This window comes from Undibacterium sp. TC4M20W (genome assembly GCF_049340245.1).
Lineage (GTDB): Bacteria > Pseudomonadota > Gammaproteobacteria > Burkholderiales > Burkholderiaceae_D > Undibacterium.
The window spans coordinates 1-51,571 of the sequence record NZ_JBMPPI010000005.1 but is presented as its reverse complement, the minus strand read 5'-3'; the positions used below and the strand labels follow the sequence as shown (position 1 = coordinate 51,571).

At 49.7% G+C, this 51,571-nt stretch carries 49 protein-coding genes and 2 tRNA genes; 45 read left to right on the top strand and 6 right to left on the bottom strand.

Annotated elements, in window-relative coordinates; translation table 11 throughout:
* Positions 1-188 precede the first annotated feature (188 nt).
* The 25 genes from ACO0LL_RS08295 to ACO0LL_RS08175 all read left to right on the top strand — a co-directional run bounded on the left by ACO0LL_RS08295 (position 189) and on the right by ACO0LL_RS08175 (position 26,093).
* Positions 189-1,748, top strand: a complete 1,560-nt coding sequence (locus tag ACO0LL_RS08295) for a PQQ-binding-like beta-propeller repeat protein (protein ID WP_422950395.1) — start codon at positions 189-191, stop codon at positions 1,746-1,748.
* Between the two features lie 250 nt (positions 1,749-1,998).
* Complete coding sequence (gene pssA, locus ACO0LL_RS08290) at positions 1,999-2,868, top strand: CDP-diacylglycerol--serine O-phosphatidyltransferase (protein WP_422950394.1); 870 nt, start codon at positions 1,999-2,001, stop codon at positions 2,866-2,868.
* A gap of 410 nt (positions 2,869-3,278) precedes the next feature.
* Positions 3,279-4,817, top strand: a complete 1,539-nt coding sequence (locus ACO0LL_RS08285; RefSeq protein WP_422950393.1) for a 2-isopropylmalate synthase — start codon at positions 3,279-3,281, stop codon at positions 4,815-4,817.
* A 130-nt stretch (positions 4,818-4,947) separates the two neighbouring features.
* Positions 4,948-5,217, top strand: a complete 270-nt coding sequence (gene rpsO / locus ACO0LL_RS08280) for a 30S ribosomal protein S15 (RefSeq protein WP_110253976.1) — start codon at positions 4,948-4,950, stop codon at positions 5,215-5,217.
* A 225-nt stretch (positions 5,218-5,442) separates the two neighbouring features.
* Positions 5,443-7,599: a polyribonucleotide nucleotidyltransferase gene (gene pnp, locus ACO0LL_RS08275; protein WP_422950392.1), complete on the top strand. Its 2,157-nt coding sequence runs from the start codon at positions 5,443-5,445 to the stop codon at positions 7,597-7,599.
* 125 nt (positions 7,600-7,724) lie between these two features.
* The gene (locus tag ACO0LL_RS08270) at positions 7,725-8,705 is read left to right on the top strand and encodes an NAD(P)H-quinone oxidoreductase (RefSeq protein WP_422950391.1); all 981 of its coding nucleotides are present in this window, start codon (positions 7,725-7,727) and stop codon (positions 8,703-8,705) included.
* A gap of 189 nt (positions 8,706-8,894) precedes the next feature.
* Positions 8,895-9,638 carry a triose-phosphate isomerase gene (gene tpiA / locus ACO0LL_RS08265; protein ID WP_422950390.1) on the top strand — a complete coding sequence of 248 codons (744 nt, stop codon included), beginning with the start codon at positions 8,895-8,897 and terminating at the stop codon, positions 9,636-9,638.
* A 41-nt stretch (positions 9,639-9,679) separates the two neighbouring features.
* Complete coding sequence (secG, locus tag ACO0LL_RS08260; RefSeq protein WP_422950389.1) at positions 9,680-10,072, top strand: preprotein translocase subunit SecG; 393 nt, start codon at positions 9,680-9,682, stop codon at positions 10,070-10,072.
* Positions 10,073-10,157: 85 nt separating this feature from the next.
* Positions 10,158-10,242, top strand: a tRNA-Leu gene (locus tag ACO0LL_RS08255).
* Positions 10,243-10,354: 112 nt separating this feature from the next.
* A complete protein-coding gene (locus tag ACO0LL_RS08250; protein ID WP_110253971.1) occupies positions 10,355-10,714 on the top strand; it encodes an NADH-quinone oxidoreductase subunit A in 360 nt (119 codons plus the stop codon).
* A 6-nt stretch (positions 10,715-10,720) separates the two neighbouring features.
* Complete coding sequence (locus tag ACO0LL_RS08245) at positions 10,721-11,197, top strand: NuoB/complex I 20 kDa subunit family protein (protein ID WP_422950388.1); 477 nt, start codon at positions 10,721-10,723, stop codon at positions 11,195-11,197.
* A gap of 29 nt (positions 11,198-11,226) precedes the next feature.
* The gene (locus tag ACO0LL_RS08240; RefSeq protein WP_422950387.1) at positions 11,227-11,823 is read left to right on the top strand and encodes an NADH-quinone oxidoreductase subunit C; all 597 of its coding nucleotides are present in this window, start codon (positions 11,227-11,229) and stop codon (positions 11,821-11,823) included.
* Complete coding sequence (locus ACO0LL_RS08235; protein ID WP_162059349.1) at positions 11,823-13,076, top strand: NADH-quinone oxidoreductase subunit D; 1,254 nt, start codon at positions 11,823-11,825, stop codon at positions 13,074-13,076. Before ACO0LL_RS08240 ends, ACO0LL_RS08235 begins: the two co-directional genes overlap by 1 nt.
* Positions 13,077-13,113: 37 nt before the next feature.
* Entirely contained in the window at positions 13,114-13,599 is a 486-nt protein-coding gene (nuoE, locus tag ACO0LL_RS08230; protein WP_422950386.1) for an NADH-quinone oxidoreductase subunit NuoE, read from the top strand.
* The gene (nuoF, locus tag ACO0LL_RS08225) at positions 13,599-14,894 is read left to right on the top strand and encodes an NADH-quinone oxidoreductase subunit NuoF (protein WP_422950385.1); all 1,296 of its coding nucleotides are present in this window, start codon (positions 13,599-13,601) and stop codon (positions 14,892-14,894) included. The genes nuoE and nuoF overlap by 1 nt, the downstream gene beginning before the upstream one ends.
* Before the next feature lie 32 nt (positions 14,895-14,926).
* Positions 14,927-17,233 (top strand): NADH-quinone oxidoreductase subunit NuoG, encoded by a 2,307-nt coding sequence (gene nuoG, locus ACO0LL_RS08220; protein WP_422950384.1) that lies wholly within the window; start codon positions 14,927-14,929, stop codon positions 17,231-17,233.
* Entirely contained in the window at positions 17,233-18,297 is a 1,065-nt protein-coding gene (nuoH, locus tag ACO0LL_RS08215) for an NADH-quinone oxidoreductase subunit NuoH (protein ID WP_422950383.1), read from the top strand. Before nuoG ends, nuoH begins: the two co-directional genes overlap by 1 nt.
* A gap of 12 nt (positions 18,298-18,309) precedes the next feature.
* The gene (gene nuoI / locus ACO0LL_RS08210) at positions 18,310-18,798 is read left to right on the top strand and encodes an NADH-quinone oxidoreductase subunit NuoI (protein WP_422950382.1); all 489 of its coding nucleotides are present in this window, start codon (positions 18,310-18,312) and stop codon (positions 18,796-18,798) included.
* A 16-nt stretch (positions 18,799-18,814) separates the two neighbouring features.
* A complete protein-coding gene (locus ACO0LL_RS08205; RefSeq protein WP_422950644.1) occupies positions 18,815-19,462 on the top strand; it encodes an NADH-quinone oxidoreductase subunit J in 648 nt (215 codons plus the stop codon).
* Complete coding sequence (nuoK, locus tag ACO0LL_RS08200; RefSeq protein WP_162041807.1) at positions 19,463-19,777, top strand: NADH-quinone oxidoreductase subunit NuoK; 315 nt, start codon at positions 19,463-19,465, stop codon at positions 19,775-19,777.
* A gap of 97 nt (positions 19,778-19,874) precedes the next feature.
* On the top strand, positions 19,875-21,962 hold the full coding sequence (nuoL, locus tag ACO0LL_RS08195; RefSeq protein ID WP_422950381.1) for an NADH-quinone oxidoreductase subunit L: 2,088 nt from the start codon (positions 19,875-19,877) through the stop codon (positions 21,960-21,962).
* Between the two features lie 26 nt (positions 21,963-21,988).
* Entirely contained in the window at positions 21,989-23,482 is a 1,494-nt protein-coding gene (locus ACO0LL_RS08190; protein WP_422950643.1) for an NADH-quinone oxidoreductase subunit M, read from the top strand.
* 82 nt (positions 23,483-23,564) lie between these two features.
* Positions 23,565-25,040 (top strand): NADH-quinone oxidoreductase subunit NuoN, encoded by a 1,476-nt coding sequence (gene nuoN / locus ACO0LL_RS08185; protein WP_232062983.1) that lies wholly within the window; start codon positions 23,565-23,567, stop codon positions 25,038-25,040.
* An 11-nt stretch (positions 25,041-25,051) separates the two neighbouring features.
* On the top strand, positions 25,052-25,534 hold the full coding sequence (locus tag ACO0LL_RS08180; RefSeq protein ID WP_422950380.1) for a DUF2818 family protein: 483 nt from the start codon (positions 25,052-25,054) through the stop codon (positions 25,532-25,534).
* On the top strand, positions 25,527-26,093 hold the full coding sequence (locus ACO0LL_RS08175) for an NUDIX domain-containing protein (RefSeq protein ID WP_422950379.1): 567 nt from the start codon (positions 25,527-25,529) through the stop codon (positions 26,091-26,093). The genes ACO0LL_RS08180 and ACO0LL_RS08175 overlap by 8 nt, the downstream gene beginning before the upstream one ends.
* A 213-nt stretch (positions 26,094-26,306) precedes the next feature.
* Here the strand turns inward: ACO0LL_RS08175 and ACO0LL_RS08170 are convergent, their stop codons facing one another.
* Complete coding sequence (locus ACO0LL_RS08170) at positions 26,307-27,929, bottom strand: electron transfer flavoprotein-ubiquinone oxidoreductase (RefSeq protein ID WP_422950642.1); 1,623 nt, start codon at positions 27,927-27,929, stop codon at positions 26,307-26,309.
* A 631-nt stretch (positions 27,930-28,560) separates the two neighbouring features.
* Here ACO0LL_RS08170 and ACO0LL_RS08165 point away from each other — a divergent pair.
* Both ACO0LL_RS08165 and ACO0LL_RS08160 read left to right on the top strand, forming a co-directional pair.
* Positions 28,561-29,337, top strand: a complete 777-nt coding sequence (locus ACO0LL_RS08165) for an SDR family oxidoreductase (RefSeq protein WP_422950641.1) — start codon at positions 28,561-28,563, stop codon at positions 29,335-29,337.
* On the top strand, positions 29,334-29,795 hold the full coding sequence (locus tag ACO0LL_RS08160) for an acyl-CoA thioesterase (RefSeq protein WP_422950378.1): 462 nt from the start codon (positions 29,334-29,336) through the stop codon (positions 29,793-29,795). Before ACO0LL_RS08165 ends, ACO0LL_RS08160 begins: the two co-directional genes overlap by 4 nt.
* An 80-nt stretch (positions 29,796-29,875) precedes the next feature.
* On the opposite strand, the gene ACO0LL_RS08155 is transcribed toward ACO0LL_RS08160, so the two are convergent.
* Positions 29,876-30,436 carry a LuxR C-terminal-related transcriptional regulator gene (locus tag ACO0LL_RS08155; RefSeq protein WP_422950640.1) on the bottom strand — a complete coding sequence of 187 codons (561 nt, stop codon included), beginning with the start codon at positions 30,434-30,436 and terminating at the stop codon, positions 29,876-29,878.
* A gap of 181 nt (positions 30,437-30,617) precedes the next feature.
* Here ACO0LL_RS08155 and ACO0LL_RS08150 point away from each other — a divergent pair, with 181 nt between their 5' ends.
* The gene (locus ACO0LL_RS08150; RefSeq protein WP_422950377.1) at positions 30,618-31,319 is read left to right on the top strand and encodes a CoA transferase subunit A; all 702 of its coding nucleotides are present in this window, start codon (positions 30,618-30,620) and stop codon (positions 31,317-31,319) included.
* A gap of 18 nt (positions 31,320-31,337) precedes the next feature.
* A complete protein-coding gene (locus ACO0LL_RS08145; protein ID WP_422950376.1) occupies positions 31,338-31,979 on the top strand; it encodes a CoA transferase subunit B in 642 nt (213 codons plus the stop codon).
* 89 nt (positions 31,980-32,068) lie between these two features.
* Here ACO0LL_RS08145 and ACO0LL_RS08140 read toward each other — a convergent pair whose 3' ends face one another.
* Positions 32,069-32,593, bottom strand: a complete 525-nt coding sequence (locus ACO0LL_RS08140) for a DUF3617 domain-containing protein (protein ID WP_422950375.1) — start codon at positions 32,591-32,593, stop codon at positions 32,069-32,071.
* A gap of 357 nt (positions 32,594-32,950) precedes the next feature.
* Here ACO0LL_RS08140 and ACO0LL_RS08135 point away from each other — a divergent pair, with 357 nt between their 5' ends.
* Genes ACO0LL_RS08135 through ACO0LL_RS08125 form a run of 3 tightly spaced genes read left to right on the top strand, consistent with a single transcriptional unit; the run spans position 32,951 to position 36,435 of the window.
* Positions 32,951-33,820 (top strand): alpha/beta fold hydrolase, encoded by an 870-nt coding sequence (locus tag ACO0LL_RS08135; protein ID WP_422950374.1) that lies wholly within the window; start codon positions 32,951-32,953, stop codon positions 33,818-33,820.
* 21 nt (positions 33,821-33,841) lie between these two features.
* Positions 33,842-34,192, top strand: a complete 351-nt coding sequence (locus ACO0LL_RS08130) for a RidA family protein (protein WP_162041795.1) — start codon at positions 33,842-33,844, stop codon at positions 34,190-34,192.
* 5 nt (positions 34,193-34,197) lie between these two features.
* Positions 34,198-36,435, top strand: coding sequence for a RelA/SpoT family protein (locus tag ACO0LL_RS08125; protein WP_422950373.1), 2,238 nt, complete (start codon positions 34,198-34,200; stop codon positions 36,433-36,435).
* 99 nt (positions 36,436-36,534) lie between these two features.
* Here the strand turns inward: ACO0LL_RS08125 and ACO0LL_RS08120 are convergent, their stop codons facing one another.
* Both ACO0LL_RS08120 and ACO0LL_RS08115 read right to left on the bottom strand, forming a co-directional pair.
* On the bottom strand, positions 36,535-38,343 hold the full coding sequence (locus tag ACO0LL_RS08120; RefSeq protein ID WP_422950372.1) for a hybrid sensor histidine kinase/response regulator: 1,809 nt from the start codon (positions 38,341-38,343) through the stop codon (positions 36,535-36,537).
* An 11-nt stretch (positions 38,344-38,354) separates the two neighbouring features.
* Positions 38,355-38,978 carry a response regulator gene (locus ACO0LL_RS08115; protein WP_422950371.1) on the bottom strand — a complete coding sequence of 208 codons (624 nt, stop codon included), beginning with the start codon at positions 38,976-38,978 and terminating at the stop codon, positions 38,355-38,357.
* A gap of 331 nt (positions 38,979-39,309) precedes the next feature.
* Between ACO0LL_RS08115 and ACO0LL_RS08110 the strand changes: the two genes are divergently transcribed.
* From ACO0LL_RS08110 to ACO0LL_RS08100, 3 genes are all read left to right on the top strand, one after another.
* A complete protein-coding gene (locus tag ACO0LL_RS08110; protein ID WP_422950370.1) occupies positions 39,310-40,779 on the top strand; it encodes an aminotransferase class V-fold PLP-dependent enzyme in 1,470 nt (489 codons plus the stop codon).
* Positions 40,780-41,017: 238 nt separating this feature from the next.
* Entirely contained in the window at positions 41,018-41,452 is a 435-nt protein-coding gene (locus ACO0LL_RS08105) for an ADP-ribosylglycohydrolase family protein (protein WP_422950369.1), read from the top strand.
* Positions 41,433-41,867 carry an ADP-ribosylglycohydrolase family protein gene (locus ACO0LL_RS08100; protein ID WP_422950368.1) on the top strand — a complete coding sequence of 145 codons (435 nt, stop codon included), beginning with the start codon at positions 41,433-41,435 and terminating at the stop codon, positions 41,865-41,867. Before ACO0LL_RS08105 ends, ACO0LL_RS08100 begins: the two co-directional genes overlap by 20 nt.
* Positions 41,868-41,887: 20 nt before the next feature.
* On the opposite strand, the gene ACO0LL_RS08095 is transcribed toward ACO0LL_RS08100, so the two are convergent.
* Positions 41,888-42,814 (bottom strand): cation diffusion facilitator family transporter, encoded by a 927-nt coding sequence (locus tag ACO0LL_RS08095; RefSeq protein WP_422950367.1) that lies wholly within the window; start codon positions 42,812-42,814, stop codon positions 41,888-41,890.
* Positions 42,815-43,019: 205 nt separating this feature from the next.
* Between ACO0LL_RS08095 and ACO0LL_RS08090 the strand changes: the two genes are divergently transcribed.
* The 10 genes from ACO0LL_RS08090 to ACO0LL_RS08045 all read left to right on the top strand — a co-directional run.
* Positions 43,020-43,096: transfer RNA gene (locus ACO0LL_RS08090), tRNA-Val, on the top strand.
* 237 nt (positions 43,097-43,333) lie between these two features.
* The gene (gene thrS, locus ACO0LL_RS08085) at positions 43,334-45,241 is read left to right on the top strand and encodes a threonine--tRNA ligase (RefSeq protein WP_186951802.1); all 1,908 of its coding nucleotides are present in this window, start codon (positions 43,334-43,336) and stop codon (positions 45,239-45,241) included.
* 70 nt (positions 45,242-45,311) lie between these two features.
* The gene (infC, locus tag ACO0LL_RS08080) at positions 45,312-45,833 is read left to right on the top strand and encodes a translation initiation factor IF-3 (protein WP_110253943.1); all 522 of its coding nucleotides are present in this window, start codon (positions 45,312-45,314) and stop codon (positions 45,831-45,833) included.
* Between the two features lie 201 nt (positions 45,834-46,034).
* Positions 46,035-46,232: a 50S ribosomal protein L35 gene (gene rpmI / locus ACO0LL_RS08075; protein ID WP_110253942.1), complete on the top strand. Its 198-nt coding sequence runs from the start codon at positions 46,035-46,037 to the stop codon at positions 46,230-46,232.
* A 28-nt stretch (positions 46,233-46,260) separates the two neighbouring features.
* The gene (gene rplT / locus ACO0LL_RS08070; protein WP_110253941.1) at positions 46,261-46,620 is read left to right on the top strand and encodes a 50S ribosomal protein L20; all 360 of its coding nucleotides are present in this window, start codon (positions 46,261-46,263) and stop codon (positions 46,618-46,620) included.
* A gap of 140 nt (positions 46,621-46,760) precedes the next feature.
* A complete protein-coding gene (gene pheS / locus ACO0LL_RS08065; RefSeq protein ID WP_110253940.1) occupies positions 46,761-47,777 on the top strand; it encodes a phenylalanine--tRNA ligase subunit alpha in 1,017 nt (338 codons plus the stop codon).
* 74 nt (positions 47,778-47,851) lie between these two features.
* Positions 47,852-50,278: a phenylalanine--tRNA ligase subunit beta gene (gene pheT / locus ACO0LL_RS08060; RefSeq protein WP_422950366.1), complete on the top strand. Its 2,427-nt coding sequence runs from the start codon at positions 47,852-47,854 to the stop codon at positions 50,276-50,278.
* A 42-nt stretch (positions 50,279-50,320) separates the two neighbouring features.
* Entirely contained in the window at positions 50,321-50,734 is a 414-nt protein-coding gene (locus ACO0LL_RS08055; RefSeq protein WP_110253938.1) for an integration host factor subunit alpha, read from the top strand.
* 8 nt (positions 50,735-50,742) lie between these two features.
* Positions 50,743-51,117 (top strand): MerR family transcriptional regulator, encoded by a 375-nt coding sequence (locus tag ACO0LL_RS08050; RefSeq protein WP_162041789.1) that lies wholly within the window; start codon positions 50,743-50,745, stop codon positions 51,115-51,117.
* A 111-nt stretch (positions 51,118-51,228) separates the two neighbouring features.
* The coding region (locus ACO0LL_RS08045; protein ID WP_422950365.1) for a transposase at positions 51,229-51,571 on the top strand (343 nt) is incomplete at its 3' end.

Here is a 51,571-nt window from a genome sequence, read left to right as displayed (position 1 = left end):
CTACAACAGGTACGACTACCGGAACTACAACAGGTACGACTACCGGAACTACAACAGGTACGACTACCGGAACTACAACAGGTACGACTACCGGAACTACAACAGGTACGACTACCGGAACTACAACAGGTGGCGGAGTTGCAGTAGCTGTTTCCAATGATCCCGGACTCGCACTGGCTCCCAATGCATTGAACGCGGTTATATGGCCAAATGAAAAGCGTCAAATCGTTGTTCAAGCCCGTGCGACCCGGAATTTCCCTGACATCATCAACATAGGCATTATTGACATCAACGGCGGAATTAAGCCTGATGTGAAAGTTAATGCTATTGATACTTATACCTATCAAGCCACGCTGGAAGTCGCGTCTAATCTATCACCTGGTGTTTATTCCGGTGTCATCGAAATACGCCTGTGTAAAGATAATCCGCTTATATGCAAGCAAGCGCATCAGGGCTCGCCATGGAAATTGCCGTATCGTTTTGAAGTCAAGGCCGCTGTTTTGTCGCAGTTGTCACCACTCCCCGGTGCGTATGACTGGTCGGCCTTTCAGGGTAATTCCAGCCATAGTGGAAATGTGCCTGTCAGCCTTGATCCGAATAAATTCTCATATCGTTTCGAGAAAAAAATTCAGGCAAGTGATAGTTTTGGTAATGCATTGTCAAGACTTGTTACGCAGAATAGTGGTTTTTATTTTGTGCAGTTGGACGATACTAAAAACCAGATTCTTTACGCTTTAAATGAAAATGATGGAAGCGAAAAATGGCGGGTTAATCTTAGCAATGGCCCTGTTTATAAACCAAGCTATATTCCGCCTGTATCACCGACACCAGCAATCTACCAAAACAAGATTTATGCGCAAACCTCGGCCCAGCCTGAAGTAAAAGTATTTGATCTGGGCAGTGGTCAGTTTTTGGGGCAGACCAATATTGGACAAGTATATTCCGTCAATGGCATTGGTGAGCTGGTTGCTGATGTCAGCGGCGTTTATGGACAGGCATCCTATAGTTCGGGTAATTTAAGCTTTGAAGATTTTGGCGTCAGTTTATTCAGATCGGCGTTTGTTATTGACCCGGATACGTACAAAGTCAAATCTGTGGCCAAGTTCCGGTTTGATTCCAGCATGCTGACATTTAATGATCAATCCGTAATGGCGTATCGTTCAACCACGGTGCAGAAAGAAAAGAATAGTCAAGCAGCAGAACGTGTTGGCTTAAGCATTTTCAATAAATTTGGTAGTGGCACACCCGTGACACTTTTTTCTGATTATCAATTCATCAATATGAATGCGATTTCTGTATATTGCCCTGACAGGAATGCGTTTTTGAGTTTTCAAAAGCCAGAAGGCTTCAATTCATCAATTGTTATTTTTGATCTTGCCGCAGGTAAGTTTGCTGGTAGTTCATCAACCAGTTATACAAATAGTTCACTTGTTTGCTCAAAAAACACAGTATTTGCCATTACCTGGCCCGGGACTTTAAGCGCATTGGATATCAATACAGGGCAAGTGCTATGGCAGTGGAAGCCAGCTTTGGATGATACGTTGCAGGTGTACAGTACTCCACAGGCTATGTTGGTGACGAACAATCTTCTTTTTGTTTCAGGCGATAAAAATACCTATGCAGTTGATTTGAACACACATCAAACTGTATGGACTTATTCTCATGCGGGCGAACTATCGCTATCCAGGAATGGTATTCTTTATATTAAGAGTCGGGATAACACTATCGTTGCATTCAATTTGAAGTAAGTTGTGAATGTCTTCAGAGACCGATCAAAGTAAAAATCGCCCATCAGGGCGATTTTTACTTTGATCTTCCATGATCGCCTCACCAAACTGTAGGTCTATTTTTTAATTGAATGTGAATGAAGATGTATATTGGAGCTTGCAACGTGAAAGATGCATTTGTTTTCATTGCTAATAATCGGGGTTATACTTCGCACACTTTTTCATCCCTTGCCCAGGTAAGAGATATATTTTACAGATTACGATAGCAAGAATGGCACCAATACTAAAGCGAAAGCCAAAAGGTAGTTTTAAGCTCTTTCCCAAGGGTGCGCGCAAGAATGCACCTGTGAGCGCTCATGTGGGTGAAGATGTGCGTGTGCCAGTCAAACCCAGGCGCGGCATCTATCTTTTGCCGAATGCATTTACAACTGCAGCCTTGTTTTGCGGTTTTTATGCGATTGTCATGGCAATGGATCAACGTTTTGACCAGTCTGCACTGGCAATTTTCGTGGCTATGGTACTGGATAGTCTGGATGGGCGCGTCGCCCGCATGACCAATACTCAGAGTGAGTTTGGGGCGCAATACGATAGTTTGTCAGACATGATTTCCTTTGGTGCTGCACCGGCACTGGTGGCTTATGAATGGTCGTTGAAGGGAATGGGCAAGCTTGGCTGGCTGGCGGCTTTTGTCTATTGCGCCGGTGCAGCTTTGCGTCTGGCACGTTTCAATACCAATATTGGTGTCGTCGATAAGCGGTATTTCCAGGGCTTGCCCAGTCCTGCTGCTGCGGCGCTGGTTGCCGGCTTTGTCTTGCTGATGGAGGACTTGCATTTTCTTCGGCACGACTTGAGCTGGAGTACCTGGAGTATCACCTTGTTCGCTGGGTTGACGATGGTGACCAATGTGCCTTTTTATAGTTTCAAGGACGTGAACCTGCGTAAGTCAGTGCCATTCATTGCGCCTTTCCTCATCGTGCTTGCCTATGTTGCGGTAGTCAGTGATCCGCCCAAGGTTTTGTTTGGTTTGTTTGTCCTGTATGGTTTGTCTGGTTATGTCGTCTTGCTGTGGCGCTGGCGCAAGGGCAGGCCAGTCAGCATCGTGCAGACTACTGTGGATGATCATCACCATGATGATAAATAAGTCTTCATCAAAAAAGTCGATATCAAAACGCGCAATGCCAGATTAAATTCGGCGTTTTTCAAGAAAAGCCGCAATACGGAAAATGTATCGCGGCTTTTTTGCTTTTTTGCCTCATAAAAACAGGATTTTCCTGCTATAAATTCTTGCACTTTTCTGCCTTTGCGCTTATAGTCTTTGGCATGAACTTCGCATCTACATCAATAGCAAAAAACACTATGGCAGGCCTGTCTGGTCTGCTATCGCTATTGCTGGCATCTCTACTAGCGTTCACGCGCTAAATCCCCCTATACCCACAATTCGAGTAGTCTCACCACCCATGTGCGTCTTGCAAGGGTAGGTCAAAGAATATTCACAGTTTGCAGTTTTACATCTACGACATTTCAGACTTAAATCATATCAGGAGCAATAACATGGCCGACAAACTCATCATATTCGACACAACTTTGCGCGATGGAGAGCAATCCCCTGGTGCATCCATGACCAAGGATGAAAAAATCCGTATTGCCAAGCAGCTGGAAAGAATGAAAGTCGATGTGATTGAAGCTGGTTTTGCGGCGGCGTCTCCTGGCGATTTTGAATCTATCAAGGCGATTGCTTCCATCATCAAGGACTCAACGATCTGCTCTTTGTCGCGCGCCAATGACCGCGACATCGCCCGCGCAGCAGAAGCCTTGCAGGCGGCGCAACGCAAGCGTATTCATACCTTCATCGCGACGTCTCCTCTGCACATGGAAAAGAAATTGCGCATGACGCCGGACCAGGTGCTGGAGCAGGCCATACAGGCTGTGCGCTATGCCCGCAACTTTACAGATGATGTCGAATTCAGCCCTGAAGATGGTAGCCGCTCAGATATGGATTTCCTGTGTCGTGTGCTGGAAGCGGTTATTAAAGAAGGTGCAACGACGATCAATTTTGCTGACACAGTCGGCTATGCCGTTCCTGAACTCTACGGCAATATGTTGAAGTCTTTGCGTGAGCGTATTCCCAATTCCGACAAGGCAGTCTGGTCTGTGCACTGTCACAATGACCTGGGTATGGCGGTGGCCAACTCCCTGGCCGGCGTCATGATAGGTGGTGCCCGCCAGATTGAATGCACCATCAATGGTCTGGGCGAGCGTGCTGGTAATACGGCTCTGGAAGAAATCGTCATGGCCGTACGCACCCGCAAGGACTATTTTGATTTGCAGCTGGGCATAGATATCAGCCAGATCGTGCCAGCATCCAAGCTGGTATCGCAAATCACCGGTTTTGCCGTTCAGCCTAACAAGGCTGTGGTTGGTGCGAATGCCTTCGCCCATGCATCTGGCATCCATCAGGATGGCATCTTGAAAGCGCGTGATACTTACGAGATCATGCGTGCTGAAGATGTGGGCTGGAGCGCGAACAAACTGGTCCTGGGCAAATTATCTGGCCGTAACGCCTTCAAGCAGCGCCTGGAAGAGTTGGGCATCGCGCTGGAATCAGAAACTGAAGTTAATGCCGCCTTTGCCCGCTTCAAAGAGCTCGCCGACCGCAAGTCGGAAATATTCGACGAAGATATTCTTGCCCTGGTGTCTGATGAGGAGCATGCACAAAATAACGATGCCTTCCATTATGTGTCTCTTTCGCAGCGCTCTGAAACTGGCGAGTTGCCTTATGCCAAAGTCGTATTTACTTCAGACGGCAAGGAAGTGACTTGTGAGGGCAATGGTAATGGTCCGGTTGATGCCATTGTGAATGCCATCGATTCCAAGGTGCAGAGTGGCGCAGAACTGTTGTTGTTCTCGGTGAATGCAATCACTACTGGCACTCAGTCGCAGGGTGAAGTCACCATGCGTTTGTCCAAGGCTGGCCGCATCGTCAATGGGGTGGGTGCTGATCCTGATATCGTCGTTGCTTCAGTGAAAGCTTATTTGTCGGCATTGAATAAATTGCAATCGAAGACAGAGAAGCTGAACCCACAGATTTAAAGCAGATTTGATTCTGGCTAAAAACGGTGTTATAGTCACGCGTTCCGTCATTCCGGCGGAATTGTTGTGTCACGATAATGATGGTTTGTATGGTTAATATGACTATTGTTATCGCATGTTAAGGAAAATCATGTCTATCGAAAAAAATGCAAAAGCCGCTATCGTAGCGGACAATGCCCGTGGTCAAAACGACACAGGCTCTCCTGAAGTGCAAGTTGCTCTGTTGACTGCACGTATCAATGACCTGAATGGTCACTTCAAAGCACACTCTAAAGATCACCACTCACGTCGTGGTTTGATCATGATGGTTAACCGTCGTAAGAGTCTGTTGTCCTACCTGAAAGGTAAAGACTTGAATCGCTATCGCTCACTGATCGAAAAACTCGGCTTGCGTAAGTAATTCTTGCTGAATTTAGCAAAAGATTTGTAGCAAAAAGCCTGCGTCATTTAACTGTCGCAGGCTTTTTGTCCATCTAGAGTTTTGGTTTCACTTAGTTTTATCCAGTTTTAGCCCGGTTTTTGATGTAAATATTAAAAAACAGGCAAAAAGCAGTCCAGGCGGATTGCTCGTGGTGAGGTGAACGACAGCGCCTGAAAATCTGTCGGCAAATAGAAAGGACACATTGTGTTTAATAAAATTACTAAAACCTTCCAATATGGTCAGCACCAGGTAACACTGGAAACCGGCGAAATCGCTCGCCAGGCATCGGGTGCAGTCCTGGTATCCATAGAAGATACCGTTGTATTGGCGACTGTCGTTGCCAAGAAAGATGCAAAACCAGGTCAGGATTTCTTTCCTCTGACCGTGGATTACATGGAAAAAACTTACGCTGCTGGCCGTATTCCTGGCGGTTTCTTCAAGCGTGAAGGTCGTCCATCAGAAAAAGAAACACTGACTTCCCGTTTGATCGATCGCCCGATCCGCCCTCTGTTCCCAGAAGGCTATCTGAACGAAGTTCAGGTCATCATTCATGTATTGTCCGTCAATCCAGAAATCGACCCTGATATCGCTGCGATGATCGGTGCTTCTGCAGCGATTTCCGTTGCTGGCATCCCATTCAGTGGCCCGGTAGGTGCGGCACGTGTTGGCTATATTGATGGCCAATATGTATTGAACCCAACCGCAACTCAGCTGAAACAATCCAAGCTTGATCTGGTTGTTGCCGGTACTGAGCAAGCCGTGTTGATGGTTGAGTCTGAAGCGCAGCAATTGTCTGAAGAAATCATGCTGGGCGCAGTTGTTTACGGCCACACGCAAATGAAAGCTGTAATCGATGCGATCCATGAATTGGTACGCGACGGTGGCAAGCCTGAAGTGCAATGGGCACCTGCTGCAAAAAATGAGCCGCTGATCGCTGCTGTTACAGCAGTGGCAGAGCCTCTGTTGCGCACTGCGTATCAAACCAAAGAAAAACAAGCACGTACTGAACAATTGAAGGCGGCAACGTCTACAGTTGCTGCAGCACTGGCTGAGCAAGCTGCTGCCAAAGGCGAAGCTGCTCCTGATTCATCTGAAGTTGGCAATATCCTGTTTGATCTGGAAGCGAAAATCGTTCGTTCCCAAATCCTGGAAGGCGAGCCACGTATCGATGGCCGTGATACACGTACTGTACGTCCTATCACTATCCGCACTGGCGTTCTGCCACGTACGCATGGTACAGCCCTGTTCACACGTGGTGAAACTCAGGCTCTGGTGATTGCGACTCTGGGCACTGCCCGTGACGAGCAAAAAATTGATGCGCTGATGGGTGAATACTCTGACCGCTTCATGCTGCATTACAACATGCCCCCGTTCGCTACTGGCGAAACAGGCCGTGTTGGCACACCTAAGCGTCGTGAAATCGGTCATGGTCGTCTGGCTAAACGTGCATTGCAAGCTGCTTTGCCTGATCCGGAAGATTTCAGCTACTCAGTCCGTCTGGTATCTGAAATTACAGAATCCAATGGTTCTTCTTCCATGGCTTCCGTCTGCGGCGGCTGCCTGGCGTTGATGGATGCTGGTGTACCAATGAAAGCACACGTTGCTGGTATCGCCATGGGCCTGATCAAGGACGGCAACAAGTTTGCCGTTCTGACAGACATCCTCGGTGATGAAGATCACCTCGGCGACATGGACTTCAAAGTAGCCGGTACTGCAGAAGGCATCACTGCCCTGCAAATGGATATCAAAATCCAGGGTATCACTAAAGAAATTATGCAAGTCGCTCTGGCGCAAGCTAAAGAAGGCCGTATTCATATTCTTGGCAAAATGCAAGAAGCTGTGCCAGTCGGTAATACAGAATTGTCTGACTTTGCGCCACGCCTGATCACCGTCAAGATCAATCCGGAAAAAATCCGTGACGTGATCGGTAAAGGTGGTGCGGTAATCCGTGCCTTGACAGAAGAAACTGGCACGCAAATTGATATCAGCGATGAAGGTATCGTGACGATCGCTTCTGTTGATGCAGCAGCTGGACAGGAAGCCAAGCGCCGTATCGAAGAGCTTACTGCAGAAGTTGAAGTTGGCAAAATCTATGAAGGTACAGTCTTGAAATTGCTGGACTTCGGCGCGATCGTACAAATCATGCCAGGTAAAGATGGTTTGCTGCACATCAGTCAGATCGCCAATGAGCGCGTGAATGCAGTTGCTGACTACCTCAAAGAAGGTCAGCAAGTACGTGTAAAAGTACTGGAAACTGATGACCGTGGTCGCTTCAAGTTGTCGATGAAGGCAGCAGCTTCTGAATCTGAAGCACCAGCTCAGCCGCAACAGCAGCAACAGCAGCAACAACAGCAGCAGTAATAAATTCTAAGGTCTTCTGACCTTTCAGAGTTAAAAACGCCCGTCTCGCACGGGCGTTTTTTTATTGGCTTACAATTGCGTACTGTATTGCTGGACCCCTACAAAGGCTGAAGATGAAAACTGAAATGCGCGCAATTGAAATTACCCAATATGGCAAGCCTGAAGTCTTGCAGATTTGCAGCAGGCCTGTGCCAGTGCCGGGTAAGGGCGAGCTATTAATCAAGGTTGCCGCGGCTGGTGTGAATCGCCCTGATGTCTTGCAGCGCCTTGGTTTTTATCCTGTGCCGCCAGGTGCTTCAGATTTGCCGGGCCTGGAAGTGGCTGGCGAAATAGTCGGTGGTGATGTGCAGGGTAGTGGTTTTGAGTTGGGTGACCAGGTTTGCGCATTGGTGCAGGGCGGTGGTTATGCGGAATATTGCGTGGCGCCAGCGGGTCAGTGCTTGAAGGTGCCTGCTGGTCTTTCCATGGTGGAAGCGGCTTCTTTGCCAGAAACTTATTTTACAGTCTGGAGTAATGTATTTCAGCGCGCGCATCTGGTGCCGGGCGAAAGTTTTCTGGTGCAGGGCGGTACTTCGGGTATAGGTGTGGCAGCCATCCAGATTGCCAAGGCGCTGGGACATAGGGTGTTTGCCGCGGCGGGCTCGGATGAAAAATGCAGAGCGACAGAAAAACTGGGTGCTGAGCGCGGCATCAATTACAAGACTGAAAATTTCGTCGAGCTCATCAAGGAATTGACGGCAGGTAAGGGTGTCGATGTCATTCTGGATATGGTCGCGGGCTCCTATGTGCCAAAAGAAATCAATTGCCTGGCAGATGATGGCCGGTTGGCGATTATTGCCCTGCTAGGTGGTAATTCGGCGGAGCTTGATCTGGCGCAGGTCTTGCGCAGGCGTTTGACGGTGACGGGTTCGACATTGCGCCCACGCTCCGTTGCATTCAAGGCAAAAATCGCGACACAACTGCAAGAGCAAGTCTGGCCGCTGTTGGCATCGAAAGAAATAGTCCCCGTCATACATCAGGTTTTCCCTCTGGAGCAAGCTGCTCAGGCGCATGCGATGATGGAAGAGGGTTTGCATATAGGTAAAATCATGCTGGCTCTGGATTAGTTGTTGCTTGTTATTTTTTTATTAAACCTGTGTCTGGATGTGTCGAAGTTTACAAAATTGCCATATTGCTCATAAATTTGATGTAATTATGTCTTTATAGTAACTTCGGAATGTAAAAACTGGTCTTGCTGGTTTGACCCTGTCTGCAGCGAAGGCTACAATAGACGGTTATTTATATTTTGGCTCACTATGCGACGCACCTTAATAGCCGGTAACTGGAAAATGAATGGTAGTTTTGCTGCCAACCGTTCATTGTTGTCTGAAGTCAAGGCGGGTTTGCCTGCCAGTTTGCAGTGTGACGTGCTGGTCTGTGCTCCTGCGCCCTATTTTGCGCAGTGTGCAGAATTGTTGAGTGGTACTGCTGTGAGCTGGGGTGCGCAAGATGTATCTGTGCATGCGCATGGTGCTTATACGGGTGAGATTTCTGCTTCCATGTTGCAGGATTGCGCTTGTAAATATGCGATTGTCGGACACTCTGAGCGCCGTGCTTATCATGCTGAAACAAACGAGCTGGTAGCGCACAAGGCGCAGCAATTGTTGAAGCATGGTGTCTTGCCTATCGTCTGCGTCGGTGAAACCCTGGAGCAGCGAGAAAGTGGTCAGACGAATGCGGTTGTAGCGGCGCAGTTGAATGCTGTGCTGGATGTGCTGGATAGCCTTAATGGCCTGGTGATTGCCTATGAACCCGTCTGGGCGATAGGTACGGGTAAAACCGCAACGCCTGAAATGGCGCAAGAAGTGCATCATTTCCTGCGTCAGCAAGTGGCTGTCCGTGATGCGGGTGCGGCAGAAAAAGTACAGATTTTGTATGGTGGTAGCATGAAGCCGGAAAATGCCAAAGAGTTATTGGCAATGCCCGATATTGATGGTGGTTTGATTGGCGGGGCTGCACTGAAGTCACAAGACTTTCTTGCAATTATCGCTGCCAGTTAATTGGTTTATTGTAGTACTTAATTTTTACTTGGATGTTTTGAATGCAAACTTTACACACGTTGGTCATCGTTATTCAGATTCTGTCTGCATTGACAATTATTGGTCTGGTTTTATTGCAGCACGGTAAAGGTGCTGATATGGGTGCCTCTTTTGGCTCTGGCGCTTCTGGTAGTTTGTTTGGTGCAACTGGTTCTTCCAATTTCTTGTCCAAGGCGACGGGTATAGCTGCTGCGATATTTTTTGCGGCAACCCTGGGTCTGGCGGTATTCAGTACTGGCGCCCGCAAGCCTTCTGGTGGTGTCATGGAAGGTGTGACTGTAGTTCAGCCTGCGACAAATGCTGCACCTGCGAGTGCGCCGGCCGCAGCTTCTGCTGCAGCTGCAACATCCGCACCGGCTTCTTCTGCTGGTCAATCGGGTCAGATTCCAAAATAATTTGATTTTGCCCAGCAAAAAACATTGAATTGCTGCAATTGCGCGTTGAACAATGAGGCTATACATAGTAGAATGCTGGGCTTAAGCCGACGTGGTGAAATTGGTAGACACGCTATCTTGAGGGGGTAGTGGCGAAAGCTGTACGAGTTCGAGTCTCGTCGTCGGCACCAAAAAAATAGGGTCAGTTTTCTTTGCTGATCCGGTCGAGGAAGCTTTATTTCTTGTGGTTTGATCTTAAGAAATAAATGCTTCAATCTGGCATTCAATTACAGGTAGCCTAACGTGAACCTCGAAAATTATTTCCCAGTTCTTCTCTTTATTCTGGTTGGTATCGCCGTAGGTGTGGTGCCGCAAATCCTGGGGCGTGTTCTTGCTCCATACAAACCAGACTCACAAAAAAATTCTGCTTACGAATGCGGTTTTGAGGCATTCGAAGATGCGCGCATGAAGTTTGACGTGCGCTACTACCTGGTGGCGATTTTGTTTATTTTGTTTGACCTGGAAACGGCATTCTTCTTCCCTTGGGGTGTGGCAATGCGTGACTTGGGCTGGACAGGTTTTCTGATTATGCTCGGCTTTGTGCTCGAGTTCGGCGTTGGATTTTGGTACATCTGGAAAAAAGGCGCTCTGGATTGGGAGTGATGGATTATGTCAATTGAAGGTGTATTCAACGAGAGCTTTGTTACGACAACAGCCGACAAACTGATCAACTGGACGCGTACCGGCTCCATGTGGCCCATGACTTTTGGTCTGGCCTGCTGCGCGGTCGAGATGATGCATGCTGGTGCTTCCCGTTATGATCTGGATCGCTTTGGTGTGGTGTTTCGTCCTTCTCCGCGTCAGTCTGATGTCATGATTGTTGCCGGTACGCTGTGCAATAAGATGGCACCTGCGCTGCGCAAGGTATATGACCAGATGGCCGAGCCTCGCTGGGTTATTTCCATGGGTTCTTGCGCCAATGGTGGCGGTTACTACCATTATTCGTATTCAGTAGTACGTGGTTGCGACCGTATTGTGCCAGTTGATATTTATGTGCCAGGTTGCCCGCCAACCGCAGAAGCACTGATGTACGGCATCATACAGTTGCAAAACAAGATCAAACGTACCAATACCATTGCTCGTTAATCGTGCGATCGCTGGGGCAATATTAAATTATGACTACCAAACTGGAAAACCTTGAGGCAGCAGTAAAAAATGTCCTGGGTGAGCGTATTCTGGACTTGAAGAATGCGCTGGGTGAAATCACCATCGTGGTTTCTGCGACTGCTTATCTGGATGTCATGCGCACTTTGCGTGATCATGCAGAAACCAGTTTTGAAGAACTGATCGACCTTTGCGGTGTCGATTACTCTGCTTATGGTGATGGCTTGTGGGAAGGTGCGCGTTTTGCTGCCATTTCGCATTTGCTGTCGATTAAGCATAACTGGCGTTTGCGTGTGCGCGTGTTCGCGCCGGATGATGAAATGCCAGTCGTACCTTCGCTGATCGATATCTGGAATGCAGCCAACTGGTATGAGCGCGAAGCGTTTGATCTGTACGGTATCCTGTTTGATGGTCACAATGACTTGCGTCGTATTTTGACTGACTATGGATTTATCGGTCACCCATTCCGTAAAGACTTTCCAGTTTCCGGCTATGTTGAAATGCGTTATGACGCAGATCAAAAGCGCGTCGTTTACCAGCCTGTCACGATAGAACCACGCGAAAATGTGCCGCGTGTGATTCGTGAAGAAAATTACGGGATGAAATAATGGCTGAGATTAAGAATTACACCCTGAACTTTGGTCCTCAGCATCCTGCAGCGCATGGTGTGTTGCGTCTGGTGCTGGAGCTTGATGGTGAAGTGATACAACGTGCCGATCCGCACATTGGTCTCTTGCATCGCGCGACTGAAAAATTGGCTGAGCAAAAAACTTTCCTGCAATCCGTGCCTTACATGGATCGCTTGGACTATGTATCCATGATGGCCAATGAACATGCGTATGTCATGGCCATAGAAAAGATGCTGGGCCTGGAAGTGCCTTTGCGTGCGCAATATATCCGCGTCATGTTTGATGAGATTACTCGTCTGCTGAACCATTTGTTGTGGATAGGCGCGCATGCGCTGGACGTCGGTGCGATGGCGGTGTTCCTGTACGCATTCCGTGAGCGTGAAGACCTGATGGATTGCTATGAAGCAGTCTCAGGTGCACGTTTGCATGCTGCTTACTATCGCCCAGGTGGTGTGTATCGTGATTTGCCGGATCAAATGCCGCAATTCACTGTATCGGCCTTGAAGAATGAAAAAGCGATGAAGTTGCTGAATGAAAACCGTCAGGGTTCCCTGCTGGATTTCATTGAAGACTTCACCAACCGTTTCCCAAAATATGTCGATGAATACGAAACACTGTTGACCGACAACCGTATCTGGAAGCAGCGTCTGGTTGGTATTGGTGTGGTGTCTCCTGAGCGCGCCATGGCCATGGGTTTTAGTGGTCCTATGTTGCGTGGTTCCGGTATCGAATGGGATTTGCGCAAGAAGCAGCCGTATGAAGTCTATGACTTGCTGGATTTTGATATTCCAGTTGGCGTCAATGGCGACAGTTATGACCGTTACCTGGTGCGCGTAGAAGAAATGCGCCAGTCCAACCGCATTATCAAACAGTGCGTAGAGTGGCTGAGAAATAACCAGGGCCCGGTGATTACTGATAACCACAAGGTTGCGCCACCACATCGCGTGAACATGAAGTCGAATATGGAAGAACTCATCCATCACTTCAAACTGTTCACCGAAGGTTTCCATGTTCCTGCTGGCGAAGCTTATGCCGCAGTTGAGCATCCAAAAGGCGAGTTTGGTATTTACTTGATGTCCGATGGTGCTAACAAGCCTTATCGTCTGAAAATCCGTGCGCCAGGTTTCGCGCATTTGCAGGGTTTGGATGAAATGGCAAAAGGTCACATGATTGCTGATGCGGTAACGATCATCGGTACTCAGGATATTGTGTTTGGTGAGATTGACAGATAAAGCGGCGTCCTGAGGACGTCGAATCGAGGCATTAGCTATGGTGTTATCAGAGCAGGCATTTAAAAAAATTGATCGCGAACTTGCAAAGTTCCCGGCTGACCAGCGCCAGTCCGCTGTGATGGCCGCATTGGCTATTGCCCAGGATGAAACTGGCTGGGTATCCCCGGAAGTCATGCAGACCCTGGCTGACTACATCGGCATGCCCGCAGTAGCAGTGCAGGAGGTCGCGACTTTCTACAATATGTACAACACCAAACCGGTGGGCAAGTTCAAGATTTCGGTCTGTACCAACCTGCCTTGCGCCTTGTCTGGTGGCGAACGTGCAGCACATCACCTGAAGCAAAGACTTGGTATCGATTACAGGGAAACTACGGCAGATGGCCAGTTTACCCTGGTTGAAGGCGAATGCATGGGTGCCTGCGGTGATGCACCTGTCATGCTGGTCAATAACAAACGCATGTGCAGTTTCATGTCGAATGAAAAAATTGACGGTCTGGTCAATGAATTGAAAGAGGTTAAATAATGACGAGTCTGCATAATCGCCATATTAAGCCTTTAATATTGGCTGGCCTGGATGGCAAAAACTGGCATCTGCAAGATTACGTAGCACGCGGCGGCTATGAATCCCTGAAGCGTATCCTCAATGAAAAAATCCCTCCTGAGCAAGTGATTGCTGAGTTGAAGGCTTCTTCATTGCGTGGTCGCGGTGGTGCGGGTTTTCCTACCGGTTTGAAGTGGAGCTTCATGCCACGTCAGTTCCCTGGTCAAAAATATCTGGTCTGTAATACAGATGAGGGCGAGCCTGGTACATTCAAGGATCGTGACATCATCCGTTATAACCCGCATGCCCTGATTGAAGGCATGGCCATAGGCGCTTACGCCATGGGTATCACGGTGGGTTACAACTACATCCACGGCGAAATTTTTGCTGACTACGACCGTTTCGAAGAAGCGCTGGAAGAGGCACGTGCAGCCAATATGCTGGGCGACAAAATTGCCGGTTCTGAATTCAACTTCCAGTTGCATGCATTCCACGGTTATGGCGCCTACATCTGTGGCGAAGAAACAGCCTTGCTGGAATCACTGGAAGGCAAGAAAGGGCAGCCACGCTTCAAGCCGCCTTTTCCGGCCAGCTTTGGTTTGTATGGCAAGCCAACCACGATCAATAACACAGAAACTTTTGCAGCCGTACCTTTTGTGCTGGCCATGGGCGGTGAGAAATACGCTGCACTGGGCAAGCCAAATAATGGTGGCACCAAGATTTTCTCCATGTCTGGCGACGTAGCAAAACCTGGCAATTACGAAGTACCTATGGGTACACCGTTTGCCACCTTGCTAGAACTCGCTGGCGGCATGCGTGACGGTAAAAAAATCAAGGCAGTGATCCCTGGTGGCTCATCCATGCCGGTATTGACTGGTGATGTGATGATGGCGACTGACATGGATTATGACTCCATCGCCAAGGCCGGTTCCATGCTGGGTTCTGGTGCTGTCATCGTCATGGATGAAACACGCTGCATGGTCAAGTCACTGTTGCGCCTGTCTTATTTCTATTTTGAAGAATCCTGTGGTCAGTGCACACCTTGCCGTGAAGGTACCGGCTGGTTGTATCGCATGGTGCACAGGATAGAACATGGTCATGGCCGTCCAGATGATCTGGATATGCTGAACTCCATTGCTGACAATATTCAGGGCAAAACGATTTGTGCTCTGGGCGATGCAGCAGCGATGCCGGTACGCGCAATGATCAAGAATTTCCGCGAAGAATTTGAATATCACATCGAGCATAAGCATTGCTTGGTGCCCACTTACATGTAAGCCAGCTTCGGTTAGCACACTTAGAGTAGACCATGGTTGAAATCGAAATAGACGGCAAAAAAGTCGAAGTCCAAGAGGGCAGTATGGTGATGGATGCTGCCAATAAGCTTGGCACTTACATCCCTCATTTTTGCTATCACAAAAAATTATCTATTGCGGCCAATTGCCGCATGTGTCTGGTTGAGGTTGAAAAAGCACCTAAGCCTTTGCCTGCCTGCGCGACGCCTGTCACGCCGGGCATGATCGTCCGTTCTTCCAGCGACAAGGCAGTAAAAGCACAAAAAGCTGTGATGGAATTCCTGCTCATCAACCATCCGCTGGATTGCCCTATCTGCGATCAGGGTGGCGAATGTCAACTGCAGGATCTGGCAGTTGGTTATGGTGGTACGGCATCCCGCTACGATGAAGAAAAACGCGTGGTATTCCACAAGGACGTAGGTCCTCTGGTATCCATGGAAGAAATGAGCCGCTGCATACACTGCACACGCTGTGTTCGTTTTGGTCAGGAAATCGCTGGCGTCATGGAACTGGGCATGCTCAACCGTGGCGAACATTCTGAAATCACTTCCTTCGTTGGCAAAACGGTTGATTCCGAATTGTCAGGCAATATGATCGATCTGTGCCCGGTAGGCGCACTGACGTCCAAGCCTTTCCGTTATTCCGCCCGTACCTGGGAATTGTCACGCCGTAAATCAGTCAGTGGTCATGATGGCCTGGGTTCTAACCTGATCGTTCAGGTCAAGAACCACAAGGTCATGCGCGTAGTACCGCTGGAAAATGAAGAAATCAATGAATGCTGGATTTCTGACAAAGACCGCTTCTCTTACGAAGCACTGAACAGCACAGAACGTCTGACCAAGCCCATGATCAAGCAGGGCGGGTTATGGCAGGAAACGGACTGGCAGACTGCACTCGAATATGTTGCGCATGGCCTGCGTAACGTCAAGCATGAGCATGGCGCTGATGCTATCGCTGCGGTTGCTGCACCAAGTTCTACTCTGGAAGAACTTACGCTGTTGCAACGCGTTGTGCGTGGCCTGGGTTCTGATAATGTTGATTTCCGTCTGCGTCAGTCTGACTTTGCGTTGGATTCTTCTGTCAAGCCTTGGCTGGGTACCAGCATCGCCAGGTTTGGGCAGTTGAAAAATGTTTTCGTTATCGGTTCCTTCCTGCGTAAGGATCATCCTTTGCTGGCAGCCCGTCTGCGTCAATCAGTAAAAATGGGTGCCAAGCTCAGCATCCTGCATGCGACGAATGATGAATTGCTCATCAAGCTGGCGAATAATGCAATCGTAGCTCCATCACTGTGGACAGCTTTCCTGGCTGAAGTTGCCGTTGCTATCGCAGCTAAAAAAGAAATCGCCAAACCAGCTGGTTACGACGCAGTACAAGCATCTGCCAAAGCAGAAGCGATTGCGGCCAGCCTGCTGGCTGGCAATGCCGGTGTATTCCTCGGCAATACAGCGTCTTACCATCCAGAAGCCTCGCAATTGCACGCACTGGCACAATGGATAGCTGAAAACGCAGGTTCAGAATTTGGTTATCTGATAGAAGCAGCAAATACAGTTGGTGGCTACCTGACAAATGCGATTCCTGCCAACAATGCCAAGCCAGTATTCACTGAAGCCAAAAAAGCTTATATCGTTTTGCACGCCGAGCCTTTGCTTGACAGCGCGCATCCGGTACAAGCCAAAGCCGCTTTGGATAGTGCTGAAATGGTCGTCGTCATGTCGCCATTTAAACATGGTGCTGAATATGCTGACGTTTTGCTGCCAGTGTCTCCATACACAGAAACATCCGGTACTTTTGTGAACTGCGAAGGCCGTGCACAAAGTTTCCATGGTGTAGTCAAACCTCTGGGCGATACCCGTCCTGCATGGAAAGTCTTGCGCGTACTTGGTAATTTGCTGGGCCTGGAGAACTTTGATTTCGAGACAGCAGAAGCAGTGCGTGCAACAGTATTGACGCAAGCTGACCTGACTACGCAATTGAACAACACATCCAGGCTAGCTCCATCAGTTCCTGTCAAGGCTGCTGCTGGCATGGAGCGTATTGCTGACGTTGGTATTTACAGCACAGACGCTATCGTACGCCGTGCAGAATCCCTGCAACTGACAGCCGATGCCCGCGCACCGCAAGCATGGATCAGCTCTGCTGATGCTAGCAAGCTGGGCATCGCCGAAGGTGACATGGTCAGACTGAGCAAAACAGGTTCTACCCTGATCCCTGTCGGAATCGATCAATCTCTGCCTGAGAATGTAGTCAGGATTGCTGCAGGCCACAACCTGACAAGTAATCTGGACGGTATGTTCGGCGCGATCAAACTGGAGCGTGCATAATGAATTTGCTGCTCTCTATCCATGAATTTGGTCAGCACTACCTGGGCGCCTTTTGGATGCCTTTGTGGACGCTGCTCAAGATCGTTTGCATCACTTTGCCAGTCATGGGCTGTGTAGCCTACCTGACCTTGTGGGAACGCAAAATGATAGGCTGGATGCACATCCGTCTTGGCCCGAATCGCGTAGGTCCTGCAGGTTTACTGCAACCTATTGCTGACGCGCTGAAGCTGCTGCTCAAAGAAATCATCATCCCGGCAAAAGCAAACAAAATCTTGTTCGTGCTGGCGCCTATCATGACCATCATGCCAGCGCTGGCAGCCTGGTCGGTGATCCCTTTTGGCCCTGAAACTGTCCTGGCGAACGTCAATGCAGGTTTGCTGCTGATCATGGCAATCACCTCGATGGAAGTCTACGGCATCATCATCGCCGGTTGGGCATCCAACTCCAAGTATGCTTTCCTTGGTGCCATGCGTGCATCTGCGCAAATGGTGTCGTATGAAATCGCCATGGGCTTCGTACTGGTGATCGTGCTGATGGTATCTGGCAGTTTGAACATGACTGACATCGTCAATGCCCAGACCAAAGGTTTTGCAGCCAGCTATGGTTTCAACCTGTTTTCATGGAACTGGTTGCCGCTGTTGCCTATGTTCGTGGTGTATGTGATTTCCGGTATTGCTGAAACCAATCGTCATCCGTTTGACGTGGTTGAGGGTGAATCCGAAATCGTTGCCGGTCACATGGTTGAATACTCCGGCATGTCTTTCGCCATGTTCTTCCTGGCTGAATACGCCAATATGATTTTGATCTCTGCCATGGCATCTTTGATGTTCCTCGGCGGTTGGTCTGCACCGTTCAGTTTCCTGGATTTTATCCCTGGCTGGATCTGGCTCGGTATCAAGACTTTTGTTGTGGTTTCCATGTTCATCTGGGCTCGCGCATCTTTCCCACGCTATCGCTATGACCAGATCATGCGTCTGGGCTGGAAAGTATTTATCCCGCTGACTCTGGTGTATCTGGTTATCGTCGCAGCATGGATGCAAACTCCATGGAATATTTGGAAGTAAGAGGCTAAAAAAATGGAAGCAATCAAGGATTTTTTTGGCAGCCTGATGCTGCGCGAACTGATCAAGGGCCTCGCCCTGACAGGTCGCTATATGTTCGCCCGCAAGATCACGGTGCAATTTCCTGAGGAAAAAACACCACAGTCTCCACGTTTCCGTGGCTTGCATGCTTTGCGTCGCTACCCGAATGGGGAAGAGCGTTGCATCGCCTGTAAATTGTGTGAAGCAGTGTGCCCGGCAATGGCAATCACGATTGAATCTGATCAGCGTGCTGACGGTACTCGCCGTACTACCCGTTATGACATCGACCTGACCAAGTGCATTTTCTGCGGTTTCTGCGAAGAGTCTTGCCCGGTCGATTCCATCGTGGAAACCCACGTACTGGAATATCACGGTGAAAAACGCGGCGATCTATATTTCACCAAAGAGATGTTGCTGGCTGTAGGTGATCGTTACGAGCCACAAATTGCAGCAGCGCGCGCCGCTGATGCCACATACCGCTAACTGGACCTGGTTCGATATGGAATTTACTACCGTTTTATTTTATGTTTTCGCAGCGATCATGATAGTCGCTGCGATCCAGGTGATTTCTGCACGCAATCCTGTGCATGCCGCCTTATTTCTGGTCCTGACTTTCTTCAATGCGGCAGGTATCTGGATGTTGTTGAAGGCCGAGTTCCTGGCCATCGTGCTGGTGCTGGTGTATGTCGGCGCGGTCATGGTGTTGTTCCTGTTTGTGGTGATGATGCTGGATATTAATCTCGATAAACTGAGAGAAGGTTTCTGGAGTCACTTCCCGTTGGCTGCAGCAGTTGGCGTCATCATCGTGCTGGAAATGTCGGCAGTGTTGTTGCGCGGCTTTTTGCGTCCGGACAATCATGTACCGGCAGCAGCTGACAAGATAGGTAACACCAAATACCTGGGTATAGAGATTTTCACGCATTACCAGTTTGCTTTTGAGGTTGCAGCGGCCATTCTGTTGCTGGCTATCGTTGCTGCAGTTGCACTGACTTTGCGTCGCCGTAAAGACAGCAAGTATTTTGATCCTGCTGCTGCGGTCAAAGTAAAAGCCAAGGACCGTATCCGTATCGTCAGCATGAAAGCTGAATCCGAACGCGCTGAGAACAATGCCACTGCTGCGGCAGCTACTGTGAATCCGGAGGCTTAAATGGCTTTGACTTTGAGTTTGACGCATTACCTGATTTTGGGCGCAATCCTGTTTGCGATTTCCATCGTCGGTATTTTCCTCAACCGTAAAAATATCATCGTCTTGCTGATGGCGATTGAATTGATGTTGCTGGCAGTGAATATCAATTTCATCGCGTTCTCCCATTATCTGGGTGATGCAGCAGGGCAGGTATTCGTGTTCTTCATACTTACCGTTGCTGCTGCTGAGTCAGCAATAGGTCTGGCGATTCTGGTGGTCTTGTTCCGTAATCTGGATACCATCAATGTCGAAGATCTGGATGCATTAAAAGGTTAATCAGGTTAATGGTGCGGATTGTCGCCTGCTGCGGCAGTCCGGTAGTCCGGTATAGGCTGGCGATTTAGAAAAGTAATAAAGCTAACAAAGGGTCATCATGGCGGGGCAACTTAACCCACAATTATTATTGGCAGTACCACTGGCGCCCCTGGTCGGGTCTGCTATTGCAGGTCTGCTAGGAACGAAGTTTTTCGGCAACGTCGTTGGCCGCAAGGTATCGCATACAGTCACCATACTCGGTGTGTTGATTGCATTGATCATCTCTTGCATGACCTTGTCTGCCGTGTTGGATGGCGCAACATATAACGAGACCCTGTATCAATGGATGAAGGTTGGTAACATGAAGCTGGAAGTCGGCTTCATGGTCGACAGCCTGACAGCCACGATGATGTGCGTCGTGACTTTTGTGTCGCTGATGGTGCATATCTACACAATTGGCTATATGGCAGAAGACGAGGGCTATAACCGCTTCTTCTCGTATATCTCCTTGTTCACCTTCGCCATGCTGATGCTGGTGATGAGTAACAACTTCCTGCAATTGTTCTTTGGCTGGGAAGCTGTGGGCCTGGTATCTTATTTGCTCATTGGTTTCTGGTACACCAAACCAACAGCCATCTACGCCAACATGAAAGCCTTTTTGGTTAACCGTGTCGGTGACTTTGGTTTTATCCTGGGCATAGGCTTGCTGGTCGCCAATACTGGTTCCATGAACTATGTTGAAGTATTCGCCAAGAAAAATGAACTGGCAGCCATGTTGTTGCCACATACAGACTGGATGCTGATTACTGTTGCCTGTATCTGCCTGTTCATTGGTGCGATGGGTAAATCGGCGCAGTTCCCCCTGCATGTCTGGTTGCCAGATTCCATGGAAGGCCCGACTCCGATTTCTGCACTGATCCATGCGGCGACCATGGTTACCGCAGGTATCTTCATGGTGTCACGCATGTCACCATTGTTTGAATTGTCTGACACTGCCTTGTCCTTCATCCTGGTGATCGGTGCGATTACTGCACTGTTCATGGGTTTCATGGGCATCATCCAGAACGACATTAAACGCGTGGTAGCTTATTCCACGCTGTCACAACTGGGTTATATGACAGTGGCACTGGGTGCTTCTGCTTACTCGGTTGCGGTATTCCATCTGATGACGCATGCTTTCTTTAAAGCGCTTTTGTTCCTGGGTGCCGGTTCCGTCATTATCGGTATGCATCATGATCAGGATATCCGCAACATGGGTGGTTTGAGGAAGTACATGCCGATTACATGGCTGACATCTCTGGCTGGTTCGCTGGCATTGATAGGGACACCATTTCTGTCTGGTTTCTATTCCAAGGACAGCATTATCGAAGCAGTGCAGGCCAGCCATTTGCCTGGTGCCGGTTTTGCCCAGTTTGCTGTGCTCGCAGGTGTGTTTGTGACAGCATTCTATTCCTTCCGTATGTATTTCCTGGTCTTTCACGGCAAGGAAAATTTTGGCAAGGCGCATGCACATGATCATCACGATGACCATAAAGATGCACATAAGGATGCACACAAAGATGATCACCACGCTGCCGATGATCATCATGACGATCACCACCATGGTCTGGCGCCTGGTCAAAAACCGCATGAGTCACCGTTAGTTGTCTGGTTGCCTTTGGTTCTGCTGGCGATTCCTTCGCTGTTTATCGGTGCGATTGCAATTGAACCGATGTTGTTTGGCGGTTTCTTCAAGAACGTGATTTTTGTCAATGAAGCACATCATGCCATGGAGGAACTGCACCACGAATTCCACGGCGCTGGTGCGATGGGTTTGCATTCCTTCATGACGCCACCATTCTGGCTGGCGCTCGCAGGCGTGGTGACAGCTTATGTGTTCTATATGGTCAAACCGGAAATTCCAGCGGCGATCAAGAAGGCAGTTAACCCGCTGTACACCTTGCTTGAGAATAAATACTACATGGACCGTTTTAACGAAATCGTGTTTGCCGGTGGCGCACGTGTACTCGGTGGCGGTTTGTGGAACATTGGTGACAAAGGCCTCATCGATGGCCTGGTAGTTAACGGCAGCGCCAAATTGGTTGGCTGGGTCTCCAAACTGATACGTCATTTGCAGAGTGGTTATATCTATCACTATGCATTTGTGATGATACTCGGCGTGATGGGTTTCCTGGCTTATACAGTGCTGTTTCCCTTTGCTAAATAAGTGACCACGGCTATAAAAAGATAATTATTATGCAGTCAACTTCTACTCTACTTAGCCTTTCGATCTGGTTACCGATAGCCTTCGGTATCTTCATACTGGCCTTTGGTCGCGATAACAATCCTGCGCTGGTGCGCGGTGTTGCGCTGATCGGTTCGATTTGCAGTTTTATTGTCACGCTGCCTTTGATCAAACTTTTTGACAATACTGCGCATGGCATGCAGTTTGTTGAAAAACACAGCTGGATAGAACGCTTCAATGTGTTCTATGCATTGGGTATAGACGGCATCTCTTTGTGGCTGATACCTTTGACAGCCTTCATCACCGTGATCGTGGTCATCGCCGCCTGGGAAGTCATAGAAAAACAAGTCTCCCAATACATGGGTGCCTTCCTGATTTTGTCAGGCTTGATGATAGGTGTGTTTTGCGCGACTGACGGCATGTTGTTCTATGTCTTCTTTGAAGCGACGCTGATCCCTATGTATATCATCGTCGGTGTCTGGGGTGGCCCGAACCGTGTGTATGCTGCGTTCAAGTTTTTCCTGTATACCTTGATGGGTTCTCTGCTGACACTGATAGCCATTATCTACCTGTATCTGAAAGCCGGTCATTCCTTTGATATTCTGGTGTGGCATAAACTGCCTTTACCATTGACAACTCAGATCATGATTTTCTGCGCCTTCCTGATGGCGTTTGCAGTCAAGGTACCTATGTGGCCAGTACACACCTGGTTGCCAGATGCCCACGTTGAAGCGCCGACTGGTGGTTCTGTCGTGTTGGCAGCCATCATGTTGAAATTGGGTGCTTATGGCTTCCTGCGTTTCTCTTTGCCTATCGCTCCTGACGCCAGCCATTACATGGCAGGTTTCATGATCACGCTGTCACTTATCGCCGTTATTTATATCGGCCTGGTGGCACTGGTACAAAAAGATATGAAAAAGCTGGTGGCGTATTCTTCGATTGCGCACATGGGCTTTGTGACTCTGGGCTTCTTCATGTTCAACGACATGTCAGTGCAGGGCGCTATCGTACAGATGATTTCTCACGGCTTTATCTCTGGTGCGATGTTCCTGTGTATCGGTGTCTTGTATGACCGCGTACATTCCCGTGAAATTGCTGACTACGGTGGTGTAGTCAATACCATGCCTAAATTTGCAGCCTTGTTCGTGTTGTTCTCCATGGCTAACTGCGGCTTGCCGGCAACTTCCGGTTTCGTTGGCGAGTTCATGGTCATCCTGGGTGCAGTCCAGTTCAATTTCTGGATCGGCATGCTGGCAGCAACGGCGCTGATTTTTGGTGCAGCTTACTCTTTGTGGATGGTCAAGCGCGTCGTGTTTGGCAATATCACGAATGAACATGTGGCCCACCTGAGCGATTTGAACAAACGTGAATTCTTCATGCTGGGTGTGTTGGCAATAGCGGTATTGGTGATGGGTTTGTATCCAGCACCATTTACAGATGCAATGCAAGTGTCGGTAGCTGATCTGTTGCGACATGTGGCAGTCGCTAAGCTGATACCTTGACCGGGAATTTGGATACGCAAGCCACGGCAGTCTGCATCAGATAGTTGTGGCAGCAGATCAATGCTAGTAAAAATTGAATAATATGAACCTGATACCACTTTACCCTGAAATCTTTTTGCTGCTGGCGATTTGCGGCATCTTGCTGACTGATATGTTTTTGCCGGATAGCAAACGCAATGTGACGTATGCGCTCAGCATACTGGCATTGACGATCTGTGGTGTCCTGACAGTGGTATTCGCTGATCCGGTGAAGTCGGAATACGTCAGTAACAATATGTTCGTTTCTGACCCTATGGCCGTACTGCTGAAGCTGTTCTCTTATATCGCAGTAGGCGTGACTCTGATTTATTCCCGTCAATACGTCAGCGATCGCGCGATGACCAATACCCACCTTGGCGGTGAGTACTATGTGCTGGCGCTGTTTGCCTTGCTGGGTCAGATGGTGATGATTTCTGGTAATAATTTCCTGGTGATCTACCTTGGTCTGGAATTGATGTCCCTGTCACTGTATGCCCTGGTAGCCTTGCGTCGTGACCATACCGTTTCTACTGAAGCGGCGATGAAGTATTTCATCCTCGGTGCGCTGGCGTCCGGTTTCATGTTGTACGGTATTTCCATGTTGTACGGTGCTACGGGCTCTTTGCAGTTGAATGAAGTTGTTAAAGTCACTGCAACTGCAACAGCCAATAAAACTATCCTGGTTTTCGGTATCGTTTTCCTGGTTGCGGGTCTGGCATTCAAACTGGGTGTAGTGCCTTTCCATATGTGGGTACCTGACGTGTATCAGGGCGCACCAACTGCGGTGACTTTGCTCCTGGGCGGCGCACCCAAGCTGGCGGCGTTTGCAATTACCTTCCGTTTGCTGGTAGAAGGGTTGTTCCCGCTGGCTGTTGATTGGCAACAGATGCTGGTGGTGCTGGCGGTCTTGTCGATGGCGATAGGTAATCTGACCGCGATTGCGCAAACCAACTTGAAGCGTATGCTGGCTTATTCCACCATTTCACAAATGGGCTTTATGTTGCTGGGTATGTTGTCTGGCGTGGCAAATGGTAATTCTGATCTGGCAGTCGATGCTTACAGCTCTTCCATGTTCTACAGCATCACTTATGTATTGACGACGCTGGGTACCTTCGGCGTCATTATGTTGCTGGCACGTTCAGGTTTTGAAGCAGAAAATCTCGAAGACCTGAAAGGTCTGAACAAGCGCAATCCATGGTTTGCCCTGGTCATGCTGCTGCTGATGTTCTCGCTGGCTGGTATTCCACCTATGATGGGCTTCTATGCCAAGCTGTCGGTCTTGCAGGCGGTTTTATCTACTGGCAAATTGTGGCTGGCTATCGTTGCCGTATTGTTCTCGCTGATCGGTACTTTCTATTATCTGCGTATCGTCAAACTCATGTATTTTGATGATCCGGTAGATAATAGTCCTATCGTTGCCAGTGCTGACATGCGCATGGTTTTGAGCGTGAATGGTCTGATGGTCGTGGTTCTGGGGATCTTGCCAGGCTCGTTGATGACAGCCTGCGTGAACGCCATCTCCAATACACTCAAATACTGATACGGCCAGCAGTGGGTAATTCTGCATCGACCTGGTTGATCATCGTGTTGGCAGTTCTGGCTGCCAACCTGCCTTTCTTGAATGAGCGCTGCTTTGCTATCATAGGCTTGCAGCGCTTTGCATTTCTCAAATCTATTTTCTTTTGGAAATCAGTTTCATCATCTGCAGTCGATTTAACTGGTGCCGCGCCTGGTGGCGATGATGACCATGTGAATGCGACACCTGTCGTCACCGATGATCTGCCTGTACGCAATATCCCTGTATATGCTGAGGTACCGCAATTGAATGCAGTGCAGGTCAAGTCTCTTTGGGTGCGCCTTCTTGAACTCATCATTTTGTATTTTTGTGTAGGCGGTATTGCTGCTGTTCTAGAATCTTCCGCAGGCAATCGTTTCCCGCAAGGATGGGAATTTTACGCCATCAATGCCTGCCTGTTCCTGGTACTGGCTTTCCCTGGTTTTGTGTATCGTTACCTGAAGCGCAATCATGGCTGAGAAAATCACCAGCAAGCTGGATCTGCAAGAAAACAAGATCAGCAGCGAGCTGGTGTATGAGGGCAGCTTCCTCAAAGTCGATAAAGATGTTGTGTCCTTGCCTGATGGACAGACTGCCACCCGTGAATACATACGCCACCCTGGTGCAGTCGTTATCATTCCCTTATTTGACGATGGCCGCATCCTGCTGGAAAAACAGTTTCGTTATCCCTTGCATCAGGTCTTCATAGAATTCCCAGCTGGCAAGATAGATGCAGGCGAAGACCCCTTGCTGTGCGCCCAGCGCGAATTGCGCGAAGAAACCGGCTATACAGCCAGTGACTGGTCTTTCGTCTGCACCATACACAACGCCATCGCTTATTCCGACGAACATCTCGACATCTACCTGGCCAAAGGCCTGACGGCAGGGCAGGCCGCCCTGGATGAAGAAGAGTTCCTCGAAGTATTCACCGCCACCCTGCCAGAGATGCTGGACTGGATTAAATCCGGCCAGATCACCGACGTAAAAACCGTCATAGGCACATTCTGGCTGGAGAAAATCCTGGCCGGTAAGTGGTGATTGCGGGTCGGAATTGCAAAAAGTTTTAAAAACGAAAAGCCGCTGATCAGCGGCTTTTCGCAGTAGAACTTCATTTCAAACAGCATTGTCAAGAAGGTCTGAGTAAGCGTAGCGAGCAACGCAAGTTTGAGTTAAGAAGCGCAGTCGTACGAACGTACGGCGAGCATCGCAGGCTCAAAATTGCGCTGCGCAGTAGCTTAATCAGGCCTTCGACTACATGTTTGGATAATTTGGTCCACCGCCACCTTCAGGCGTCACCCAGACGATATTCTGCGTCGGGTCCTTGATATCGCAAGTTTTGCAATGCACGCAGTTTTGCGCATTGATTTGCAGGCGGTCTGCACCTTCTTCAGTTTTTACGAACTCATACACCCCAGCCGGGCAATAACGCGCTTCCGGGCCTGCGAACTTGGCCAGGTTGACTGCTACCGGTACATCAGCATTTTTCAAGGTCAGATGTATAGGCTGATCTTCTGCATGATTGGTATTCGAAATGAACACTGACGACAGGCGGTCAAAAGTCAGCTTGCCATCCGGTTTCGGATAAACGATGGGCGTGAATTCAGAAGCAGGGCGCAAGCATTCATGATCAGCCTTGCTGTGATGCAGTGTCCATGGTGCCTTGCCGCGCAAGACGACCTGATCCAGCCACACCAGTGGTGAACCATAAGTACCGCGCTTGAGTAAGGGTTTGACATTGCGCGCAGTATATAACTCTTCATGCAACCAGGATTGCTCGAATGCTGTTGAATACGCACTCAGTTCATCATGCTGGCGGTTGGCTGATACTGCTTCAAATGCGGCAGTGGCAGCCAGCATGCCAGTCTTGATTGCAGCGTGGCTACCCTTGATGCGGCTCATGTTGAGGAAGCCGGCATCACAGCCTATCAATGCACCACCTGGGAACACCAACTTGGGCAGGGATTGCAAGCCACCGGCAGTAATCGCACGCGCACCATAAGAAACACGCTTGCCACCTTCAAAGAAAGTGCGGATAGACGGGTGGGTCTTGAAACGCTGGAATTCTTCGTAAGGGGACAGGTAAGGGTTTTCATAGGCCAGGCCAACCACATAACCAACTGCCACCAAATTGTCTTCCAGATGGTACAGGAAAGAACCACTGTACTGGTCCATCAATGGCCAGCCTGTCGTGTGCACCACGAGGCCAGGCTTATGCTGCTTGGGATCAATTTCCCACAATTCCTTGATGCCTATGCCATAGGATTGCGGGTCTTTGCCCTTGTTCAAATCGTACTTGGCAATGACTTGCTTGCCCAGATGGCCGCGTGCCCCTTCGGCAAACAGGGTGTATTTCGCATGCAGTTCCATGCCGAGCTGGAAAGAAGAAGTTGGCTGACCGTGGCGATCTACACCCATATTCCCAGTCGCAACACCTTTGACGGAACCATCTTCGTTATACAAGACTTCTGCCGCAGCAAAGCCTGGGAATACCTCTACGCCCAGCGCTTCGGCCTGCTGGCCCAGCCAGCGCGTCACATTGGCCAATGAAACGATGTAGTTGCCATGATTCTCGAAACAGGCTGGCAGCATCCAGTTAGGTGTGCGGTAAGCCTTGGTTTCAGTCAGAACCAGAACGCGGTCTTCAGTCACTTCAGTATTCAGGGGCGCGCCCATTTCCTTCCAGTTAGGAAAGAGTTCAGTCAGGGCCTTCGGGTCCATGACGGCGCCAGATAGGATGTGGGCACCAGGCTCACCACCTTTTTCGAGTACGCAGACTGAGACTTCCGTGCCTTTTTCCGCGGCCAGTTGTTTGATCTTGATGGCTGCTGACAGGCCAGCGGGTCCGCCGCCGACGACGACGACGTCGTATTCCATCGCGTCGCGGGGGCCGTACTGTTCAAGTATGCTTTGTGTCATGGCTATTTTCACTTTCTGAAGATTTTCGAACGAGCGTGCTTATTTGCTGTCAGCATGTTATCTGCTGTGAATGTATTGCGCAAGCGAGGGTGTGCTCGAATTTTTATTGTTGTGGAAGTACAAAATACTCAGAATTATCGCAGAGCCAACTTTGGTGTGCATCAAGATCATGTGAAATGGCAGGAAAATTTCTGTAAATATCCTCAACTAATTCAAATCCATACAACACAAGCATAATCAGTATGTCATCATAGCGGGTAGATAGAGTAGAACTCATTTCATAAATAGGATGAGATGCGTTTGCCTCATAACGTGGGCTGGCAAAGGGTAAAACTATGGACGAGACAGTCAATAGCTTTGCCTATTGACAACGAGTCGAATTGTCAACACCTGCAGTCCAGACCACGCAATGAGGCAAACCCTTCGGGAACTGACGATTTGGGCGCATTGCTGCGTTGCGCCCCTCGCTAAGGCAGGAGCCTTAGCAGCGGGTCACGCCTTGCACTGCATCCCAAATCGTCGTGTTCGCACTCACCCTATTTATGAAATGAGTTCTATAAGCTTATTCAAATTATTCGTGGAGAATCAGATGGGCATAGAAGTCAATTTCGAAGGCAAGATTGCATTGATTACTGGTGCTTCCAGTGGCCTTGGTGCGCGTTTTGCAAAAGTCCTGGCACAGGCAGGTGCGCAAGTTGTATTGGCCTCGCGTCGCATAGACAGGCTCAAGGAATTACGTGCCGAGATCGAGTCTGAAGGCGGTGCCGCCCATGTAGTGGCACTGGATGTGACTGACTATGGCAGTATCAAATCAGCGATTGCCCATGCCGAGACTGAGGCTGGCCCTATCGATATCCTGATCAATAATTCGGGTGTATCGACCACACAACGCCTGGTCGATGTGACGCCTGACGATTATGCCTATGTCATGGATACCAATCAGCGCGGTGCGTTTTTCGTGGCGCAAGAAGCGGCCAAGCGCATGATCGCCCGCCACAAGGGTGATCCTAAAAAACAACATCGCATCATCAATATCGCTTCAGTAGCCGGTCTGCGCGTCTTACCGCAAATAGGCATTTACTGCATGAGCAAAGCTGCCGTAGTGCACATGACCAAGGCCATGGCAGTGGAGTGGGGCAAGTACGGTATCAATGTCAATGCAATTTGCCCGGGCTATATTTCAACTGAAATCAATTCAGACTATTTTTCTACCGATGCAGGTCAGAAACTGGTCGATATGCTGCCAAGAAAACGTGTTGGTACACCAGAAGACCTTGATGGCTTGTTGCTTTTGCTGGCGGCGGAAGAATCCCGCTTCCTGAATGGTGCCATCGTTACTGCCGATGACGGTATGAGCGTGCAATGATAGACAACAAGGTCACGGAAAAGAAACTGGTCTATACCGTCACCATTCCTATCCGGTGGGGCGATATGGATGCCATGGGCCATGTCAACAATACCGTGTATTTCCGTTATATGGAACAGGCGCGTATTGAGTGGCTGAGCATGATGGGTTGCCTGCCGGATGACAAGGGCAATGGCCCAGTGATCGTCAATGCCTATTGCACCTTCAAGAAGCCCCTGAAATATCCGGGGCAGGTAGAGGTATGTACCTATATCGGTGCTGCAGGCCGCAGCAGTTTTGAAACCATACAGGAAATGCGTTCAGTCGGTGATGGTTATGCCCTGTATGCCGAAGGCGGGGCCAAAGTAGTGTGGGTATCTGCCGAGACAGGTAAATCCGAGGCCTTGCCTGAAGCCATCAAGCAGAAACTCAGTGAAATCAAAGTCGCAAAACGTCAATCCAGGACTGCGAAGATCTGAATTACTTCAGTTGTATGATGTGAATGAATCATGCAAGAGGCCGGCCCTGCCAGCTTCTGTATTTGAGTTTATTGCAGGGCTCAGCGCATGATGCCCAGCAATTTGTGCACAAGCTCACTGGATGTCGCTGAATTGAATTTGCGCATGAGTTTGGCTCTGTGCATTTCCACGGTTCTGGGGCTGAGGTCTATCTGGCGGGCAATCAGTTTGCTGGTCTTGCCTTCTACCAGCAGCGCCGCAATTTCGCGCTCCCTTGGTGTCAGCTCGGCGGTGACAGAGCGCTTTGCACTGAGATCTTCAAAAGTCCAGATACCGGCAGCATGAGGGTTGTCCTTGTTCAGGCCGCGACCTGAGACGTGGCACCAGAACAGCTCCTGATTGGCGCGTTTCATGATGCGCTCATCAGAATAATAGCCCTTGGCATTCATGATAGGTGTGATCCTGGCCCCGGTACGTTCAAATTCATCCGGACTGGGGTAAAGTACCAGGAATGACTGGCCCAGTAATTCATCTTTTTGATAGCCAAACATTTTAGCCAGATCATCATTGCAAGCCTGGATAATACGGTTTTGCGACACGCACATACCGACAGGTGCATGTTGAAATATGGATTCAAAATCGATGGGCTGTGCGACATTCATTTCTGCGGTCCACTGACAGGTTTCTGGTAAAGGCGTATTTTTACGGTATTGCGCAGTATAACGCAGCATCATATCCTGTAAGACTAATGATTTGCGTGGCTGCTGGTCGTGTGTTGGTAGTATGTTGCATGCAGCCATTTGACAAAAGAAATATCGATTCACAACCTGGAGAGGGGACAATATGGACAAAGTTTATCCTGACGCAGCCAGTGCTCTGGCTGGCATTATCAAGGACGGCCAGACTATCGCCGTAGGCGGTTTTGGTCTGTGTGGCATACCTGAGGCACTGATCGCTGCCTTGCGCGATTCCGGTGTCAAGGAATTGACCGCCATTTCAAATAACGCTGGTGTAGATGGTTTTGGCCTGGGCCAGTTGCTGACGACCCGTCAGATCAAGAAAATGATTTCATCCTATGTCGGTGAAAACAAGGAATTCGAACGCCAATACCTGGCTGGCGAACTGGAACTGGAATTCACGCCTCAAGGGACGCTGGCAGAAAAACTGCGTGCTGGCGGTGCCGGTATCCCAGCCTTTTTCACCAAGACCGGTGTAGGCACGATAGTTGCCGACGGCAAGGAAATCCGTGAATTCGATGGCCAGAAATATGTGATGGAACGTGCTTTGGTATCTGACGTATCCCTGGTCAAGGCCTGGAAAGCCGACAAGGCAGGCAACCTGGTGTATCGCAAGACAGCGCGTAACTTCAATCCCAATGTGGCAATGGCTGGCAAGATCACCGTGGTCGAGGTTGAGGTGCTGGTAGAAATTGGTGAACTGGACCCGGATGAAGTCCACACACCAGGCATTTTCGTGCAACGTATTGTTGTCAATGCCAATCCAGAAAAACGTATAGAACAGCGTACCGTACGCCCATCGAATTAAGATAGCAGGAGACAAGACATGGCATGGAATCGTGATGAAATGGCTGCGCGTGCAGCACAAGAATTGCAAGACGGCTTTTACGTCAATCTGGGCATAGGTTTGCCTACCCTGGTCGCCAACCATGTACCGCAAGGCATGGAAGTCTGGCTGCAGTCAGAAAATGGCTTGCTGGGCATAGGCCCATTCCCGACTGAAGAAGAGGTTGATCCCGACATGATCAATGCTGGTAAGCAAACGGTGACAACCTTGCCCGGTTCATCGATATTCAGCTCGGCTGACTCTTTCGCCATGATACGTGGCGGCAAGATCAATCTGGCTATTCTTGGGGCGATGCAGGTCAGCGAACATGGCGACCTGGCCAACTGGATGATACCTGGCAAAATGGTCAAGGGCATGGGCGGCGCGATGGACCTGGTAGCGGGTGTAGGTCGTGTCGTGGTGTTGATGGAGCATGTTGCCAAGGGCGATGCCCATAAAATCCTGAAGGCTTGCAATCTGCCATTAACGGGCGTGGGCGTGGTCAACCGCATTATCACGGACCTCGGCGTTATTGACGTTACCCCAGCGGGCTTGAAACTGGTTGAGCTGGCCAGCGGCGTCAGCAAGGAAGAAATCATCGCCAAGACAGAGGCCCCACTGGATGTCAGTGCTGTTGCCTGAGTTACTGGATTGATGAGGCATAGTCTTTGATGCAAAAGCCGATGTTGTCAACATCGGCTTTTTTGTTTTCCTTGCGATGCCAGCAAGGTTTATTTTTTTTGTGGCATAGGCGGTGGTTTAACATCGCCGCAGTCACTGCCTATGAACTTGCCGGTTGTTTCCATGTGTTGTGAAATGGGCTTTCCATGAGACACGCCTTTGAAATCATAGATGGAAGTCATGCTATCGGGCGTGTAACTACCTTTGATCGTGCCATTACCCTTCATTTCAGGCATGTCACATACAACCTCTCCTGAATAACTACTGCCGGAATGAGTGAAGTTTTTACTCTGGCATTGTTGGTCGCGGCCACCTGAAGGTGGCTTGTCCTGCTCTACCATTTCCTTGGTGAGGCAAACCTTATGCGTCATCCCGCCATTTTGCATGTCAGGGATTTTGATGCCCATCTGCTTCATCTTCTCCAGTTGTTCTGGCGGAATCTTGGGCATGGCTTTTACGGCATCTGACTTCATGGACATTTCCCACAGGCCGGGTTTCATTCTGTCTGCAGCAAAACAAGTGCCAGTCGTTAAAAGTATGGCTGACACGCCAGCCAGACGTACAAAAACATGCATGGGAGCTCCCCGTTCGATGGTGTAATGGCACTATACATCTGAAAAAATTGGGACGAAAGCAGAAAATAAGATGTCTGTCGCATTCTAGTCGCGTTACATAAATGTTCAGTATCAGCTCAATAGTGAATTGGCTGGCCATGCTGGCACGTTTATTCCAACGAATCCCGCGGATATTGCCTCTATTGGCGGTCTTTTGCTAAGACGTCCGTACAGTTTACTCATAGGCGCGGAGACGCTTTTGTCTAAGTTGTTTTGCCTAAAAAATAAGCATTTATGCAGTTAACAATGATTTTAAGCCCAACGAACGGTAAAATGTCGTCATAAAGAATGTAAAAATACTGTTCACGAGGAAAATCCATGCAGGCCAGACGCAAATCAGTGCAATGTATCTCGCCTACCGGCTTGCACGCCATGTCATACAAAGAGTGGGGCGACCCGCTCAATCCCAAGGTCCTGGTCTGTGTTCACGGTGTGACACGGGTGGCTGAGGACTTTGATTCCCTGGCCGTGGCATTATGCGATGAGTACCGGGTAGTGTGCCCTGACGTGGTAGGGCGTGGCTATTCAGGCCGTTTGCGCAATCCCATGCATTATCAAATTCCGCAATATGTCAGTGATATGGTCAGCTTGCTGGCCAGGTTGGATGCCGAAACCGTGCACTGGTTTGGTACATCCATGGGTGGCCTGATAGGCATGAGTCTTGCGAGCCTGCCTGATAATCCCATCAAAAAGCTGATTCTGAATGATGTGGGGCCCGTGCTTAATCCTGATGCACTTGTCAGAATAGGCGACTACATAGGCCAGGATGTGCGCTTTGACAGTTTTGAGGAAGCGGAGGCCTATATCAAGGCGATCTCGATCTCCTTCGGCCCACATAGCGAGGCTCAGTGGGAAAAACTGGCGAGGGATGTATTGCGTCAAAACGAGCAGGGGCAATGGGTGCGACACTATGATCTGGGTCTCGCGCAGCCTATCAAGGCCAGCACGCCAGAATTGGCAGCAATTGCCCAGACCATGTTGTGGGCAGCGTATGATGCAATAAGCTGCCCGACCTTGCTGGTGCGTGGCGCAAAGTCAGATTTGCTGACGGCTGAATCAGCGCAGGCGATGACGCAGCGTGGCCCGCGCGCCCGATTGGTGGAATTTGCCGGCGTGGGACATGCACCGACGTTTGTGCAGTCCGAGCAGATAGCGGTAGCTGTTGATTTTTTATTGAACCAAGAATAAGTTGAAAAATAGAGTCAAAAAATGAGTATCCAAAGATTTCACGTAGGTCCGCGTTTGTCTGAAACCGCGATTTTTAATAAAGTCGTGTATCTGGCCGGGCAAATCCCTGATGATGCCAGCCAGGATATAGCAGGACAAACAGCGCAAGTACTGGCCCATATCGACCGTTTGCTGGCCGAGGCAGGCAGCGACAAGTCGCGCATACTCAGTTGCCAAATATTTTTATCTGACATCAGCCTCATCGGTGGCATGAACCAGGTGTGGGACGCCTGGGTTGCACAAGGCAATACACCACCGCGTGCCACGGTAGAAGCTAAATTGGCCAATCCTGCCTGGCTCATTGAAGTCGTTGTCACTGCAGCACAGATATAAATCATATGGTATCAATCTCGACCACAGCAACTGAAGCAGCTTTGCTGGAAGGCTTGTCCGAAGCCGACGCAGAGCGCGTCATCGCGGCGCTGGAATACGTCACCCCCTTGTATGCGAACAAGTGCGTCGTCACAGAGCAAAATGCCCTGCAATTTGTGAATGGCGTGGTGGCGACGCTGGCTATGTTGCGTACTGATGTTGATACTCGTATCGCTGCCATCCTGTTTGAATTACCAGAGCTGAACCCGATTGCCGCAGAGCAGATAGAAATCCGCTTCGGCAAGGAGATCGCTGATCTCGTTACCGGCATACGCCGCTTGATGAAGCTGCGTGAAGCCGCTTTGACGCAGCATGATGTAGGCCGTGGCAAAGACGCTGCTGAAAAAGCCGCGAGCCAGATGGAAACCCTGCGCAAGATGGTGCTGGCCATGGCCACCGATATGCGCGTGGTGCTGGTGCGCCTGGCATCCCGAGTAACCACCTTGCGTTATTTTGCTGAATGCAAGCGCGAAGATGGCGCGGCCCAGCAATATGCCAGCGAAACCATGGACTTGTATGCGCCGCTGGCAAACCGCCTCGGCGTATGGCAGCTCAAATGGGAACTGGAAGATCTGTCCTTCCGTTTTCTGGAGCCGCAACAATACAAACGCATTGCCAAGATGCTGGAAGAAAAGCGCCTGGAGCGCGAGAGCTTTGTTGTCAATGCGATAGAAAGACTGAACAAGGAATTGCAGATAGCTGGCGTCAAGGCTGAAGTGTCAGGCCGCCCCAAGCATATCTACAGTATCTGGAAAAAAATGAAGGGCAAGTCCGTCAACTTTGATGAGTTGTATGACGTGCGTGCCTTCCGTGTCATTGTTGATGACATCAAGGACTGCTATACAGTTCTGGGCATGGTTCATAATGCCTGGGTGCCAATACCCAAAGAGTTTGACGACTATATTTCCCGCCCCAAACCGAATGGCTATAAATCATTGCATACGGTCGTGGTAGTTGAGGATGGCAGGCCACTGGAAGTGCAGATACGTACGCGTGAAATGCACCAGTTTGCTGAATATGGTGTGGCGGCTCACTGGCGTTATAAAGAGTCGGGAGGTTCGAATTTTTCAGCGCAAGAATACGATGAAAAAATTGCCTGGCTCAGGCAATTGCTGGCCTGGAAAACTGATGTCACCGATGTCGTCGTCGAGCAAGAAGAGCTGCAGCGCGAATGGGTGGAAAAACTCAAGGCCGCCAGCCTGGACGACAGAATTTATGTACTGACCCCGCAAGCCCGTGTCATAGAGTTGCCCTGCAATTCCACTCCCGTGGATTTTGCCTATCACCTGCATACTGATGTTGGCCATCGCTGCCGTGGCGCGAGGGTTGATAATGTCATGGTGCCGCTGAATACGCCCTTGCAAAATGGCCAGACGGTAGAAATCATTACCTTGAAAGTTGGCTCTTCCCAGGCTGGCCCATCGCGTGACTGGCTCTCGCCAGATTACTCTGCCAGCACCCGCACGCGCACCAAAATCCGTGCCTGGTTCAATGCCATCGATCAGGAAGAAACCCTGTCGAATGGCCGTGCCCTGGTTGAAAAGACTTTACAGCGTGAAGGCAAGACCGCAGTCAATCTTGAAGAACTGGCGCGCAAGCTGGGTTTTGCAGATGTCAATGATCTTTTCCTGTCCGTTGGCAAAGATGAATTCAGCCTCAGGCAAATCGAAACAGTCTTGCGTGAGAATGTGGCGGAAGTTGAGCCGGATGAACTCAGCTTCACCAACAAAAGCCGTGCATCCAGCGTTACGCAAGGTGCTAAATCTGGCGTGCTGGTGGTCGGTACTGAAGGCTTGATGACCCAACTGGCGCGCTGCTGTAAACCAGCGCCACCTGATGATATCGTCGGTTTTGTTACGCGTGGCAAGGGTGTATCCATACACCGCCTGAGTTGCAAGAATTTTGCCGAGATGCGCAACAAGGCACCTGAGCGCGTCATACAGACCACCTGGGGTGATCACGGCAGGGACACGGTTTATCCCGTCGATATCTTCGTGCTGGCGCAAGACCGCCAGGGTTTGTTGCGTGATATTTCTGAAGTGTTTTCCCGTGAAAAAATCAATGTCATCGGCGTCAATACCCAGAGTGCAAAGTCACAGGCTCGCATGTCATTTACTGTAGAAATAGGCGGCACTACGCAGTTGCAAAAGGCGCTGCATGTTTTGCATGAAGTCAGTGGTGTGCTCGAAGTGCGCCGGAATTGAATATCAGCAATTTGAGCTGACTGTCTTTTGAGGGACGTTGCTGTAGCCTCCTGACTCTCAAGGAATGATAAACAAAATTTCTTTGACAGTTTTTTGAAATCAGGCAGACGTATCACTTGCGAGTGCTTGCACCAGTGCGATTTTTAATGCACTGGCAGTGAGTGGTTTGTGCAATAGCAGGGCAGCATGTCCCTGGGCTTCGCGCAGGCGTTCAGGGTGGGTGTCGCCAGTGACGATAATAGCTGGCAAGACCAGTTTTTTATCAGGCATATTAATACTGATCGCCTGACGCACGGCATGGATAATGTCGCCGCCGGTAACGCCGCCGCGCAGACGATAATCTGTGACTAGTACGTCAGGCACATCCTCAGTAGTTCTTGCCAGCGCGTCTTCCATTCCCTCTGCAAGCTTGACCTGGCAACCCCAGCTTTGCAATACCGCATGCAACCCGGCCCGCACGGCTTCATCATCATCCACCACCAGTACATGAACTCCTAACAGAGGTAAGCTGTTTTCACTGGTTTCGGCATAAATCAGTTGCTGTTCATTGACATGACGCTCGATCTTGCGCATGGCTTGCAGCGGCAGCACCAGTGAAAACACTGAACCCTTGCCTGGCCGGGAGGCAACTTCGATTTTGGCCCCCAGGCTGCGGGCCAGGCCTTCAGCTATTGCCAGGCCCATGCCCAGGCCTTTGCGATGGTCTCTTTCTACATTACCTAATTGATGGAATTCACGAAAGATTTCTTCATGCTTGTCAGCCGGTATGCCTATGCCAGTATCCCACACCTGCAGCATGACATATTGCTGCCTGCGCCGCGCGGCGACCAGCACGCCGCCACTTTGGGTATACCGCAAGGCATTGCTGACCAGATTGCGCAAGACCAGTGCAATCAGCTGTGGGTCGCTGTCTATCCAGATATCGCTGGGGCGGGTGCGGTATAGCAGGTTTTTCTTGTAGGCTTGCGGGCCAAATTCTTCACCTAGCTGGTTCAGTATGCTCATCAAGTCCATGCGTCTTTGTTGAGGATTCAGGACGCCAGCTTCTATACGAGAAAAATCAAGCAGGGTTTGCAGCATTTCACTGGCGGCAAGATTGGCTGCAGTGGCGTGCTGTACCATGGCAGCCTGTCTGGTATTGAGGCCAGAACTTCCCAGTGCATCCAGGAACAGGCTCAGCGCATAGACAGGCTGGCGCAAGTCATGGCTGGCTGCTGCCAAAAAGCGGGTATTGGCTCTATTGGCAGAAACGGCCAGCGCAGTTTTTTCTTCCAGTTGTTGCACCAGCAGGGTATTTTGCAGACCCAGGCGTATCGAGGCAATGATGGTTTTATGATGATGGCGTGCAAATATCAGTTGGCTGATCAGTAAAATCAGCATGCCAAAACCTATACCCCAATAATAAGGGCCGCCGCCGCGTAGCCAGTAAGTAGTGATCTGGGTCAGAAAAGGTGGAATCACCCAGATCCAGTACAGAAGTAATGAGGCTGACAGTATCGGTACCGCCGCTGCAGCCAGGCCACCAAAGATGGTCAGCATGAACATGGAAAAAGCAAAATTCTGCGGGTCAAAAAACAGCACCGGTACTGCCACCCACAACAGGCTGAAACCGCAGATGGAAAGAGTGTAAAAACCTTCTCGTACAGCATACTCGGCAGCCGCATATCGGCAGCGCAACTGCATGAATGCCAACGAGTAGGCCGAGCCTGCCGCCAGCCATTGCCAGGCCAGGCTTTGCTGTGCAGGCAGCAGCAGGCTGATGGTCAGGCTCATCAGCATCATCGTGACCCAGTTGCAGCCCATGATCCAGCTAATGCTTGGCGCGACATGTGCATGCAAGGCTTGACGCACGCTGCCCGGCGGTAGCCTTGGGCTGGCGCTGACGACGGTGTTGATGGCGGTGCTCATGCGTTTGTCGCTTACTTTAGCAAGCCAAGATCACGCGCCCGTCTTATGGCTTGCAGGCGGTTGATCACGCCCAGGCCATTGAGCAGGGCGGTAACATGGTTCTTGACGGTTTTTTCTGACAGACCCAGTTGCAGGGCGATGTCACGATTCGTCATGCCTTTATCCAGCATCAGCAGCACGTCTAGCTGTCTTGCTGTCAGCAAGTTCAATGCCGCTGGCATGTTTGTACCTGTAGCGTGGGGCGAGCAAGGAGAGGGCGGTGCTCCGCCTGCCAAAGCCAGTTTGACCGCATTGATCACTTCAGACGAAGCCCTGCTTTTGGGTACAAAAGCCGTTGCACCTAGCTGCGTGATGCGTTGTACGGTCGCAGGGGTTTCGTCAGCTGAGACCACGATCACAGGTGCCCGGCCAGCACGTAGCGAGAGAGCATGGATCAGGCTGATGCCATCGGCGTCGGGCAGGCCACAGTCCAGTAGAACTGCATCCAGCGGCGTGTGGTATTCAGCCTGCTCCAGTGCTTCAGTGGCTGTACCTGCAGTAAATACAGTGGCGCCGCCTGGCAAGGTGGATACCAGCGTGGCCAGACCTTCTCGCACCAGCGCATGGTCATCGACGATCAGGATTTTATATGGCATGACAGGCTTTCAATAGCGGTGATAACACTGCATGGCTTGCAGACAAAAACACATATTTATCTCCAGGGACAGGTCATTGCCATCTTATGCAAAGACTGCCGGATGCTCAATAAACCGGGACTTAGGTCCCGGCCAGTCTGCAAGGTGCTTGCTACGCCCTAGTATTCATCCTGCGTCTTTCAGTGCCTGATCTTCTTTGCCGTAGTGGTGTTTGACAAGATCCCCTGACGCATCATCTGAAGTACACCGGGAATATTATAGTTTATTTGTTGTTGAATTTATAATTTTAATTGATGCCTGATTATTAAAAAATCCTTTATGGGAGCACGTTATGAGTACGCATGCAAACGACACGTTGACAAAGGCTGATTGCCAGTTGCAACTACAATCTACACTTGAGCCGCTGCTGGATGCAGGTTTTATATCCAGAGATTGCTATACAAAAATTTACTCGGACCTTGAGCGGTTTTATGCGCTGTTGCGCGAAACGCCAACCAATCCGGAAGATTACTGGGTCGCGTTTCAGAAGGAGTTTGATTTCATTCAGCCAGGATTGGATGCAATCAAGGTGCCGATGAATGCGGCTAATCTTTGCCCGGAACCCCGCCCATTGCTGAGGGCCGCGAATGAGCTGAGGTTTGAGCTTAACCGCAATGTCGCCCAGCAAACGAGAATGAGGGGTGGCTTGCGGGCAAGGCAGTTTGACGAAGCCCGTGCCGCACTGGCTAGAAGTGTGAGAATTGCTGTACCAAAGAATCTCGCCATCGTGCGCAATGCCAGTGAAGCAAACAATGCCATCAATGGTGGTTACCGTAAATGGAGCGCACCTGGCAGCAGAAGGGATAATGTCATCCTGTGGGATCAGAATCATCCAACCAATCTTGCTGCATGGGAATTGCGTGGTGGCAGAAAAATAATACCTGGCCAGCCAGCCCCAGACCCGGTTGGCCATGTGTTCGATATCCATATGGTCGTGCTACCTGCCAATGTCACGCCGGACCAGGTTGCACAACATTTCATCCGGCATATCAATGAAAGTACCCGCTTCATCTCTTTCTCTGAGACGTCGAACGGCAATGGTGTACGTATTCCTGAAGTTGCGATACAGGCGATCTGGAACCACGTGTCCAGTGATCCTCGATATAGCAATTGCCACATACATATTGATGGCACTATGGCGTTTGGTGCACGTCAACTCGATTTTTCCAGGCCCTTCTGCCACAGCTTTGTGTCTAGCTGCCATAAATGGTTTTTGGGGCCGAAAGAAACCGGCATTCTGTATATCGATCCGGCCAAGGCAATAAACTTTGAGCCGAACATTTTTGCTTACGACTACAAAATAGACATCCTCAACTGGAACGACCTGCCAAAGACTGCCGAGCGCTTTGAATTGCTGGGGCAGCGTGATGACGTCAACATCATCACTTTGCTCTGGACAGAATTAATGTGGCACAACATAGGATATAGCCGCGCCTATAGCCGGGTGACAGAGTTGACGCGTAAACTGATGATCGATCTGAAAGAGTGCAAATGGGACGTCGAAACGCCTGCCAATGCTGCCATGAGCCTGGGAGTAGTGTGGGTCAAAGTGCCGAGAGGCACGCAAACCATAAAACTCAGCGATGAGCTCTATGCAAATGGTATTGCCGCTTCATTTTCTCCGACCACGAACCGGACCGATGAAACCCGTATCCGGTTTTGTCCGCATATCTATAACACTTTTGCGGACATTCATCATGCTGTTGATATCATGAATCAATGGCGCGGACCTGTTCCGTATTCCGGTAGCCAAAGCGAGTGACTCGCAAGCGGTGAGCATCAGCGCCATATGCTTTGAGATATTTGTGAGTCAAACAAACCAGTATTGTGAAGGTGCTTGCGTCTTGTCTGTGCTGGTTTGCTAAATTTGCTACTCCACCTGACTTTGAGTTTTGACTGGAGACTAATTCAGGTGGGTGCCTTTTTTTAAAGCGAGCTCGTGATGATTGCTGGATATGTGCTAGTGTCGTGCATGGGGCGTGAATTTATGGAGAAGCAATTTGCTCTTACACATAGCAGTAGGTGATGCCTACGGAGCCGGCTTCGAGTTTTGCAGTCGTGAAAAAATCGTATTGGGCAATACAATTGAAAAATACCTGCCGCATGAGCTGGGAATTCTTGCAGGCCAATATACGGATGATACGCAAATGAGTATTGCGATTGCAGAAGTATTGCTTTCCAATGCTGGTCTATCGGCGGATGTATTTGCAGAGGCTTTTGTCAAATCATACCGGCGTGACATGCGCTCTGGATATGCCAGGGGCTTGCAAGGCTTGCTGGATATATGTGAGTCTGGTGCCGAGCTTTGGCAGCGCATTGCACCGGAAAGCCGCCGGAATGGGGCGGCAATGCGCTCAGTTCCCTTGGGCTTGATTGCAGGCTTTACTGGCAGAAGCCGCACGTCAACAGGCCATGGTGACACACAATACTGCTGAAGGTATGTTGTCTTCTCACGTTATTGCGCTGATGTCACATGTGCTTTTATATGACAAAGCCAGTCTCTCAGATTTGCCTGAAATTATATTCACCGCGACAGGATTTGCATTGAGAGATGACTGGTGTAACGAGGTTGAATGTGATGCATTGCAGACCCTGCATGCCGTCAATACCGCCTTGCAAGGGAATCGCAGCATGTCAACGTTATTGCTGGCATGCGTCAATTTTGGTGGTGATGTCGATAGTGTTGCGGCAATTGCGATGGGACTTGCTTCGTTGACGCCAGAATATGTGGTCGATATTCCTGCATCTTTGGTGCATGGTCTTGAGTCAGGTGAATTTGGGCAGAATTATTTGCGTCAGCTTGACACTGCGCTGGCCAGTCGCTATCCGGTTTTGCTTGCTCATATTTAGCAGTAGTTGGCAAGACTGCGTCAGTCGTCTTCCTCACTCACTTCCGCCTGCAGCGTAATGTGATCAATGCCATGCTTGCTGAGCAGCATGGTTTTGACGCTATCGAGTATGCGTGGCCAGGCGCTGAGGTCTTCGATTTCGAGATGGCCGATCAGGGCAGGGTAGCCGGGTGACATTTCCCAGACATGCAAGTCATGCACTGACAGTACGCCATTGATGTCTTCGAGGTCGGCACCGATTTGCACATAGTCTATGTGATGTGGCACACCTTCCATCAGAAAGTGGTAAGACTCTTTTAATACCGAGAATGTCGATTTCAAAATCAGCAACGAAACAAAAATCGACAGCAGGGGATCGATTTGCATCCAGCCAGTTTTGTAGATGACTGCACCAGAAATGATGGCTGCGACAGAGCCCAGCAAGTCACCCATGACATGTACCAGCGCGGCTTTGGTGTTCACGCTGTCTTTGTCATGAGAAAGTACCCAGGCAACCACGATATTAATTGCCAGGCCTATGCCAGCCACCAGCATCACAGTGCCGCCTTGTACAGCTTCTGGAGTGGAGAAGCGTTGTACTGCTTCCTTGCATATCCAGATAATGACCCCCAGCATCACCAGGCCATTGACAAAGGCGGCAAGTGCTTCGGCGCGGCCAAAGCCAAAAGAATTTTTTGCTGTGGGAGGGCGCTTGGCGATGATTTGCGCGAGCAGGGCCAGGCCCAGGGCGGCAGCGTCAGTCACCATGTGCCCGGCATCAGAAATCAGGGCCAGGGAGTTGGAGATGAAACCAAACGCGACTTCGACGCCGGCAAAGCTCAGGGTCAGGCCCAGGGCCCAGGCAAGGATTTTCTGGCTGCGGTTTTCAAAATAATGTCTGTGCTCGGCATCGCCGCGCCTGTGGTCGTGCAAATGTTCGCTGCTCTGATGATGAGAGGGAGAGGTCATGTAGAGTATGGTGCTGTGTTAAATATGGCATTAGTGTAGCCTAAGGCGGGATCATATATATACATGGCAATTTTCCGGATGCTGTTCTTTGAGTTGATAGAGCTAAATAGGCAGCCTTTATATTCAGGTTTATAGGGTTGGTGGAAATATTTTGCCCGAGGGGGCTAGCAATTTTCCTAAAGGCTCTGCTATACTCTTGTTTCTTAGGCGCGTAGCTCAGCTGGTTAGAGCACTACCTTGACATGGTAGGGGTCGTTGGTTCGAGTCCAATCGTGCCTACCAAAGATTTTAAAATTATTAAAACATTATAGTTAAGAGCGAGAAAGGCATCCCTGGTTATGACACCGCGAACTACCACTAAACTGGTTTGGGAGCGACTCTAGTCGAGGATACTTTTCGTTTGAAACAAACTGAAAAAGCACGGCTAGCCGTGCTTTTTTTTCGTCTGCGTTTTTTAGACTCATCCTTTATCTCAATAATCTCAATTATTTTTGTATTTTTTCCGCTTTGGAGAGTGACATGGTTTCAGTAAAACTTCCTGATGGTTCGCAACGACAATTCGATGCGCCGGTAACGGTGGCGCAAGTTGCTGCCAGCATCGGTGCTGGCCTGGCAAAAGCTGCTCTGGCTGGCCGCGTCAATGGCAAGCTGGTCGATACCTCGCATCTGATTGATGCTGATGCGGATCTGGCCATCGTCACGGACAAGGATGCTGATGGTCTCGAAGTGATACGTCACTCTACTGCTCACTTGCTGGCCTATGCCGTCAAGGAATTGTATCCAGATGCGCAAGTCACTATCGGCCCGGTCATCGAAAATGGTTTTTACTATGACTTTTCTTACAAGCGCCCATTCACACCGGATGATTTGGTGGCGATAGAAAAGAAAATGGCTGAGCTGGCAAAAAAAGACGAGCCAGTCACTCGCAAGGTCTTGCCGCGTGATGAGGCTGTTGCCTACTTCAAATCCATAGGCGAAGCCTATAAGGCCGAGATCATAGAATCAATTCCTGCTGATCAAGATGTGTCGTTATATACAGAAGGCAATTTCACTGACTTGTGCCGTGGTCCGCACGTGCCATCTACTGGCAAGCTGAAAGTATTCAAGCTCATGAAGCTGGCAGGTGCCTACTGGCGTGGTGACTCCAAAAACGAGATGCTGCAACGTGTGTACGGCACTGCTTTTGCCAAGAAAGAAGATCAGGAAGCTTATCTGCACATGCTGGAAGAGGCAGAAAAGCGCGATCACCGCAAACTCGGCAAGGCGCTGGATTTGTTCCACTTTCAGGACGAAGCGCCTGGCCTGGTGTTCTGGCATGCCAAAGGCTGGACTATCTGGCAGCAAGTTGAGCAATACATGCGCAAGGTCTATCAGGACTGTGGCTATCAAGAAGTTAAAGGCCCGCAGATTCTGGATAAAAGCCTGTGGGGCAAGACTGGTCACTGGGAAAACTATAAAGACAATATGTTTGTCACTGAATCCGAGAGCCGTGAATATGCCTTGAAGCCCATGAATTGCCCTGGTCATGTGCAGATTTTCAATTCTGGCATGAAGAGCTATCGCGATCTGCCTTTGCGTTTTGGTGAGTTTGGTCAATGTCACCGCAATGAGCCGTCTGGTGCCTTGCATGGCATCATGCGTGTGCGTGGCTTCACTCAGGATGATGGTCATATTTTCTGTACTGAAGAGCAAATTCAGGATGAGGTCATGGCTTTCCATCCGCAAGCGATGAAAGTATATGAAGACTTTGGCTTTGAAAAAATCTTCATCAAGCTGGCCTTGCGCCCTGAAAACCGCATCGGTAGCGATGAAATCTGGGATAAGGCAGAAGCCACCCTGCGTACTGCGCTGAGTTCTTGCGGTGTTGAGTGGGAAGAATTGCCGGGTGAGGGTGCTTTCTACGGTCCTAAAATTGAATACCATCTGAAAGACAGCCTGGGTCGTCCATGGCAGGTCGGTACTATGCAAGTCGATTTCTTCATGCCAGGCCGCCTGGGCGCAGAATATGTTGCAGATGACAATAGCCGTAAAGTACCTATCATGCTGCACCGTGCGATTGTTGGCTCGATGGAGCGCTTCATTGGTATCTTGATAGAAAATCATGCTGCTGCCTTGCCTTTGTGGTTGGCGCCAGTACAGGTTTCTGTCCTGAATATCTCGGAATCGCAGGCGGAGTATTCACAATCTGTTGCAGAAATCCTGAAGAAACAAGGGTTTAGAGTGAAAACTGATTTGCGTAATGAGAAAATTACCTTTAAAATACGCGAGCATTCCATTCAAAAACTGCCATACATCCTCGTGATAGGCGACAAAGAGAGGGATGCCAATACAGTGGCTGTGCGTACGCGTGGCAATCTGGATCTGGGGGTAATGCCTCTGGACGCCTTTATAGCTCGTTTGAAAAACGAAGTTGAAACCAAGGTTTAACAGATTAGCAGCGACCCTGTTTTAAACAGGGCTGCATAGCCTTTTATTATTATTTTCGAAGGAAACTGCAATAGCTACTGACAAGTCACATCGCATCAACGGTGAAATTACAGCGCCAGAAGTGCGCTTATCCGGCGTTGAGAACGAGCCTCTGGGCATCGTAAAACTGGGTGAAGCCTTCCGCTTGGCGGAAGAGGCCAATGTTGATTTGGTGGAAATAGCGCCGACGGCGCAGCCGCCAGTTTGCCGTTTGATGGACTACGGCAAGTTCAAATACCAGGAGCAAAAGAAAGCTCACGAAGCCAAGCTGAAGCAAAAAGTCATTCTGGTCAAGGAAGTCAAATTCCGTCCGGGTACAGATGATGGTGATTACAATATCAAATTGCGTAATCTGACCAAGTTCCTGGATGATGGCGACAAGACTAAAATCACACTGCGTTTCCGTGGTCGTGAAATGGCGCATCAGGAAATCGGCATGCGTATGTTGGAGCGTTTGAAGGCTGATCTGGAACCGTATGGCCAGGTCGAGCAGTTTCCAAAGATGGAAGGTCGTCAGATGATCATGATTCTGGCACCTAAGAAAAAGAAATAATGAGAAATAACAGAAAATAGGTTTTGCTTATTTTCTGTGCGTTTCTTGAGCAGGTTTGTGAGGCACGCATTGCGCGCATTACGAAAGACTCATCTTCTGGGTGAGTCACGATAAGTGAGAAGTAGGCATCCAAGAGTAGCGATTGTTGCTGCCACCTACCATCATATAAAAGTGGAGCTGTCTTAAAAGACAGATAGTACTATGCCAAAAATGAAGACGAAAAGCAGCGCCAAGAAGCGCTTCCGCGTCCGTCCAGGTGGTACCGTTAAACGCGGTCAAGCTTTCAAACGTCACATTCTGACCAAGAAAACTACCAAGAACAAACGTCAATTGCGCGGTTCCGTAGGTGTTCATGACACCAACATGGTATCCGTCATGCGCATGATGCCAACAGCTTAACCTCATACTCATTATTTAAGGAGTTATTATGCCTAGAGTAAAACGTGGGGTTACAGCTCGTGCCCGTCATAAGAAAGTTCTCAACCTTGCTAAAGGTTACCGTGGTCGTCGTAGTAAGGTATTCCGTATTGCCAAGCAAGCAGTTATGCGCGCTGGTCAATATGCATACCGCGATCGCCGCAACAAGAAACGTGTATTCCGCGCTTTGTGGATCACACGTATCAATGCAGCGGCTCGCCAGCATGGCCTGACTTACAGCGTGTTTATGAACGGCCTGAAAAAAGCCGCAATTGAACTCGACCGTAAAGTACTGGCTGACATGGCTGTGACTGACAAACCAGCGTTCGCTGCGATTGTTAATCAAGTCAAAGCTAACCTGGCTGCCTAATCACATTAGTGATCGCAATCAGTGAGTCGTAGTGACTGGCGCAAGCCAGTTGCAAATATCAAGCGGGGCAGAGGTTGAATCCTATGCCCCGTTTTGTTTTCAGATCATTATTTCAGCTTCAAAGTAAGCGGGAACAAGGCATGAACCCTTTAGATCAAATCGTCAGCCAGGCACGTGCTGATTTTCTGGCAGCAAATGATGCTGCAGCATTAGAGAACGCGAAAGCGCTTTACCTTGGTAAGAGTGGTCAGATTACAGAACAGATGAAAAGTCTGGGTAAATTGCCACCAGAGGAAAAAAAAGTACAGGGTGCAGTGATCAATGCCGCCAAAGTACAGATAGAAGAAGCCCTGACTGAAAGACGCGATGCCCTGGCGAATGCGCAAATGCAGGCACGCCTGAATGCAGAAGCGATTGATGTCAGTTTGCCTGGCCGTGGCCGTGGCGTTGGTGGTATCCACCCTGTCATGCGTACCTGGCAGCGTGTTGAAGAAATCTTCCGTTCTATCGGTTTTGACGTGGCAGATGGCCCCGAAATCGAAACGGACTGGACCAATTTTACCGCGCTCAACAGCCCGGAAAACCATCCTGCACGTTCGATGCAGGACACTTTTTATGTCGATGGCAAAGATAGCCAGGGCAAACAATTATTGTTGCGCACGCACACCAGCCCCATGCAGGTGCGTTATGCGCGCATGAACAAACCACCGATCAAGGTCATTGCACCTGGTCGTACTTATCGCGTCGATAGCGATGCCACGCACTCCCCGATGTTCCATCAGGTTGAGGGCTTGTGGATTGCTGAAGACATCAGCTTTGCTGACCTCAAAGGTGTCTATCTGAATTTCGTCAAAGCCTTCTTTGAAACTGACGATTTACAAGTGCGTTTCCGTCCATCGTATTTCCCATTCACGGAACCATCTGCCGAGATCGATATCGCCTTCGGTAGTGGCCCTTTGAAAGGCCGCTGGCTGGAAGTATCCGGCTCTGGCCAGGTCCATCCTAGCGTAGTGCGTAACATGGGCCTGGACCCGGAAAAATACATAGGCTTCGCCTTTGGTTCCGGTCTCGAACGCCTGACCATGCTGCGTTATGGCGTCAATGATTTGCGCCTGTTCTACGAAGGCGATTTGCGCTTCCTGAAGCAATTCAACTAAAAGAATTACGCAGCGCATCCCTGAATTTTTAAGTGGCGCATCGCGCCCTGCATCCAACATTAGACGGCTGAATTATGCAATTTTCTGAAAACTGGCTACGTACCATGGTCGATCCGAAGATGACTTCGGACGAGTTGTCCCATCTGCTCACCATGTCGGGATTGGAAGTCGAAGAGGTGGAGCCGGTTGCTCCCCCATTTAATAATGTCGTCGTCGCGGAAATCCGCGAAATCGCCAAGCATCCTGATGCTGATAAGCTCAATGTCTGTCAGGTTGATGTAGGCACAGGCAGCTTGCTTAACATCGTTTGTGGCGCACCGAATGTACGTGTAGGCATGAAAGTACCTTGCGCCATGGTTGGTGCTATCCTGCCACCTGGCGCAGATGGCAAACCATTTGAAATCAAGATAGGCAAGCTGCGCGGCGTAGAGTCTTACGGCATGCTGTGCTCGGCACGTGAATTGAAATTGTCTGAAGACCACGGTGGCCTGATGGACTTGCCATCGGATGCACCAGTCGGCCAGAACTTCCGCGATTACTACCAACTCAATGACCTGAAATTCACCATCAAGCTGACACCGAACAAGGCAGATTGCTTGTCGCTGCTCGGCGTCGCGCGTGAAGTATCTGCCCTGACTGGCACAGCCATGCAATTGCCAGAGGCAGTCGTGCTGCCAGTAACTTTGCAAGAAACACTGCCTGTTAAAGTCAGCGCACCTGACTTGTGTGGCCGTTTTGCTGGCCGCGTTATCCGTGGCGTGAATGCCCGTGCCGCGACACCAGAATGGATGAAGCAAAGACTGGAACGCAGTGGTCAGCGTCCTATCTCTGCACTGGTGGATATTTCCAACTATGTCATGCTGGAACTGGGACGTCCTTCCCACGTGTTTGACTTGGATAAGATCCACGGCGGCCTGGAAGTGCGCTGGGGTAAGGCTGGTGAATCGCTGAAGCTCTTGAATGGCAATACGGTTGAAGTGGATGGCTGGGTCGGTGTTATTTCTGATGATAAAGAAATCGAATCGCTGGCCGGTATCATGGGTGGTGATTCCACCTCCGTAACACTGGACACGCAAAATATTTATCTGGAAGCCGCCTTCTGGTGGCCGCAAGCGATACAGGGTCGTGCTCGCCGCTTCAATTTCTCTACCGATGCTGCTCATCGCTTTGAGCGCGGCGTCGATTTTGCCTCCATCGTTGAACACATAGAGCGTATCAGCGCCCTTATCGTTGAGATTTGTGGCGGTGCTGAGCAAGTCAAGCTGGGCCCGGTGGATGACCAGATCGTCAACCTGCCACAGCGTCCGCCAGTCAAGCTGCGTACTGCACGTGCTGTGAAAGTTATTGGCGTTGCTTTGGATGATGCCAGGATTGCTGACATTTTCACCCGCCTGGGTTTGCAATTCACCCAGCAGCCAGGTGAGTTCCTGGTGACGCCGCCATCTTATCGCTTCGACATAGAAATCGAAGAAGATCTGATCGAAGAAGTAGCGCGTGTATATGGCTTTGAGAATATTCCTGCATTGCCGCCAGTAGCTGCCAATGCCATGTTGATCGCACCAGAAAACCAGCGTTCACTGTTTGCTGTGCGTCGTCTCGTGGCTGATCAGGATTATCAGGAAGTCGTGAATTACAGCTTCGTTGAAGAAGCATGGGAAAAAGATTTTGCTGGCAATGATGCGCCAGTCAAACTGCTCAATCCTATCGCCAGCCAGATGAGTGTCATGCGTACCAGCATGATAGGTAGCCTGGTGGCGAATACCCGTTATAACCTGAACCGCAAACTGAACCGCGTCCGCATTTTTGAAATCGGCGCAGTGTATCTGCAAGATGCCGGCGTGCAGGATGGCCCGCTGGAAGTGGCTGGTTACAATCAGCCCAAGCGTCTGGCCGCATTGGCCTATGGTCCGGTAGCAGAAGAGCAGTGGGGGCAGGATACCCGCAACGTTGATTTCTTTGATATCAAGGCTGACCTCGAAGCCTTGTTTGCACCTTGCTCTTTGCGCTTCGTTAAGAATGAGCATGTCGCCCTGCATCCTGGTCGCAGTGCAAGTATAGAATTTGATGGCAAAGGCATCGGCTTTATTGGTGAATTGCATCCGCGCTTGCAGCAAAAATATGATCTGCCTTTGGCGCCAGTGGTATTTGAAGTTGATGTGACAGCCTTGCAACAAGTGCAAGTGCCCTCATATCAGGAAATATCCAAGTTTCAGGCAGTCACCCGCGATCTGGCGCTAGTTGTCAAACAGACAGTTGTAGTGCAAAATCTGCTGGATGTTTTCAAGCAGGAAACGCAGCAGAACGAAGCATGTAAAATCGTGCAAGGCTTTGTTTTGTTTGATGAATATCGTGGAAAAGGTCTGGAAGCAGATGAGAAAAGTCTTGCTTTCCGCTTTAGCTTGCAAGATACTCAAAGTACGCTGCAAGACGATAAAGTGGAGGCTGCAATGCAAGCCCTGGTGCAAGCTGCGAGCCAGCAATTTGCTGCCAAACTGCGTTGATCTTGTCTGTAATTGTTAGTATTAATTGAGAAGAGTTTCGAAATGAATGATGTGATTTCCGCCGAGTTCCAGTCGGTGCTGGATGCTGATTTGAATCGCGCAATGCAGGAAGCCCGGGCGCGGTCACAGGCGGAAAAGGAATTGCCTACCTTGACCAAGGCAGAATTGGCCGAACTCCTGTTTGAACATGTAGGTTTGAACAAGCGCGAAGCCAAGGATATGGTCGAAACTTTTTTTGATGAAATCCGTGATGCACTGGAAAGAGGCGAGGCCGTCAAATTGTCCGGCTTTGGCAATTTCCAGTTGCGTGACAAGCCGCAACGCCCTGGTCGCAACCCTAAAACCGGTGAAGAAATTCCTATTACTGCACGTCGTGTCGTCACTTTCCATGCCAGTCAGAAACTCAAAGGCATGGTCGATGATGTCGGTAATCAACCTCTTGCCCATGCTGCCTGATATTTTCCATGACTGAAATCAAGATTGAGTCTTTTGTACTGCCGCCTATTCCGGCCAAGCGGTATTTTACGATAGGCGAAGTTGGTGAATTGTGTGGCGTCAAACCGCATGTCCTGCGCTATTGGGAGCAGGAATTTACGCAACTGAAGCCAGTCAAGCGTCGCGGCAACCGTCGTTATTATCAACATCATGAAGTGTTGCTGATACGCCGTATCCGCGAATTATTATATGAGCAGGGCTTTACCATCAATGGCGCGAGAAACAAACTCAACGTCAATGGTGGCCATGCGGAATCGGCATCCAATGAGCCTGTTGAAGAGCCAGTGAATTTGCATCAGATCAGGGATGAATTGCAATCCATCCTGGGTTTGCTGAAGGTGTGAGAAGGTCGGCAACAAAATAGACCTGTAAAACAAACTGTCATTCCAAAAAAAGCCACCAGTGCATTTTGAACTGAACCCCAAAAGTTGGACACCAACTTTTGGGGTTTTTTGATGACTAAATACGACGAGCAGTTCAAGTTGAAAATAGTGCGGAAGTATCTTGCTCATAAAGGAGGATATAGAGCGCTTGCCGATAAGCATGATCTCCATCATTCGGTGATAGAGCGGTGGGTAAATTTACATCGTCTCCATGGTGTATCAGGATTAGCAAAAAAGCAGGTGCCTGGTAAATACGATGTAGAGTTCAGACTGTCGGTACTCAAATGCCTATGGGATAACCAGCTTTCCTACCGGGAAGTTGCTGCCCTGTTTAATATCCGCAGTCCGGGATGTATTGGTAATTGGGAGCGTAGCTATCATAATGGCGGCATAGATGCCCTGATACCACGTGTAC

Coding starts and splice junctions, on each gene's coding strand:
- pssA (WP_422950394.1), top strand. CDS start 1,999: ATGGCACCAATACTAAAGCGAAAGCCAAAAGGTAGTTTTAAGCTCTTT.
- ACO0LL_RS08285 (WP_422950393.1), top strand. CDS start 3,279: ATGGCCGACAAACTCATCATATTCGACACAACTTTGCGCGATGGAGAG.
- rpsO (WP_110253976.1), top strand. CDS start 4,948: ATGTCTATCGAAAAAAATGCAAAAGCCGCTATCGTAGCGGACAATGCC.
- ACO0LL_RS08270 (WP_422950391.1), top strand. CDS start 7,725: ATGCGCGCAATTGAAATTACCCAATATGGCAAGCCTGAAGTCTTGCAG.
- tpiA (WP_422950390.1), top strand. CDS start 8,895: ATGCGACGCACCTTAATAGCCGGTAACTGGAAAATGAATGGTAGTTTT.
- secG (WP_422950389.1), top strand. CDS start 9,680: ATGCAAACTTTACACACGTTGGTCATCGTTATTCAGATTCTGTCTGCA.
- ACO0LL_RS08245 (WP_422950388.1), top strand. CDS start 10,721: ATGTCAATTGAAGGTGTATTCAACGAGAGCTTTGTTACGACAACAGCC.
- ACO0LL_RS08240 (WP_422950387.1), top strand. CDS start 11,227: ATGACTACCAAACTGGAAAACCTTGAGGCAGCAGTAAAAAATGTCCTG.
- ACO0LL_RS08235 (WP_162059349.1), top strand. CDS start 11,823: ATGGCTGAGATTAAGAATTACACCCTGAACTTTGGTCCTCAGCATCCT.
- nuoE (WP_422950386.1), top strand. CDS start 13,114: ATGGTGTTATCAGAGCAGGCATTTAAAAAAATTGATCGCGAACTTGCA.
- nuoF (WP_422950385.1), top strand. CDS start 13,599: ATGACGAGTCTGCATAATCGCCATATTAAGCCTTTAATATTGGCTGGC.
- nuoG (WP_422950384.1), top strand. CDS start 14,927: ATGGTTGAAATCGAAATAGACGGCAAAAAAGTCGAAGTCCAAGAGGGC.
- nuoH (WP_422950383.1), top strand. CDS start 17,233: ATGAATTTGCTGCTCTCTATCCATGAATTTGGTCAGCACTACCTGGGC.
- nuoI (WP_422950382.1), top strand. CDS start 18,310: ATGGAAGCAATCAAGGATTTTTTTGGCAGCCTGATGCTGCGCGAACTG.
- ACO0LL_RS08205 (WP_422950644.1), top strand. CDS start 18,815: ATGGAATTTACTACCGTTTTATTTTATGTTTTCGCAGCGATCATGATA.
- nuoK (WP_162041807.1), top strand. CDS start 19,463: ATGGCTTTGACTTTGAGTTTGACGCATTACCTGATTTTGGGCGCAATC.
- nuoL (WP_422950381.1), top strand. CDS start 19,875: ATGGCGGGGCAACTTAACCCACAATTATTATTGGCAGTACCACTGGCG.
- nuoN (WP_232062983.1), top strand. CDS start 23,565: ATGAACCTGATACCACTTTACCCTGAAATCTTTTTGCTGCTGGCGATT.
- ACO0LL_RS08175 (WP_422950379.1), top strand. CDS start 25,527: ATGGCTGAGAAAATCACCAGCAAGCTGGATCTGCAAGAAAACAAGATC.
- ACO0LL_RS08170 (WP_422950642.1), bottom strand. CDS start 27,929: ATGGAATACGACGTCGTCGTCGTCGGCGGCGGACCCGCTGGCCTGTCA.
- ACO0LL_RS08165 (WP_422950641.1), top strand. CDS start 28,561: ATGGGCATAGAAGTCAATTTCGAAGGCAAGATTGCATTGATTACTGGT.
- ACO0LL_RS08160 (WP_422950378.1), top strand. CDS start 29,334: ATGATAGACAACAAGGTCACGGAAAAGAAACTGGTCTATACCGTCACC.
- ACO0LL_RS08155 (WP_422950640.1), bottom strand. CDS start 30,436: ATGAATGTCGCACAGCCCATCGATTTTGAATCCATATTTCAACATGCA.
- ACO0LL_RS08150 (WP_422950377.1), top strand. CDS start 30,618: ATGGACAAAGTTTATCCTGACGCAGCCAGTGCTCTGGCTGGCATTATC.
- ACO0LL_RS08145 (WP_422950376.1), top strand. CDS start 31,338: ATGGCATGGAATCGTGATGAAATGGCTGCGCGTGCAGCACAAGAATTG.
- ACO0LL_RS08140 (WP_422950375.1), bottom strand. CDS start 32,593: ATGCATGTTTTTGTACGTCTGGCTGGCGTGTCAGCCATACTTTTAACG.
- ACO0LL_RS08135 (WP_422950374.1), top strand. CDS start 32,951: ATGCAGGCCAGACGCAAATCAGTGCAATGTATCTCGCCTACCGGCTTG.
- ACO0LL_RS08130 (WP_162041795.1), top strand. CDS start 33,842: ATGAGTATCCAAAGATTTCACGTAGGTCCGCGTTTGTCTGAAACCGCG.
- ACO0LL_RS08125 (WP_422950373.1), top strand. CDS start 34,198: ATGGTATCAATCTCGACCACAGCAACTGAAGCAGCTTTGCTGGAAGGC.
- ACO0LL_RS08120 (WP_422950372.1), bottom strand. CDS start 38,343: ATGAGCACCGCCATCAACACCGTCGTCAGCGCCAGCCCAAGGCTACCG.
- ACO0LL_RS08115 (WP_422950371.1), bottom strand. CDS start 38,978: ATGCCATATAAAATCCTGATCGTCGATGACCATGCGCTGGTGCGAGAA.
- ACO0LL_RS08110 (WP_422950370.1), top strand. CDS start 39,310: ATGAGTACGCATGCAAACGACACGTTGACAAAGGCTGATTGCCAGTTG.
- ACO0LL_RS08095 (WP_422950367.1), bottom strand. CDS start 42,814: ATGACCTCTCCCTCTCATCATCAGAGCAGCGAACATTTGCACGACCAC.
- thrS (WP_186951802.1), top strand. CDS start 43,334: ATGGTTTCAGTAAAACTTCCTGATGGTTCGCAACGACAATTCGATGCG.
- rpmI (WP_110253942.1), top strand. CDS start 46,035: ATGCCAAAAATGAAGACGAAAAGCAGCGCCAAGAAGCGCTTCCGCGTC.
- rplT (WP_110253941.1), top strand. CDS start 46,261: ATGCCTAGAGTAAAACGTGGGGTTACAGCTCGTGCCCGTCATAAGAAA.
- pheS (WP_110253940.1), top strand. CDS start 46,761: ATGAACCCTTTAGATCAAATCGTCAGCCAGGCACGTGCTGATTTTCTG.
- pheT (WP_422950366.1), top strand. CDS start 47,852: ATGCAATTTTCTGAAAACTGGCTACGTACCATGGTCGATCCGAAGATG.
- ACO0LL_RS08055 (WP_110253938.1), top strand. CDS start 50,321: ATGAATGATGTGATTTCCGCCGAGTTCCAGTCGGTGCTGGATGCTGAT.
- ACO0LL_RS08050 (WP_162041789.1), top strand. CDS start 50,743: ATGACTGAAATCAAGATTGAGTCTTTTGTACTGCCGCCTATTCCGGCC.